Consider the following 54,870-nt stretch of genomic DNA (forward strand, 5'->3'; position numbering starts at 1 on the left):
GCCGCCGTCGACGAGCCCGCCCGCAACCTGGCCGACTACGTGCGCCGTGCGGCGCGGGCCGGCGCCGACCGTCCCGCGCTGCTCTGGCGGGACGGGGTCGTGACCTGGGGGCAGCTCGACGCGCGCGTGGACGCCGCCGCCCGGGGCCTGGGCGGCCTCGCCGCGGATACGGCGGGACATCCGGCCCGCGTGGCGGTCGCGCTGGGCAACACACCCGACTTCGCGGTCGCGTTCTTCGGCGCGTTGCGCGCGGGGCTGGCCGCGGTGCCGGTCAACCCGGAGTACACGGCCCGCGAGCTGCGCCACGTGCTCGCCGACTCGGCGGCCACCGCACTCGTCTGCACCGAGCGGGTGCGAGACACCGTCGACGGGATCCGGGGCGAGCTGCCCGCGCTCTCGGCCGTACACGTGGATCTGCTGGACCTGGATGGCCCGCCGCCGGCCGGCGAGACCGGCGGTGAAGACCTGGCCGTGCTGCTCTACACCTCGGGCACCGAGGGGAGCCCGAAGGGCGCGATGCTCTCCCACCGCGCGCTGATCGCCAACCACGTGCAGGTCGCCCGCGTGCCCTCGGTGCTCGGGCCGGACGACGTGCTGCTGCTGGCGGTGCCGCTCTTCCACGCCTACGGGCTCAACTCGGGGCTGGGCGCGGTGGCCTTCCACGCCGCGTGCGGGGTGCTGGTGGAGCGCTTCGACCCGGCCGCCACGCTGGAGACCATCGCCCGGCACTCGGTCACCGCGGTGGTCGGCGTCCCGTCCATGTACGTGGGCTGGGCCGCGCGCCCGGAGTTGGACGGCGCGTTCGGCTCGGTGCGGCTGGCGGTCTGCGGGGCGGCGCCGCTGGAGCCGGCCACCGCCGCCCGCGTCGGCGCCGCGACGGGACGCCAGGTCTTCGTCGGGTACGGGTTGACCGAGACCGCCCCGGTCCTCACCTCCACGCTGCTGAGCAGTGCGCCGAAAATGGGCTCGATCGGGCAGCCGCTCCCCGGCGTGGAGCTGCGGCTCGTGGCGGCCGACGGCGGTGACATCTGGCGCGACGGCACGGTCGACCCGGACGCCGAAGACGAGCTGCTGGTCGAGCTGGAGTCGCCGGGCACCGACCCCGGCGAGATCGTGGTGCGCGGCGACAACCTCTTCTCCGGGTACTGGCCGGACGGGCACGACGGACCCGACCCGGCCGGCTGGTGGGCCACCGGCGACGTGGCGTACGCGGACGCGGACGGCGACCTCTTCCTGGTCGACCGCCTGGGTGAGCTGATCCTGGTCTCCGGCTTCAACGTCTACCCTCACGAGGTGGAGTTGGTGATCGAGGCCTGCCCCGGCGTGGTCGAGGCCGCCGTGCTCGGCGCGCCGCACCCGCAGACCGGCCAGACCGTCCGGGCGTACGTGGTGCGCGAGCCGGGCAGCGAGCTGACCGTGGCCGAGCTGCAGCGGCACTGCGAGCGCAACCTGGCCCGGTTCAAGTGCCCGACCGCGATCGAGTTCGTACCGTCGCTGCCGCACTCGCCGACCGGCAAGGTGCGCAAGACCCTGCTGCGTTCGGAGGCGGTCCAGTGAGCGACGCCCGGCTGACGCTGATCACCCGGCCCGGCTGCCACCTCTGCGACGTGGCCAAGGAGGCGATCGCACGGGTCGCGGCGGCCACCGGCGAGCGGTGGGTCGAGGTCGACGTGGAGTCCGACCGCGAGCTCGAGGCGGAGTACGGCGACCGGGTGCCGGTGACCCTGCTCGACGGCAAGGAGCACGGCTACTGGCGGGTGGAGGAGCAGCGACTTCTCCGCGATCTGGGAGCCGCCAAGTAGAGTTCCCGCGTGGTGAGCAAGCACCTTGTCTGGGACTGGAACGGCACTCTTCTCGACGACCTGCCCCTGGTCGTCTCCTCGACCAACGCGGCGTTCGCCAGCGTCGCCGCGCCGGCGTTGACCGCCGAGGCGCACCGCCGCGCGTTCCGCCGCCCGGTCGCGGAGTTCTACGCCGAGGTGCTGGGGCGGGCGCTGGAGGAGGGCGAGTTCGGCCGCCTCGACAAGATCTTCCACGACGCGTACCGGCTGGGCCTGGCCACCTGCGGGCTGGCGGCCGACGCGCAGACCGCCATGTCCAGCTGGCTGGGGAGCCAGTCGCTGCTCTCGATGTGGTTTCACCACGAGCTCGTGCCGGAGGTCGAGCGGCGCGGCCTGACCGCCCGGCTGGCCCGGGTCGACGGGCTGCGCGGCACGGTCGGCGGCGACCTCAAGGCCGAGCACCTCGCTCGGCACCTCACCGAGCTCGGCGTCGAGGGCTCCGCCACGGTCCTGATCGGCGACTCGGTCGACGACGCCGACGCGGCCGCCTCGGTCGGCGCCCGCTGCGTGCTGTACACCGGTGGCTTCACCGATCCGGCCCGGCTGCGCGCGGTCGGCGTACCGGTGGCGGACTCCCTGGTCGAGGCCGTGCGCCTCGCCGCGGACGCCTAGCCTCGCCGCGGACGCCTAGCCCCGCCGCCGCGCCGGGCTTCGCGGCGCCGCGCTGATCTCTCGCCGCGCCGGCGTGGCGGGTGCGGTCGCGATCGGGCTGGGCCCCGCCCGCGGCGCTGGTCCGCGATAGTAGGGAAAGCCCTACCGCCAAGAGGCCAGCCGACGGGATGGGAGCCAGCCGGCCCGATGCCTAGCGTCGATGACATGACCACCACCACCGCGCCAGCGAGCCTCGGCGCCGAGCCGAGCGCCCGCCGTCCCATGCTCCGCCAGCTGGCGGTCGACTCCGCCTACGTACTGCTGGGCTTCCCGATCGCGGTGGCGTCGTTCATCGTCCTGATCACCGGTTTGGCGGCCGGTGTCGGTCTCGGCATCACCGTCATCGGCCTGCCGATCCTGGCCGGGGCGCTCTACGCGGCTCGCGCGTTCGCCGACATGGAGCGGCTGCGCATGCCGATGGTGCTGCGGCAGGCCCGGGTCCGGCCGCACTACCGGACCGCTGACGAGGGCGCCGGCGTGTGGCGCCGGGTGATCACACCGATCGCTGACACCCAGTCCTGGCTCGACCTCGCCCACGGCATCATCAAGTTTCCGATCACGATCTTCTCGTTCGTCGTCACGCTCGTCTGGTGGGCCGGCGCGATCGGTGGCTGCCTCTACTGGTCCTACGCGTGGGCGATCCCCAACGGCCCCGACGACCAGGACCTGAGCGAGCTGCTCGGCCTCGGTGACTCGATCGGGGCGCGCATCGCGATGTACAGCGCGTTCGGCATCTTCTTCCTGATCACGCTCCCGGTCGTGGTGCGCGGCTGCGCGCTGCTGGAGGCGAGCTTCGGCAAGGCGCTGCTGACCGGCGTGGCCGAGATGCGCAACCGGATCACCGTGCTGGAGGAGCAGAAGGCGGCGGCCGTCTCCGCCGAGGCCAACGCGCTGCGCCGGCTGGAGCGCGACATCCACGACGGCCCGCAGCAGCGGCTGGTGCGGCTGGCCATGGACCTGGGCCGGGCACAGCAGCAGATGGAGACCGACCCGGAGGCGGCCCGGCGCACGCTGGACGAGGCGCTCACCCAGACCCGAGACACGCTGGCCGAGCTCCGCGCGCTCTCCCGGGGTATCGCGCCGCCGATCCTGGTCGACCGCGGCCTGCCGAGCGCGCTCGCCGCCCTCGCGGCCCGCGGCGTGATCCCGGTCGACCTCACCGTCGATCCCAAGCTGGGGCGGCTGGAGCCGTCGGTGGAGACCACGGCGTACTTCGTGGTGGCCGAGGCGCTCACCAACGTGGCCAAGCACAGCCGGGCCAGCGAGTGCTGGGTGGTCGTCTCCCGCACCGGAGACCGGCTGAAGATCGACATCATCGACGACGGCGAGGGTGGCGCGCACGTCTCCAAGGGCCACGGCCTGGCCGGGATCGCCGACCGGCTGCGGTCCAACGGCGGCACGCTCGAAGTGTTGAGCCCGTCCGGCGGCCCGACCGAGGTGCGCGCCGAGCTGCCATGCTGAGCCAGTTCGGTGGCCCGGCCGAGGTGCGCGCCGAGTTGCCATGCTGAGCGACGCCGCGCTACAAAGCCCCATGCGCGTCGTGATAGCCGATGACGCGGTCCTCCTCCGGGAGGGCCTCGTCCGGTTGCTGACGGAAAACGGCCACGATGTCGTCGCCGCCGTGGGTGACGGCGACAGCCTGGTCGAGGCGATCGAGGAGCACCGCCCAGACATCTCGATCGTGGACGTGCGGATGCCGCCCACCCACACCGACGAGGGGCTCCGGGCGGCGGTCGCCGCCCGCGAGCGGGTGCCGCGTACCCCGATCCTGGTCCTCTCCCAGTACGTCGAGGTGTCGTACGCGGACGACCTGCTCGCCGACCGGGCCGGTGCGGTGGGCTACCTGCTCAAGGACCGGGTGGCAGCCATCGCCGAGTTCCTCGACGCGGTCGCCCGGGTGGCCGCCGGCGGCACCGTGCTCGACCCCGAGGTGGTGAGCCAGCTTCTGGTGCGGCGGCGCCGCGACGACCCGCTGCGCGAGCTGACCCCGCGCGAGCGCGAAGTGCTGTCGCTGATGGCCGAGGGCCGGTCGAATACGGCGATCGCGCGCATTCTCGTCGTGAGCGACGGTGCGGTGGAAAAGCACGTACGCAACATCTTCACCAAGCTTCAACTCCCTCCCGACGAGGAGCAGCACCGGCGGGTATTGGCCGTCCTCGCGTACCTCGGCACCTGAGTCGCTTGACGTCGCTTGATCAAGATCGCGATTTGTGCACGACTTCACAAGCGCCTAGTCTGTAAAGCCGTAGCGCCCCGCTAGCACAGCCCTCCGGGGCAGTCGACGGTGGGTTCCCCACGGAGCACGGAGTCACATGAGTCAGCAGCGCCCCGGTGGTCAATCCGGGCAGCCCGGTGCCGTCCCGGCCCTTCCGGATCTGCCGGAGGCCACGGTGGCCCGCCTTCCGGAGTACCTGCGTGCGCTGCACAACCTCGCCGAGACCGGCCACGACACCGTCTCCAGCGAGGGCCTGGCCAGCGCGGCCGGGGTCAATTCCGCAAAGCTCCGCAAAGACCTGTCCCACCTCGGGTCATACGGGACGCGTGGCGTCGGTTACGACGTGGCCCTGCTGATCGAGCAGATCGAGTACGTGTTGGGTCTCACTCAGCGCCGGGCGGTGGCCCTGGTCGGCGTGGGTAACCTCGGTCATGCGCTGGCTGGTTACGCGGGCTTCGCCACTCGTGGTTTCCGCATCGCCGCCCTTTTCGACGCCGATCCGTCCCGTGTGGGCGAGCGGATAAACGGGCTGGTCGTGCACCATATCGACGACCTCACGCAGATCGCCGCCGCCGAGTCGATCGCCATTGGCGTGATCGCGACTCCGGCCCCGGCCGCGCAGAGCGTCGCTGATCAGTTGGTCGCCGCGGGTGTTACGAGCATTCTCAACTTCGCTCCTTGCGTACTCTCGGTACCCGAGGGGGTTGACGTCCGCAAGGTCGATCTCGCGATCGAGCTGCAGATCCTCTCGTTCCACGAGCACCGCAAGGCATCGCTCACCTCGTTGCCGGCCACCGGCCCCGCGGGTGGCCTCACGGCGTTGCCGGGTGGGCTCTCCGCTACCGGCACGGAGGAGGCGGTCGGCACGTGAACCTGATAGTCGTTGGCGCGTCGTACCGCACCGCGCCGGTGTCGATCCTCGAGCAGATCGCGGTGGCCCCGACCGACCTCGCCACGGTGCACGACCGGCTCCTCGCCCAGTCGTACGTGAGCGAGGCCGTCGTGCTCTCCACCTGCAACCGCGTAGAGGTGTACGCGGCGGTCAACGGCTTCCACGGCGGCCTCGGCGAGATCTGCACCGTGCTCGGCGAGCGGGCCGGGTGCAGCTCCACCGACCTCGCCGAGCACCTGTACGTGCACTACGACTCCGCCGCCGTCCAGCACGCGTTCCGGGTGGCCAGCGGGCTCGACTCGATGGTGGTCGGCGAGGCGCAGATCCTCGGGCAGCTCCGCGAGGCGTACCAGGCGGCGATCGACCACGAGAGCGCCGGCCGGCTGCTGCACGAGCTGATGCAGCAGGCCCTGCGCGTGGGCAAGCGGGCGCACGCGGAGACCGGCATCGACCGCGCCGGCCAGAGCGTGGTGACCGCCGCGCTCGGCGTGGCCGCGTCCGCGTTCGCCGTCGACCACGAGTGCCTGCTCGGCGTCGACTGCGAGCACCCGCCCACCGACCTGGCCGGCCGCCCGGCGCTGGTGATCGGCGCCGGCGCGATGGGTTCGCTCTCGCTGGCCACGCTGGCGCGTTCCGGCGCCGGCCCGCTGACCGTGACCAACCGCGGTGCCGGGCGCGCCGAGCGGCTCGCCGCGGCGTACGGCGCGACGGCCGTGCCCTTCGACGACCTGCCCGCCGCGCTGGCCGGCGTCGACGTGGTGGCCACCGCCACGGCCTCGACCGAGCACGTGCTGACCCGCGAGGCCGTGTCCCGCGCGGTCGAAGGGCGCGACCGGCCCCTGGTCATCCTCGACCTGGCCGTGCCGCGCGACGTCGAGCCGGAGGCCGCCGCGGTGCCCGGCGTCGTGGTGATCGACATCGACCGCCTCGCCGCCAGCCTGCGCACCGGCCCGGCCGCCGTCGACGAGGCCGCGGTCGAGGAGATCGTGGGCGCCGAGGTGGAGGCGTTTCTCGGCTGGCTGCGCGGCGCCGACGTCGCACCGACCGTCGCCGCGCTGCGCACCCGCGCCGACGACGTGGTGAGCGCCGAGCTGCGCCGGCTGGCCCAGCGCCGCCCTGACCTGACCGACGAGCAGCGCGCCGACGTGGCACACACCGTGCACCGGGTCGTGCAGCGGCTGCTCCACTCGCCGACCGTACGGGTGCGGCAGCTCGCCGCGGAGCCCGGCGGCGACCAGTACACCGCGCTGCTGCGCGAGCTGTTCGACCTCGAGGTGCCGCGGAGCGCCCAGGCCGGCGAGGTGCCCGATCTGGAGGAGCACTCGTGAGCTTGCGGCTCGGCACCCGGGGTAGCGCGCTCGCCCTGGCCCAGTCCCAGCACGTCGCCGACAGCCTGCGCGCGGCGACCGGGCGCGACGTGGAGCTGGTCGAGATCGTGACGGCCGGCGACCGGTCGAGCGCGCCGGTGCAGCAGCTCGGCGTGGGCGTCTTCGTGTCGGCGCTGCGCGACGCGCTGCTCGCCAAGGAGATCGACTTCGCCGTCCACTCGTACAAGGACCTGCCCACCGCACCCGCCGACGGGCTGCACATCGCCGCCGTACCGCCGCGGGAGGACCCGCGCGATGCGCTCGTGGCCAGCGGTGGCCGCACCCTCGCGGAGCTGCCACCGGGGTCCCGGGTGGGCACCGGCGCGCTGCGGCGGATGGCCCAGCTGCGCGCGCTCGGGCTGCAGCTCGAGGTGGTGCCGATCCGGGGCAATGTCGACACCCGGCTGCGCAAGGTGAGCGAGGGCGAGCTCGACGCCGTCGTGCTGGCCCGCGCCGGCATCGCACGCCTCGGCCGCACCGCCGAGATCACCGAGACTCTCGATCCGATGCTGATGCTGCCCGCCCCGGCTCAGGGTGCGCTGGCGGTGGAGTGCCGGATCGACGACGAAGACCTGGTCGGGCTGCTGGGGAGGCTCGACCACGCACCGACCCGGGCCGCGGTCACCGCGGAGCGGGCGTTGCTGGCCACGCTGGAGGCCGGGTGCAGTGCTCCGGTGGCCGCCTTCGCCGAGGTCGCCGAGGGCGACGACGGTGAAGAGATCTACCTGCGCGGTGCGGTGATCAGTCCGGATGGCACCCGAGACATCCGGCTGTCCCGCACCGGTACGCCCGCCGCCGCGGCGGAGATCGGACGCGCTCTCGCCGCCGATCTTGTCGAGAGCGGCGCCGAGACCCTACTTGGGAGCACAGAAAATGAGCCGCACCCGTAAGCCCGCAGGCCGGATTGCCTTCGTCGGGGCTGGTCCCGGCGATCCCGGTCTGCTGACCCGCCGGGCGCACGCCGCGCTTACCGAGGCCGACCAGGTCGTCTACGACCGGGGCGTCTCCGAGCCGCTGCTCGACGCGATCCGGGCGGAAGCCAAGAGCGACACCCAGTTCAGCCCGGCCGAGGGGGCCCCGGGCGACGTGGCCAAGGTCCTGCTCTCCGCGGCCCGTTCCGGCCTGCAGGCGGTGCACCTGGTCGCCGGCGACCCGTTCGGCCACGACTCGGTCGTCAAGGAGGTGCAGGCGGTGGCGCGCACCGCCGTGCACTTCGAGGTGGTGCCCGGCGTCGGCCAGGCCGAGGGCGTCGCCACGTACGCCGGCGTGCCGCTGCCCGGCGTCCGCACGGCCGCCGACGTCGACGATGTGTCCACGTTGGACTTCGAGGCGCTCGCCGCGGCCATCTCCCGCGGTTCGCTCGCGCTCGCGGTCGACGCGGGCGACCTCGCCGCCGTACGCGACGGCCTGCTCGCCGTCGGGGTGGACGGCGAGACGGCGGTGGGCGTGACCGGCGACGGCACCGGCGAGACGCAGTACACCACGTCGTCCACTGTGGAGAGCTTCGTCGCCGCCGCGCTCGGTTTCACCGGCCGCGTCGTACTCACCCTGGGCCAGGGCGTCGCCCACCGCGACAAGCTGAGCTGGTGGGAAAACCGCCCGTTGTACGGGTGGAAGGTGCTCGTGCCGCGCACCAAGGAGCAGGCCGGCGTGATGAGCGAGGCCCTGCGCGCGTACGGTGCGATCCCGTGCGAGGTGCCGACCATCGCGGTCGAGCCGCCACGCACCCCGGCCCAGATGGAGCGCGCGGTCAAGGGCCTGGTCGACGGCAGGTACGCCTGGGTCATCTTCACCTCCGTCAACGCGGTGCGGGCCGTCTGGGAGAAGTTCGCCGAGCACGGCCTCGACGCCCGTCACTTCGGCGGCGTGAAGATCGCCTGCATCGGCGACGCGACGGCGGACGCGGTGCGCGCGTTCGGCATCCAGCCCGAGCTCGTACCGTCGGGTGAGCAGTCGAGCGAGGGCCTGCTGGCCGAGTTCTCGCCGCACGACGAGGTGCTCGACCCGGTCGGCCGGGTGCTGCTGCCGCGCGCCGACATCGCCACTGAGACGCTCGCCGCCGGCCTGGGTGAGCGCGGGTGGGAGGTCGACGACGTCACCGCGTATCGCACGGTCCGCGCGGCACCGCCACCCGCGGAAATCAGGGACGCCATCAAGTCGGGTGGCTTCGACGCGGTCCTCTTCACGTCGTCATCCACCGTGCGTAACCTGGTGGGCATCGCCGGTAAGCCACACACCCGCACCGTGGTCGCCGTGATCGGTCCGAAGACGGCCGAGACGGCGACGGAGTTCGGCCTCCGGGTCGACGTCCAGCCCACTCACGCGTCCGTGCCAGACCTGGTCGAGGCCCTCGCCGGATACGCCGTGGAGTTGCGCGAAAAGCTGGCTGCCATGCCGGCCAAGCAGCGCCGCGGTTCAAAGGTGCAGGGGCCCACTGCCCTTAGGTTCCGCTGATGCCCTTTCCCGATGTGCGGCCGCGGCGCCTGCGCCGCACGCCAGCCATGCGCCGGCTGGTCGAGGAGACCAAGCTGGCCCCGTCCGAGCTGATCCTCCCGATGTTCGTCAAGGAGGGTCTGACCGAGCCGCGCCCGATCGCGTCCATGCCCGGCGTCGTGCAGCACACCCGCGACTCGCTGCGCAAGGCCGCGGTCGAGGCGGCCCAGGCCGGCATCGGCGGCATCATGCTCTTCGGCGTGCCAGCGCCGGAAAACAAGGACGAGACCGGCTCGGCGGGCATCGACCCCGACGGCATCCTCAACGTCGCGCTGCGCGACGTGGCCGCCGAGGTCGGTGACGCCACCGTCGTGATGAGCGACCTGTGCCTGGACGAGTTCACCTCGCACGGCCACTGTGGAGTGCTGGCCGCCGACGGCACGGTCGACAACGACGCCACGCTGGCCCTCTACGCCGAGATGGCGGTGGCCCAGGTCGCCGCCGGCGCCGCCGTGGTCGGCCCGTCCGGGATGATGGACGGCCAGGTCGGCGTGGTGCGCAAGGCACTCGACGCCGCCGGCCACCAGGACGTGGCCATCCTCGCCTACGCCGCCAAGTACGCCTCGGCGCTCTACGGCCCCTTCCGCGACGCGGTGGAGTCTTCGCTGGTCGGCGACCGCCGCACGTACCAGCAGGACCCGCCCAACGTGCGCGAAGCCCTGCGCGAGGTCGCCCTGGACGTCGACGAGGGCGCCGACATCGTGATGGTCAAGCCGGCACTGCCGTACCTGGACGTGATCGCCGCCGTCCACGCCAGCTTCGACGTGCCGGTCGCCGCCTACCAGATCTCCGGCGAGTACGCGATGGTCGAGGCCGCCGCCGCCAACGGCTGGCTCGACCGCGACCGCACCATGCTGGAGACGCTGACCTCCATCCGCCGGGCCGGCGCCCAGATCATCCTCACCTACTGGGCCCTCGACGCGGCCGCCGCCCTCCGCGCCCGCTACTGATTCGCTACCCCGGTCCGCATGCGCGCGGCGTCCCCGGGGAAGAGCGGAGCGTTTTCTTGAGTGCTTTCCTGCGGGCACCGCTGCGGTCGGCGGCTCGCTTGGCGCCCGCCGAACCCCCGACCTCCGCTGCCAGGCCCGCGGCTCAAGCCCACCCCTCACCTGGCCCGTTTCGGTCGGGGCCGACGCCCCAGGTCGGTGCCTGGGGCGGATCCCAAGATCGAGGTCGGCGGCGGGAGATCGTGGTACTTCGCTGCCCCTCCAGGGGCACCAAACGTCCACGATCGCAAGCCTGACCCGCTCGACCGCCGTCGATCACAGCGTGCGGTTCGCAGCTGGCGCGGAGCGGTCAGGAATCGAGAAGCACGGGGCTTGGGGCGCACCTAGCGTGGTTGTCGGGACAGAAACCGACCGTAACCACGACCTTCAGGAGTGACCATGACTGGCTCGTCCACGCAGGGAATCAAGACCGTGCTGCACCCCGTCTCCGACCTCGACAAGGCCAAAGCGGTCTACACCGCCCTGCTCGGCGTAGCGCCGCAGACCGACGCGCCCTACTACGCCGGCTTCGACGTCGAGGGCCAGCACATCGGGCTGGTGCCGGACGGGGGACCGCAGGGGATGACCTCGCCGGTGGCGTACTGGCACGTGCCGGACATCGAGGCGAAGCTGGCCGAGGTGACCGCCGCCGGTGCCACGCTGAAGGAGGCCGCGCACGACGTCGGCGGCGGCCGTCTGGTGGCGACGGTCACCGACCCCGACGGCAACGTCCTCGGGCTGCTCCAGGACCGATGACCGAAAGCGGGCCGCGACCGCGAGGCCGGGCCGCGACCGCGAGGCCGGGCCGCGACCGCGAGGCCGGGCCGCGACCGCGAGGCCGGGCCGCGACCGCATAGGCCGAGCGGAGCCGCGACCGTCAAGGAAAGAGCCAGGCCACGACCGGCGAAGCCGAGCGAGCCGGGCCGCGTCTGAAGGCGCAGCCCGGCTCGGGTCTCTCAGGGCGAGCGATGATCAGTCGTCGTCGACGATCGTGCCGTAGGCGATCGGGTCGCCGGACCACTGGCCGGGCAGTGAGCCGACCAGCAGGGCGAGCTTTTCGTCGGGCTCGCGCTTGCGGTCGCCGTTGACCGACACGGTGAACGTGGCCGTGCTGGCGCCGGCCGGCATCACCGTGCAGCGGACCAAGGTGTCGAAGTCCGAGCCGGGCAGCGCGGTGACGCCCAGCGTGGCGGCGCAGAGCACGATCGGCTGGGGCACGGGGCGGGAGGCCGTCACCGTGAAGGTCATCGGCGTCTCGCCGCGGTTGCCTTCCACCACCGACACGTCGGCGATGGAGAGTGTCGGCCGCGAACGGAAGCGAGCGACCTGCGGATCGTGGTCGCTGGAGCCGCGCGAGCCGTCGCCGGCGTAGTCGGCCGCCCAGTCGGCGTTGACGTGGGCCGCCCGCATCTGCACCAGGTCGGCGCGGAGCGTGGGGCTGACGAAGAGGTGGTCCAGCGTCTGCGCCTGGCCCTCGAAGACGTACGAGTACGCCGACTCGGGCACCTGCGCCGCGAGGTCCTCCCAGAGGTTGTGCAGCCCGGCGTCGTAGAGCGGGGCGAGCTGGTCGGAGACGGGCTGCACCGGGTCGTCGGGGCGGGGGAAGACGTTGAGGTCACCGCCGTACACGACGCGGGCACCGGCCCCGATCGCGGTCACGATGGCCGCGCCGTACCTGGCCTGCTCGCGGCGCTGCCCGATCCGACCGTCCGGAGTGGACGAGTAGTGGTTGCTGACCGCCCACACCGTAAACCTGTCGGACGAGCCGGGCGAGGCCGCCACCGTGAACTTGCCGACCTGCGGCGCCCGGGTGAAGACGTCCGAGCCGTCCACGCCGGTGGAGGTGTCCACGTCGGCGGGGAGGTCGGCGTTGAGCGCCTTCGGGTTCTGCACGTCCGCGTTGTACGCCAGCCCGGGCGCCCGGTACGACACGGTGGGCGCCGAGCCCAGCACCGGATCGTTCGCGGCGGCCGGGGCGAGCGACACCCGGTCGGTGCGGTAGAGGAACGCGGCCGTGATGCCCCGGTCGTCCGCGCCGTCCCGGTCGTACGCCGCGGCGTAGGCGGGACCCCGGGCCGCCCGGATGCGCAGCGCGAGCTCCTGGAGCGTGTCCGGTGCACCGTCGGCGTCGTCGGCCGTGCCGCAGACCAGCGACCCGCCGGATACCGAGCAGATGTCCTGGTCCTCGGCCTCCTGCACCAGGATCAGGTCCGGCGCGTGCAGGTCGTTGACGATCTGGTCGGCGAGGTTGCCGAGCTGCGCCTGGTACTCCTCTTCGGAGAGCGGCACGTAGTCGAACGGCGGGCTCACCCCGGGGCAGCCGGAGTTGCCCAGGAAGTCGCAGCCGTCGAACGGGTCGTCGCGGAAGTCGTACAGGTTCTCCACGTTGTACGTCGCCACCGCGAACTCGCGATCCCGCGCGGCCGGCTTCGGCGGTGCGTTGCCCGCCGGCGAGGTGCCGGCGGCGGTCGAGGCCGACGCCGCCTGCACGCCGTACTTCTCGAAGGAGAAGTAGAGGCCGCCCACCGCGTCGGCGGTCAGCGTGTCGAAGGTGTGCGCCGGCGGGAGCAGCGTCGTGCTGTCCTGCGCGGCCCACTTCACGCCCATGCTGCCGAGCATGATGCGCTCGCCGTTGCCGTCGTCGAAGAGCTGGCCGGGCACGTTGTCGCTGGGGTGCGCGTCGCGGAAGACCCGCCGGCCGAACTTGTCGCGCCGGTCGAGCAGCGCCGAGTCCTTGTCGACCAGCCACACCTCGGAGTCGGCGGTCGAGGCGAAGACGTCCCGCCCGCTGACCACGCCGCTGCCGGCGCGTACCCGGATCTGCTCGCCCTCGTGCCGCTCCCAGAAGCGGTCGGCGGCGGCCAGGTCGAGCGGCGGCCGGGCGTCCGTGACCGCCACGTCGGTCACGCCGCTGTCGAGCACGCGGACGAGCGAGGCGCTGGAGAGCTGGGTGAGGTTGAAGAACTCGGACACCCGCGCCCGGAGCACGACCTCGTCGCCGACGACCGGCTCGTACCCGCCGATCAGGCTGGTGAAGGTGCTCATGAAGACGAAGATCCCGTCCGAGGTCGACGGGTCACCGTCGGAGGCGCCGGCGCGGCTCTGCAGGAAGAAGCCGTACTGGCTGGCCCCGGCCGAGGTGCGGGCCAGCGTGCGCTGCGTGATCACGCCGCGCACGTCGTAGAGCGCGCTGCTCGTCCCGTTGCCGGAGGCCGGCGCGAGCGGCGAGCGGTCGAGCTTGCCGTCTTCGGCGTCGGTGGTCTGGCCCTGCACCTCGCCGATCGAGAGCACGGTCGTGACCTGCACGGTGAAGCCGCAGGTGGCGGTCGTGCCGTCGGTGTCGGTGGAGGTGACCGTCACGGGGTAGGTGCCGGCGGGCAGGTCGGCGCCCGCGGTGACCACGGCGGTCGCCGTGCCGCCGGGCGCGCCCGCCGGCGTGAACGAGGTACGGGTGATCGCGGCGTGCGGGGCGCTGACCGCCAGGTCGACGATCGTGTCGTCCGGGTCGGTCGCGGTCACCTCGCGGGTCGCGGCCACACCGGAGGAGGTGGTCAGGGTCCCGCCGCAGGAGAGCGAGGCGCTCGCGCCGTAGGCACCCAGACCGTCGAAGGTGTCCGAAGCGAAGCCCTCCCACTGAGCCGCCGGGTCGAAGGCGTCGCTCGGGTCGGTGTCGGGGGCGGTGAGCCGCCGTAGCGTGTTGTCGGCCGTGCTGGCGAGGCCGGTGCCCCACTCGGCGCCCGGGTCGACGCCCACCTGGCCGACCGCGTCGACGACGTCGGCCGAGGCGCCCTTGACCAGCACGACCGCGTCGTCGCCGTTGAAGAGCCCGGAGCCGGTGGTCTGGTCGGCCTGGCCGAGGATCGCGGCCGAGGCGGAGGAGTGGGCGAAGACGAAGACGTCACCGTCGGCCACCGTGCCGGTCAGCGCGAAGTTTGTCGAGGTGGTGGCCCCGTTGAAGGACATGCGGAGCTGGTATCCGCCGGCCGCCAGGTCGACCGCGGCGCCGGTGCCGTTGTATATCTCGATCGCCTTGTTGTTTGACGATCCTTCGATGTATTCCGATATGAACAGGTCGGTGGGCGCTGCTGACGCCGCGGCGGGCGCCAGCCCAACCGAGGCGAGCGTGACCGCGACCAGAGCGCACAAGCGGCGGCGCATGCATCCTCCAGGCGAGACGGGAGATCAACGCACGTTAAGGCGTTGATCCGTCGCCCGTCTATCGCCTGGGTGTCATATAGATGTCACGTTTTCGGATCGAGCTTGTGCAGCAGCTCCGGAACGTCCGCCCCGTACTCGTACCACTCGCGGTCGGCCATGAACCCCAGCTCCGCGTTGACCTTGAGCATCGGCTCGTTGTCGGGCGCATTCCACGTCTGCACCTCGGTGAGCCGGGGCTCGGCCGAGCGGAGCTCGAACAGCATGCGCGCCTTCAGCGCGCGGTCGATCCCGTTTCCGCGGTGGTCCGGCACGACGATCGTGTCGTACTGGTCGGCGCGGGTCGGGTGCTGCGCGGGCACCACCACCTCGGTCAGCCCGGCGACCGCGCCGGTCTGCTGGTGGATCGCCAGCACGATGTAGGGCTTCATGCCGCGCCCGTGCAGGCAGGCGAGGCTGTCGCGGAGCCGCTGCGGATCGTACGAACTGGGACGCAGGTCGAGGTCGCCGTCGTCGACGTCGCGCGTCGCCGCCTTCGCCACCGCGTATCCCTCGATGAGGTCGTCGGGCGGGCCACCCGGGAAATACTCCAACCGGTAGCCCTCGCTGACGCTGCCCGCCGTCTCGCCGACCGCCAGCCAGTCCACGGTGGACAGCTTGAGCACGCTCCGGGTCTCCACGTACTCCCGGGCGAAGCCGAGCGACTCGTAGAAATGCACTGCCGGCGTGCCACCGACCACCTCGACGCCGATCGAGGAGAAACCCTCGTCATAGACCCTGCGGACCACCTTGGTGAGCAGGGTGCGGGCAAGGCGGGTGCGGCGCACCGACGGATGGACGAAAAGCTCGACCACCCCGATGTCACCGAGTAAAAGCACATTGGCATGGCCGACAATGCGGCCGGACTCCTCCTCAGCCACCCAGGAGATCCGCCGCTCGCCGGGCATGGTCACCGACTGGTACTCACGCAGGAACGAGTCCTGCCACTGGGGATCGTCAGGGAGGTCGGCCGCGAGCACCGCGTTGAGAGTGTCCAGCAGGGACTCGATCTCGGCGGATGACGCGGTCCGCGGATCCCACTCGCGCACCTTCACCCGTACAGCTTGCCGCCAACCGAAGGTGAGGGGAAGGGCCTTGTTCTTCAAAGTGCCTGGGAGGTGACGCTAAGTGCGACTGCGGCTGCCGTAATCGTTTGCCGCGTCAAATACATCCTGGGCGTAACGCCGCACGTCATTGTAGGAAAGGATGGCATTCCACCAGTCGTTGGCGAGATCCATGTTGCGCCCGCCCTGACACAGGTAGTTACCGGCGGCGAGGGCGGCGTCGTCGATGTCATTGACGTCTTTGAGGCCGTCGTTGTCCGCGTCGACCTCGTGTTGCTTCCACGTCGACGGGATGAACTGCATCGCGCCGACCGCCCGGTCGTACAGCAGGTCACCGTCGAGCACGCCGTCGTCGGTGTCGTCGATCCGCTGGGTGTCGCCGGTGCCGTCGAGCACCGGCCCGAGGATGCGCGGGGAGGAGGCGCCGTCGATGCCGAGCGTGGCGTTGTGCCGCCCGTGGTTGGACTCGATCTTGCCGATCGCGGCGAGGGTCGTCCACTTGAGGCTGCACTGCGGCCGGGTCCTAGCGATGACCAGCTCGGCGTACCCGTACGCCTGCATCGCCACCCACGGGATGTCGAGCTTTCCGCCGGTCTGGTTGGCCCACGCCGCGAGCACGTCGGCCGGGCGCCCGACGACCGCCGGCCCGGTGGTCCCGGTCGCGCCCGGCGAGGGTGTGCCGCCCTCGACCGGCGCTCCGGTCGAGGGGAGCGGCGCCAGCCCTTCCGGGAACGTCGGCGCGGCCTCGCCGCTGGCCGTCGGGTCCGGCGCCGCCTTGCGCGAGCCGGCGGTCAGCGGAAACGCGACCGCTCCGGCGACCACGCCACCCACGACCAGCACCAGCAGCAGCACGGCCGGCAGCGTGAGCCGGCCACTCGGCCGCCCGGACCAGGCCCGCCCGTCGCGGGCCACGTCGCGCGCCCGGGGCGCGCCACGAAAAGCATGCGCGAACCGCACCCGCCGTCGAGGTCCAGGTGGAGTCTCGGGTACGGCGGCGGAGGCGGCCGCCACCGTGACCGTGGGCGCGTCGGTGGCGGGTGTCGTGGCGTCCGCCGCGGGGACGGGAGGCGTCTCGGGCGGGCGGGCCCACTCCGACTCCGGCTCGGGTCCCCGCTGCTCGGGCGCGGGCTTTTCGGCCGTCTTCTCCGCGGCGGGCACCGGGCTCTCCGCGGTGACGGCCGGCTTGTCGACGATGGCCGTGGGGCTCTCCGCGGCGGCGGGCTTGTCTACGGTGGCGGCGGGCTGGTCCGCGCCGGCCACGGGGATCTCGGTCGTCGCCGTCTGTGCCGACTCCTCGGGAGCCGCACCCGAGCTGCCCAGCGGTCCGGCCCACTCGGGCGCCGCCGAACGCAGAGGTCGCCCGGATCCCGCCTCTCCGTTTCTCGCCTCCCCGTCCACCACGGGTCGAGTATGGCGCATCGCGCCGGGAGGCGCCTCAGTCGTACCCTGTCTGGCATGCCCCGGTACGAGTTCCGCTGCCGCGCCTGTGGCGACACCTTCGAGGTCAACCGCCCGATGACCGAGTCCAGCCAGCCCGCGACCTGCCCGCACGGCCACGCGGACACGGTCAAGCTCCTCTCCACAGTCGCCATCACCGGGCGTGGCGGTGGCTTCACGCCCAGTCCCGGTCCGGTAGCCTCGGGTGGCGGCGGATGCTGTGGTGGCGGCTGCGGCTGCGGATAAGTACGGAAAGCCGGCCAGATCTGACCCGTTGTGCCACAACCCGGACCGCCCGTTGTCGTTACGCCAGCCGTAACGCCCCCGACACACCCCTCTCGTTGGCTGCTGCTTGGTTGTGATCGCCCCTGGCTACGACCGTGGGGGCAGGTCTGTACCGGCCGTTCCTACGATGTGCCAGGTTGCGGGGGTACGGGAGCATAAACCGCGACTTCCCAGGGGGGCGGAGGTTCCACGCGTGCCGGCACAAAAATTGCCGAGTGGCCTGGTGACTTTCTTGTTCACCGACATCGAGGGTTCGACCAGATTGGCGCGGATGCTCGGTGCTGGCTACCGTCCGGTCTTGAGTGAGCACAGACGGTTACTGCGCCGTACGCTGTCCGAAAGCGACGGTACGGAGCTGTTCACCGAGGGTGATTCCTTCTTCGTGGCGTTCTCCGACGCGGCCGCCGCGATCGAGGCCTGCGCGACCGCCCAGCGGGCGCTGGCCGCACACGAGTGGCCCTCGCCGGAGTCCACGCCCAAGGTGCGGATGGGGCTGCACACCGGGCACGCCGAGGCGGTCAACGGTGAGTACGCGAGTCCCGAGGTGCACCGCGCGGCCCGGATCGCCGCCGCGGCCCACGGTGGGCAGGTGCTCTGCTCGGAGGCGACCGTGCGCTACGCCACGCCGCTGCCGGCCGGGGCGTCCCTGCTCGACCTGGGCCTGCACCGGCTGCGCGGCTTCGACGGCCGGGAGCGGCTGTACCAGCTGGTCGCGCCGGGCCTGGAGCACCAGTTCCCCCGCCCGCGTACGCCCGACGCGCTGGCGCACAACCTGCCGACCCAGGTGACCTCGTTCGTCGGCCGTCACGCCGAGCGGGCCGAGCTGTCCAGCCTGATGGCCGACCACCGGCTGGTGACGGTCGTGGGGGCCGGTGGCGCGGGCAAGACCCGGCTGGCCGTGGAGATGGCCGGTGGGCTCGTCGACACGTACCCGGATGGGGTCTGGTTTGTCGATCTGGCGTCGGTGACCGACCCGGGCCTGGTGGCGTTCGCGATCGCGGCGGTGTTGGGTCTGCGGCCCGAGCCGGGCCGCCCGGTGGTCGACACGCTGGTGGAGTTCGCCGCGTACCGGCGGATGCTCCTGGTCCTGGACACCTGTGACGCGCAGCTGTCGGCGGCGGCCGAGGTGGTCTCGCGGCTGCTGACCGGCGGCGGTGGGATCCGGGTGCTGGCGACCAGCCGCGAGCCGTTCAACCTGCCGGGCGAGACGGTGTGGCGGATCCCGCCGCTGTCGGTGGCGCCGGGTCCGGGTGGCGGGCCGAGCGAGGCGGTGTCGCTGCTGCTCGACCGCACGACCGCAGCGCGTGGCGGCCGGCGTGCGGAGCCGACCGAGGCCGACGACCTGCAGCGGGTGGTGGCCCGGCTCGACGGGCTGCCGTTGGCGATCGAGCTGGCCGCGGCCCGGCTGCGGGTGCTGTCGGCCAGCCAGCTCGCCGAGCGGTTGGACGACGTGCTCGGTGCGCTCGACGCGGGGCGCGAGGATCCCGAGGGGACGTACGCCGGTGACGGCCGGTGGGTGGCCAGCCAGCTGGCGACCGTCGACCTGGCCCAGGCCGGCGCGGCCCGCCGAGCGGAGGCGGCCAGCCGGGCGGCGACCCAGCGGCACGCGACGATCCAGGCCACGGTGACGTGGTCGTACCGCACTCTGGGCCCGCGCGCGTCGCGGCTGCTGCGGTGGCTGTCGGTCTTCTCCGGGCCGGTCGACCTGCCGACGGTGGAGTGGCTGCTCGACGACGACCCGCTCGACCCGCTGTCGGTGCTGGTCGACAAGTCGATGATCCAGGCGGAGCCGCACGCCTCCGGCACCACCTACCGGATGCTTGACCCGATCCGGGCGTACGCGGCGCGCCGGTTGGCCGAGGCGGGCGAAGAGCAGGCCGCCCGTGACCGGCACGTGGCGTGGTCGCTGCACGCGCTGGAGAAGGCGCACCTGGGTCCGGACCATCGGCCGGTGACGCTGTCGCTGTACGCGCTGGACTCGCTCGCCGACGAGATGCGCGCCGCGCTGCGCTGGTCCGCCACGGGTGGCAGCGCGCGGGGTGGCCTGCGCCTGGCCAGCGGGCTGGACCAGTGGTGGCGTGAGCGGGGCCTGGCCCGGGAGGGCCGGCTGTGGCTGTTCCGGCTGTACGGGCGGATCGCCGAGACCGGTGAGCCGATTCCCGAGGCCGAGCTCGCGGCGGCGTACCACATGCACTCGCAGCACGCCGGCGCGGACGGTGAGGTGGCCGAGGAGCTGCGGTTCTCGCAGCGGGCCGAGGCGGCGGCGCGGCAGGCCGGCGACGCCGGGCTGCTGGCCCGGGTGCTCACCGGCCGGGGCGGCTCGCTGGTCGACATGGGACAGTTCGACGACGCCGAGCGGGTCAGCCGCGAGGTGATCTCCTGGGCCGAGGCGAGCGGGGTGGCCAGCGACGCGCTGCTGGCCGTCTACACCCTGGCCGAGCTGCTGTGGCGGCGCGGTGCCCTCGACCTGGCCGCCGACGTGCTCGCGTCGGCCCGGCCGCTGGAGGCAGCCCGCCCGGCCGAGCGGGGCCGGCGCAGCGTCGACTTCCTGCTCGGCATGGTCGCGCTCGGCCGCCGTGACCTGGTCGCCGCCCATGACCACCTGGTGGTGGCGCTGCGCTCCCGGATGACGTACGGCTACCACAGCCGGGCCTGCGACACGATCTGCGCGATCGCGGTCCGCTGCGCTCTCGGCGGCGACCCGGTGACCGGGGCCCGGCTCTTCGGCGCCGCCCAGGCCACCCGCTCGGCGCTGCGCAGCACACCCGGCCGGTTCGGCGCGTACTGGGCCGAGCAGCAGGCCGCCGTCCGGGCCACGCTCGGCGACGCCACCTTCGACGCCGCGTACGCCGAGGGCGGTGCGCTCACGGTCGACGAGGCGGCGGCCCTGGCGCTCGCGGTCGACCACCCGGACATGGCGGTCGGCTCCCGCCGCTTCGCCGCCTGACCTCTTTACGTGATCAAAGCTCCCCTCATGCCGTTCTAGCAGCTTGAGGGGAGCTTCGATCACGGGGGAGCTAGCGGGCCGAGCCTGCGGGCAGCAGTTGGGCCGCCTCGTTGATCTGCGCCGGGCTCACCGAGCCGAAGATCGACACGGCCTGGTAGTACGTCCAGGCGAGCGCCAGGCAGGCCGGGCGCACCGCCGAGTTGTACGTGTTGCACTTGCGCTTGAGGTCCTCGTAGAACGCGCTGTCCAGCCGGGACTTGTTCGCCGGAAACTGGCCGATCGCCTTGTAGTTGCGGTAGCCGAAGTCGTGCCGGTGGCAGGAGAGGGTGAAGTCGAACCCGAGGGGGTTGTCCGGGCTCGACGAGCAGTAGTCGGTCGACCAGTCGAAGCCGTACGCCGCCCAGGCGCCCTGGTTCTGCCGGGCGGAGTTCCAGGTGTTGTAGCTGGTCGCGCTGGTCTGGGTCCAGCTCGACAGGACCTGCGGCTTGTCGGCCGGCGCGGCCGCCGCCGGGCCTGCCAGCCCCAGCAGGGTGAGCAGGGCGGCGGGCACCGCGACGAGCAGGGTTGCGACCCGACGGGACACGTTTCCTCCATGGGGTGGAAGGGGATACGGCCCTGGTTACTGGTGAGTTAACCAAGGTGTCCACAGTGTCGAGCCATCGCCTTGCATAAATCAATAAATGGGAAACCGCGCGTGATCAAAGCTCCCTTCAAGTCGCTAGAACAGCCCGACCACTAGGTATCCATCTAGTCGGCTTCGACTCCACCGGCCCGCAGGATCCGGCGCACCGACTCCCGGTTGTAGCCGGTCACCGCGACGATCTCACCCTGCCGTGTGCCCGCCTTCGCCGCGCGGACGATCGCGGCGTGCAGCCGCTCGCGGGCCTGCGGCACCTTCGCCTTGACGTCGGCGAGCGCCTGCTCTGCGTCGCCGACTGCCGCCTGCGCCTCACGGAAGGCACGGGTTGCGGCCTCAAGGTCATCTAGCACGCGGCCATAGTCGCATGCCCCAGTTTGCGCCACATCATGCCGGTATTCTGCGGCCATACGACGGTGGCTCATATGGCCACGCGGCGTTAACGTGTATGGCACAGACAAGGACGGGCCCGAGCGGCGCGCGAACGCCAACCCGGGCCCTTGATCGCCTAACGAGGAGGCGACCCATGCACATCTTGCCGGAACCTGCCCGCCCCGTTGCCGACGACGCCCGGCGCGCGTTGGCCGACCTCGGTGTCGAGACGTACGGCCAAGCCGTCGTCGCGCTGATGATGTGGAGCAGGCGCCACCTGCTCAGCCCCGCCGACGTCCGCGTGGTGCTGGCGAGGTACCCACGATGACCGACTGGATGTCCGGGCCGTCCAGCGACGAGCCCACCCTGATCAGCGACATCTTCGACCTGGCCGACGCGAACTTCCGGCAGGGTCAGGCGGTGGCGATCGGCAACCACCACGGCGCCCGCGAAGCCCATCGGCGGGCGATGGCCGCGCTCGGCCGGATCCTGCGCCGGGTCGACGCCGGCGAGGTCGATGCGTCCAGCCTGCTGATCGAGCCGCCGGCGCAGCGGGGGGCGGACCGGTGAACATCACCCGCACCAGCGACCTGGTACGCAGGGACCTCGCTCAGGTGCGACCTGATGTCGCACCTGCCGAGCCGGTCGAGCCGGCCGCTGTGGCTGCGCTGGCCCCGCGGCGGACCATCCCGGGCCGGGCGGTCGTCGTCCGGCCGCCGGGGCTCACACCGTCGCAGGTCGACGGATTGGTCAAGCAGTGCTTGGAGTACATCGAGCGGCACCGGCACCGCCTGGTCGGGATCGCCGACGGCGAGGGCGCGTTGAAGCTGATCGCCTCCGGCGGCGCCGACCTGATGGTCGCGGTGTTCGCCAAGCATGTCCCGATACCGTCGTACATTCGGCTGGTCAGCGACGACTGGGCCGAGACGAACCCGCGCACGAGGCGGCCGCGCCCGGAGCGGGTGTCGCGGTTGGCGCCCGGCCCGGTACCGACGACGCAGAGGGCACGCCGCGTGTCCTGAGACCCGCGCGGACCCGGACCCGGCGGCTTGGGCCCGGTACGGCGAAGCGGCCCGGCCTCTCCATTGTGGAGGGACCGGGCCGCTTTCCGTTGCCGTGTCTAGCTTCCCGCCACCGCGACCGTGCCGTTGGGCCGCACGGTCAGCTTGATCTTGCCGGTGCGGATCAGCATCAGGATCAGGTCGACGAGCTTCTGCTCGGCGGCCGAGCCGCCGCCGCCTTCGACCCGGACCGTCGTCTCTCCGCCGCCGCCCATCCGGCGGAAGCCGCGCGGCAGCGGCACCACGGCTTCGTCCTGGCCGCCCTCGCCGAGCAGCGCGAGGGTGCCGCCGGGGCGGGCCCTGGCGATACCGCCGTCGGCGAGCATCGGGATGTCCGGGATCAGGTCGGGGATGGTGAAGCTGGCGCCGCCGATCAGCGGCACCCACGAGGGGATGCCGATGTGCCAGCCGAGGTCGAGCCGGTTCCACAGGGAGATGAGCTTGTTGATGCCGCCCTTGCCGGCCGCGACGATGCCGTCGAACATGCCCTTGGCCTTGTTGGTGATCTTGTTCTTGAGGCCGGCGACGAAGTTGACGAAGCTGTCGATCTTCCCGGTGACCCAGCGCCAGCCGGCCGCGACACCGTCGAAGACCATCTTCCAGAAGCCGGTGAACAGCCCCCACCACGCCTTGAACAGGTCGACGAAGAACTGGCCGATGGCCTTCCAGATGCCGGAGAAGATCGCCCACCACGTCTTGGCCGCAGTGACGATCACGTCGAGCATGCCCTGCCAGGTGCCGACGATGTAGTCGATCACCGCGAAGAACACGGCCTTGATGAAGCCCCAGGTGGCCTCCCACGCCGTGGAGAACCAGTCGGTCTTCTTCGCGATGAGCACGATGATCGCGATCAGGGCGACGATCGCCAGGACGATCAGCGTGACCGGCCCCAACGAGATCGCGGTGACCACACCCCACGCCGCCTGAACCGCCGTCCAGATCTTCATCGCCACCACGATCGTGTACACGGCGGCGGCGAGCACGCCGAGGGCGATCGCGAGGGGCTTCACCCAGGACTCGTTCTTCTTGAGCCAGCCGCCGAACGCCTCCAGCTTGGGGATGGCCTCGGACAGCTTCTGGATCAGCATCGTCTCCAGCCCGCGCTTGAACGCGACCAGCCGGGTCTTGGCGTTGTCGCCCAGCGTCTCGGCGAGCTGGTCGGTGGCGCCTTCGACGTCGCCGAGGCCGGAGCGGGTCGTATCCAGCGACTTGAGGAACTTGGGGATCTCGCTGACCGACAGGTCCTCCAGCGGGGTGCCGAACAGGGCGAGCGCGGCCTGCTGCTGCTTGAGCGGATCCTTGATCATCAGCAGGCCGGTCACGATCTGGTCGAACGCCTTCGCCGCCTCCGGCCCCCCCTTGGTGATCATGCGGGAGAACTTCTCCTGCGACAGGCCCAGCGCGTCATAGCCGGCCTTCGACCGGGTCGACATATCCGACGCCAAGATCGTGAACTCTTTCAATGCGTCGCCGGTCTTGTCGATCCCGTACATGCCCTTCTGCGACGCATTGACCAGCAGCCCGAACGCCTTCTCGCCGGTGATACCGATCGAGGTCAGGAACGGCCCGTACTCGTCGACGGCGTCGATGATGTCCTCGCGGACCGCCTTCGGCACCTTCTGCAGCGACGCGGTGATCAGGTCGAGAGCCTGGGTGGAGTCCTTGGCCAGCCCTGTCTTGACGACCTGCCCGGCGACCTGCGCGGCCCGGGCGACGTCGAGCTCGAACGCCTGCGCCAGGGCCAGCACCTTCCCGGTCATCTGCTCCACCGCGGCGTCACCGACCATGTCGTCGATCGACGTGGTGACTGCCTCGACCGCGCCGGCGACCTCATCCATGGACTGGCCCCAGCCCTGGGCGTAAAGGCTCCCGGCGGTGCGGCCGAGGTCCTCGGCCTCCTTGCCGGTGGCGCCGAGCGACGCGGCAAGCTTGTCGGTGGCCACCTCGGAGTCGAGTGCGGCCACCGTGCCGGCCATCAGCGCGGCGCCCGCGGCCGCCCCGGCGATAGCCGCCGTCTTCTTCGCGCCGTCCCACATCTTGTCCAGCCTCTTCGCGACGTCGCCGGCACCCTTGTCCACACCGGAGCCATCGAGGCCCACCTTGATCAGCAGATCCGCGAGCGTGCTCACCGCGCGCTCACCTCCTTGAATGTCTAAGTATGTGACGGTCTGTGACCGCTGGAAGGTTTGAAATTTGTACAGGCTGGCAGCCGCTAACCCCCGCCGCCATCGGACCCCCGGCCCGGGGGGTACCCCCCACCCCCGGTCACAGTGTGTAGTGATCGATGGGTGTCGGTGCGGGCGGCGCGCTGGCGGATCTTCGCGGGAGAAGGGACCACGCTCCCCGCCATCGCTGCCGTGCTGTCCTGTGGTGGCTGGCGTTGACGCGCCTGCCCGCACCGGGTTGGTTCTCCGGCCCGCGCGTGTGGTGGCCTCCTGTGTCGGGTGCCCCCTGCTGTGCGGTGGTGCCTGTCCTCGTGGCCAGTCGAGGGTGCGCGGTCTGGCCTGCCGCGCGCGGCCCTGTGCGGGCCGGAGAAGCTCTGTGGAGTTGTGGGGTGCCCGGGGGGGCTTAGGTGGGCTCTGAGGCGGGTGTGAGGGTGTTGGGGCCGGAGAGCCGCCACCAGGCGCTGACGGTCAGGTCGGGTGCCTGTGGGTGGTCGGCGATGATGGCGAGGGCTTCGGCGGGCAGGACGATGTCGTGGCCGCCGGCGAGGGTCAGGAACGCGGGGTTCTTCTTGCCGATGGTCTCGGACAGGGTGAGCGCGACCGGGAACCAGCAGGCGATCAGGACGCCGCGGATGGTGGGTGTGGTGGCCATCAGACCGGCACCGCCTGGTGTGCGGCGTCGGCGAGCCGGGTGGGCAGGGCGACGGTCGCGGCGCGGCGGGCGGCATAGTCGCAGCCGTGGACCTCCTTGAGGATCTCGCGGGCGGCGACCGCGAGGGGCTGGTACCGCTGGTCGAGGTCGAGCAGGGTGCGCCAGGCCATGATCTGGGTGGGCGCACCGGTGCGGAGGATGTCCGGTTCGCGGTAGTCGGGTGCGAATCTGTCGAGCTTGGCCAGGGCGTCCGCGGCCTCGTCGAGCAGGGCGGTGACCGCGTCGCGGAGCGGTCCGGCCAGGAAGCCGGCGCCGTCGGTGCGCGCCCAGGCGTACAACTGCGAGCGGGCGACCGAGGTCATGGCGCTGTTGGTGGCCATGGCCTTGCGGTAGGCGTGCCGGTCGGCGCGGTACTGCTCGGCCGCCGGCCCGTCGATGGCGGGATCGCCAGTCATCTTGGGCCGCTGCGGTCCGGCCTTGAAGCGGTTGGTGTTGATGGCCGAGGCGCGGCGGGCGGCGCGCAGCTCGAGCACGCGGTCGAGCTTGGCGGCGACGTGGTCGGGAAGCACACCGCGGATGGCGTCGAGGGCTTCGGGGAGCTTGGGTGTGGTCTGCGCCATGGTCAGCGCCACCTTTCGATGTTCGCGGCGGTCTTGCCGGCCGCGGTGTCGGGTGTGGTGTCGGTCAGCAGTGCTTCGGCGAGGGCGGCCGCGTCGACCGGTTCTTCGTCGGCGGGCGGGTCGGGCAGGATGCGGCGCTGCCCGCCGAGCAGGGCCTGGTCGTCGGTGCTCATGGGTGGTGGTTCCTTCCGTCTGGTCTTGCGGCTTCTGCGGATCATCTGGTCGGCGAGGTCGGCGAGTGCGTCGCCGCCGCGGCGGCTGATGCGGGGGTGGTTGGAGGCGACGAGGAGGGCGTCGGCGAGGTGGCCGGCGTCGTCGGCGGTGAGCGCGTCGAGGTCGAGCAGCACAAGCTCACGGGTCATCGGCCGTCGCCGACGTGGAGGTCGGTGTAGCCGTGGCCGAGTGAGAGCCGCAGTCCGGTGCTGCCGGGCCAGAGCTGGTCGCGGTGCGCGGCGGCGAGCTGGACGACGTTGAGGGTGGCGGTGGCGAAGTCCTCGGCTGTCTGGTTGGTGCCCCTGGCCATGGCGATCTGGGTGGTGCGGCCCTGGCGCCGTAGGGCGGCCAGGGTCGGACAGTCGTCGTCGTGCGCGACGGAGTACGAGGTTTGGTCGGCGGCGAGGGTGACGGTGCTGCTGCAGTCTGGGCAGCGGGCCGCGCGCTTGATGCGGGCGGCGGCGATCGGGTCGAGCCGTGGGCGCTTGCTCATCGATCCTCCTGGTTGGCTGGTAGGTGCTCCCGGAGCGCTCCTCGGTGCTCCTCGGGAGCGCCCGTAGGTGCTCCGCTCCCCACACCCACCGATTAGGTGGGGAGCGGGAGCATCGGGTCGGGTTCGGGCATCGGGTCGGCCTCATCTGTGGCGTGTTTTTGCTGCTCACGCCACCTGCGCAACGCCGACATGGCGCGGCTGCCGCCCCATCCCATGCGCTCCTTGACGTCTCGCTGGGAGCGCGGGGGCGGATCGAGCTGGTCGAGGAGCGCGACATCGGGGTCAGGAGCACTCTCGATGCCGTCGTCTCGGGGTGGGCCGGTAACTGCCCAGGTGAGTGTTCCGTCCGGCCAGGCGCTCAGCACGAACCGGCCGGCGGGGGCGCTCTTGCCAGCGCCGGGGCAGTGTGCCCGGACGCCGCCGCTGCGGTCTTTCTCGACGGTGAGGTTGGCTGCGCCGCCGCGGCCGGGCGCGAACGTCTCGTGCACGCGTACGCGAAGGGTCACGCCGTTGACGGCGCGCCGCTTCGCCAGCGTGCCGGTTTGGCCGTGCACGCGGGCGTCGTCGGACTTCGGCAGGTGGTCGATCGCGACGACCGCAGCGCCAGCGTTCGCGAGCGGGGTGAGCACGCGGCGGTGCGCAACGGTGTAGTCGTCGGGGTTGCTGCTGTTGAGGCCGAACAGCGGGAGCAGTTCGCCGAGCGAGTCGACCAGGGCGACGGCGGGCCGGAACATGCGCAGGGCGGCGACGGTGAGCACGAGGTTGTCCTCGTCCTCGGGCTCGGCGAGGCGGAAGCGGTTGGGGTCCGAGAGGACGTCCGGTCTGGCGCCGAGCATGAGTAGCCGGCTGAGGATCTCCGCGGCGCCGTTGTGGTCGAGGTCGATGATGGCGGCGCGGCGGTCATCGGCCAGGGCCTCGACAATGGCGGCGAGGGCGATCCAGGTCTTGCCGCACTCGGGGTCTCCGAAGAGGACGTTCACCTTGGCGGCGTACAGCAGGCAGTGTCCGTCCGTGCGGCGCAGCAGCACCGGCGGCGGCGCCTCAGGGAGCCCACCGGAGAGTACTGCGGCGACGTCGACAAAGAGCGGCACCTCTTCGCCCGTGGCTGTCGCTCCCGGAGCCTCCGGCAGGTCGCTTTCCGGCGGCGGCTCGTCGATCCACCCGTCCTTGAGATCCTGGTCGGCGCGGATGGCGGCGATCGCGAGGTCGGCGATCTCGTCGTCGCTGACCTCGCGCCGGCCGTTGGCTTGCTCGGCCGCGTGGCCGAGGCCGGCGAGATGCGTCTGGGCGGCGTGGATCCCCTCCCAGGTCGGCGTGCCGGGGTCGTCCACGGCGGTCACGCCGCACCCGGATCGTCATATCCCCAGCGGTCCCGGATGCCGTGCTGGGCGGCGGCGTCTGCGCCGTAGAGCCGGATGCAGAGCAGGTCGAGGGCGAGGGACACCCGCCGGCGGTAGCGGCGCCGGTCGGCTCGCCAGCGGGCGCGTACGCGGTCGGGCGCTGCTACGCTGGCGTGGTCGAGCGCCTCGCCGGTGACGACTTCTGACCCTCCGGGCTGTCGCCGCCCGGGGGGTCGTTCCATGTCGGTCATGCCGCGGCGACCCCGTCGCGTGGTGCGGGGAGCAGGGCGCGGATCTTCTCGATCGTCTCGGCGGACAGCGGCGGCGCCTGCTCGATCGCCTCGCGGATGCGGCGTTCAGTGCGGGCGAGCGCGAGCGCCTCGCGTGCCTTGATGACGTCGGGGTCGTCGTCGGGTCGGCCTCGGCGCTTCAGGCCGCCGAGGCTTGCGCGTAGTTGGGGGACGGTGGCGGCGTCGAGCTCCACGAGTTCCTCCGCATGACGGAGCGTCTCGCAGGTGCTCTCCTGCGCCTACATCGGCCCAGCAACTCGGGGGCAAGGACCTGGTCTCGGTGCAACCAGGCGGCCGGGGTCCCGACAATCAACTGAACCAAGCTTTGGGCGCTAGCTTACACCTGGCTTTGCCCGCAGAGTGGCTACGGTGCCGCTGATCCTCGCGTGCGCCGCGGCTGGCTCGACGACCGCCCATCCGATGTCGAGCCAGCCGTGCTTGGTGCAGCGCACCGAGTTGCGCAGCATCGGATATTCGCGATCTCCGACGCGCACGCGTAGCCACTCGCCGCGGTCGACGATCGTCGCGGTGACGACACCGCACACGTCGCAGCGGATGTGCACGAGCGGCGTGGCGCGGTCGCTGACCGGGCGGCCGGCCTCCCACCACTGCCACCATGACAGCCGCTCGCGGAGGTCGACGGCGCGTCTACGCCACCGCGGGATCAGGGCGTGGCGCAGGCGGCTCCACCAGCTGCCCGTGTTCACGCTTCGTCGGCCCACCGGTGTGTGATCCGCTCCCCGGCCGGCTGGCCGCGGTAGGCCGCGCGCTGCAGCTCCAGCCGCTCGAACACGACCTTGAGCAGCGCCTTGCGCGCCGGCAGCGACGCGTCGGCCCACCGCCGCACCAGCAACTCCTCGTTGCCCAGCGCGTCGGCGAAACCGGCCAGCGCCGGCGGCGTGGACAGCTGCGCCGCCCGCTCGGTCGCCTTCTTGATCCTCGGCTTGAGGCGGCGCAGCTGCTCCAGGATCTCCTCTTCCTCCTCGGCGGCCGCGGTCTCCAGCCGGTCCCGGAACCTGCTCGCCTTGCGGCGCAGGTCGTCCGCCTCGGCGCGGGCGGCGGTGGCATCGGCCGACGTGTCGCGGGCGAACACGGCGGCGGCGTCGGGGCGGGCGAGCCGGCCGAGGGCGAGCGCGAGCACGTACTGGTCGGCCTGGGCGGCGTTGACCTTCGTCCCGCACTCCCGGCAGAAGTAGGTCGCCGCGGTGTTGCCCTTGCCGTGCTGGCCCTTCCACGACCCGGAGGCGCCGCAGACGCAGTCACCGACCTGCGAGAGCAGCCACACCGTGTGTCCGGGCTTGCTGCCGCGGTTGCCGTCCAGCACGGCGACCGCCTGCCGCCAGGTCGTCTCGTCGACGATCGGCACCCAGCGGCCCTGCGTGTGCCCGCCGCCAGGGGCCGGGCGCAGGTTCGCGTACGCCGGGCACGTCACGATGGCGTGGATCGTGGACCGGGGCAGGATGACGCCCCGCGCGGCGAGGTCGCGCTGCACCTCGTTCAGCGGCACCGAGGCGGCGACCCGCTCGATGATCTCCTTGACGACCGGGGCGTCGTCGTTGGGTATCTGCTGCCACACGCCGTCGACTTGCGCGAGCTTGCCGCGCCCGTCGTACACGCGGGCGTAGCCGAACGGCGCGCGGCCGCCGGGCCGGCCCTGGGCCGCGCTGTCTGCGTGTCCTCGCCGAATGTTCACACTGAGCTTCTCCGAGAAGTAGGCGGCGTCGATGCCGTCGTCGGCGAGCGATCGCCAGTCTCGACCGACTCGCACATCGTAGGTGCGGCGATGGGTGATGACGTGGATGAGGACCCCACGGTCCCGGCAGACGTTCAGGAACCGGGACCACGCCTCGAGCTCACGGGCGGCCCGGTCGACCTCCCACACGATCACCAGGCCGTACCGGCCGGCGCGCAGGTCGTCGAGCAGGGCGTCGAACCGCTTGCGCGGCTTCGTGCCGAACCGGCTGGCGGACTGGCGCTCTTCGTAGACGGCGTCGTCGGTGAGCAGCACCGGCCGGCCGTCGACCTCGGTCACCTCGCGGGCGGCGTCGAGCTGCTGCTCGGGCGAGCGCTCGCGGTCCCGGTCGGCCGCCCTGCCCTTACGGGATACCCGGGCAAGCAGGGCGGCGACCAGCGGGAACACCGGCGCCTCGTCGGCGAGCCGGTCGAGCAGAGGAGTAGTCATGCACGAAGGGTACCCAATGCACGGCTGATTAGAACGACTTGAAGGGAGCTTTGATCACAAACTGGTGGCGCGTCAGCGCACCACTGGGCGGGGCGGGCTGGGCGGGCTTTCGTTCCAGAGCCGGTCCAGCGCGGTGACGTAGTAGGTGTAACGGGCGCCGGGCGCCGCGGTCGTGTCCACGTAGGACGTGCCGCGGGTGGTGCCGACCAGGTGCGCCGCGTCCGCGAAGCCACACTGGCCGGGGAGGGTGAGCCCGTCGAAGCGGTACACGGCGTACGACGTGGCCTGCCCCAGGACCTGCTTCCAGCGCAGCGTGACCGCGCCGTCCGCCGCCCGGGACGCGCCGGTGACCAGCGGAAACAGCAGCGGCTTGCGCGGCAGGTGCGGCATCTGCGGCACCAGCGCCGGGCGGGAGTAGTGCTCGGCGGCGTAGATGTCGGTCGCGCCGAGCTTGTTGGCCCGCACCTGGACCGCGCTGAAGTGCACGTTGCCATCCACCTCGGGGTAGTCGCGGTTGAACGTCAGGTGGCGGGACATCTCGGCCGGGTCCTGCCACGGCGCCGGCTGCGCCGGATCAGCGATCTTGTAGTCGGCCTGCCCGATGTAGAGGTGCACGCGGGTGCCGGCGACCACGTCCGACCACCACGGCACCAGCTTGGCGTAGTCGGCCACGGCCAGCCCGATGTGCCAGTACAACTGGGGCAGGATGTAGTCGATCCACTCCTGCTTGACCCACTTGCGGGTGTCCGCGAAGTTCGCGTCGTACGACTGGGTGCCGTTGGTGTCCGAGCCGAGCGGGTCGGTGGCCTTGTTGCGCCAGATGCCGAACGGGCTGATGCCGAACTTCACCCACGGCTTGGCCGCCTTCACCTTCGCGCCGAACTCCTGGACCAGCAGGTCGATGTTGTGCCGCCGCCAGTCCGCCTTGCTGGCGAAGCCGGCGCCGTACCGCGCGAACGTCGCGTCGTCCGGGAAGTCCTGCCCGGCCGCCGGGTACGGGTAGAAGTAGTCGTCGAAGTGCACGCCGTCGATGTCGTACTTGACCACCGCGTCGAGCATGGCCCGCTGCACGAACTGCCGTACCTCGGGGATGCCGGGGTTGTAGTAGAGCCGCGAGCCGGCCGCCGCGACCGGGTAGGCGACCGCCCACTCCGGGTGCCGCTGGACCGGGTGGTTGGGCGCGAGCTTGGCGATGTCCGGCCCGGCACCCTGCGGCATCGAGATCCGGTACGGGTTGAACCACGCGTGGAACTCCAGGTTGCGCGCGTGTGCCTCGGCGACCAGAAACCTCAGCGGGTCCCAGCCGGGCGAGGCGCCGTCGCGGGCGCCGGTCAGCCACTCCGACCACGGCTCGTACGGCGAGGGCCAGAACGCGTCGGCGGTGGGGCGCACCTGCACGATCACCGCGTTGTGGCCCCGTCGCTGGGCCAGGTCGAGCCAGGCGCGGTACTCCGCCTTGAGCTTCTCCTCGCTCTGCCCCGGCGCGCTGGGCCAGTCGATGTTGGTGACGCTCGCGATCCACATCGCCCGGAACTGCCGCTTCGGGGTGGCGGGGTTCGTCGTACACGTGGGGGTGGTGGCCGCGGCGCTCGCGGGTGCCGCCGGCGCCACGAGCCCGCCCGCGATGACCAGCGCCGCCACCAGCGCGCTTCTCAGGGGACGTCTCTTCGACAACATTCGCCGCCTCCTACCTTCTGGTAGAAGGAAATTTTCACAACGGCCACGCCGAGCGCAAGAGCGATGCCGGGGTTTTCCCCGATGCGGCGGTTGCCAGCGAGGAGCACTCTGGGTTCATGGGACGTTTCTTGGCCTGGACCGCGGTGGGTGTCGTCGCCGTGGTGGCAGTCGGCTGGCTCGCGATCGCGCTGCTCAAGGCGCTGCTGGGCGTGGCTGTGTACCTGATCGTGGGCGCGGCCGTGGTCGGCGGCGGTGTCTACCTGTACCAGAAGGGCAAGCGGGCCATCTCCCGCGACCAGCGGATGCGTAACCGCATCGAGGCGGCGACCACCACCTACCGCCAGCGCAACCGCTGACGAAGAACGGCTCCGCTCCGGGGGTCGGAGCGGAGCCGACGATGCTGATCCGCTAGAGGATCGTCCAGGTGTCGCCGCTGGTCAGCAGGCCGGCGAGCTGCTCCTCCGGCGTGCCGCTGGTCTTTGCCCGAGCCGCCTCGAGCTGGCTCTGCACCAGGTTGTCGTAGGACGGCCGGGAGACGTCGCGAAATACCCCGATCGGGGTGTTGCGCAGGTCGAGGCCGGGCAGGCGGGAGAGGGCGAAGGCGTAGGCCGGCTCGGTCACGCCGGCGTCGTGCACGACGATCTCCTCGGGCGAGACCGTGGCCGTCTCCCGCACCTCCAGGCCGAAGCCACCGGGCGGGTGAACCACGCAAAACTGCCCATCCTTGCCGAACGTAATCGGCTGCCCGTGCTCCAGCCGGATCAGGTAGTCGTCGCGCGTGCTGGCGTCCTTGAGCTCTTCGAACGCGCCGTCGTTGAAGATGTTGCAGTTTTGGTAGATCTCGACGAACGCGGAGCCGTTGTGCTCGGCGGCCGCGCGGAGCACCGACTGGAGGTGCTTGCGGTCGGAGTCGATCGTCCGCGCCACGAACGTCGCCTCCGCGCCCAGCGCCAGCGACAGCGGGTTGAACGGCGAGTCCGCCGACCCGACCGGCGTCGACTTTGTGATCTTGCCGAGCTCCGACGTCGGCGAGTACTGCCCCTTGGTCAGGCCGTAGATCCGGTTGTTGAAGAGCAGGATCTTGAGGTTGACGTTGCGCCGGAGGGCGTGGATCAGGTGGTTGCCGCCGATCGAGAGCGCGTCGCCGTCGCCGGTGACCACCCAGACCGACAGGTCGGGGCGGCTGACCGAGAGGCCGGTGGCGATCGCCGGGGCGCGGCCGTGGATCGAGTGCATCCCGTACGTGTTCATGTAGTACGGGAAGCGGGACGAGCAGCCGATACCGGAGACGAAGACGATCCGCTCGCGGGGGATGCCGAGCTCCGGCATGAACGACTGCACGGCCGCGAGGATCGCGTAGTCACCGCAGCCGGGGCACCAGCGCACCTCCTGGTCGGACTTGAAGTCCTTCGTCGTGAGCTTGAGGGCGACGGGCTCAGCCATTCTTAACCACTTCTTCCAGCATGGTCTCCAGCTCGGCGGCGGTGAACGGCAGGCCGCGGACCTGGTTGTACGGGATGGCGTCGACGAGGAAGCGGGCCCGGATGACGTGGGCGAGCTGGCCCAGGTTCATCTCCGGGATGACCACGCGGTCGTACCGGCGCAGCACCTCGCCGACGTTGCCCGGCATCGGGGAGAGGTGGCGCAGGTGCGCCTGGGCCACCGACTGGCCGCGCTGGCGCAGCGCCCGGCAGGCGGCGCCGATCGGGCCGTACGTCGAGCCCCAGCCGAGCACCAGCACCCGCGCGTCGCCGTCCGGGTCCTCCACCTCCAGGTCAGGCACCTCGATCGCCTCGATCCGGGCCGCCCGGGTGCGCACCATGAAGTCATGGTTTGCCGGGTCGTACGAGATGTCGCCGGTCTTGTCCGCCTTTTCCAGGCCGCCGATCCGGTGCTCCAGCCCCGGCGTGCCCGGGATCGCCCACGGCCGGGCGAGCGTCTGCGGGTCGCGCAGGTAGGGCAGGAAGGTGCTGCCGTCTTCGCCGTTGGGCTGGGTGGCGAACTCGACCTGGAGGTCGGGCAGCGAGTCGACCTCGGGCAGCAGCCACGGCTCGGAGCCGTTGGCCACGTAGTTGTCGGAGAGCAGGATCACCGGCGTGCGGTGGGTCAGCGCGATCCGGGCCGCCTCGATGGCCGCGTGGAAGCAGTCGGAGGGGGAGCGCGGCGCGATGACCGCCACCGGCGCCTCGCCGTGCCGGCCGAACAGCGCCATGTTGAGGTCGGCCTGCTCGGTCTTGGTGGGCATGCCGGTTGACGGGCCGGCCCGCTGCACGTCGACCACGACCAGCGGCAGCTCCAAGGCCACGGCCAGCGAGATCGTCTCGCCCTTGAGCGCCACGCCCGGCCCGCTCGTGGTGGTGATGCCGAGCGCTCCGCCGTACGCCGCGCCGAGGGCGGCACCGATCGCCGCGATCTCGTCTTCGGCCTGCATGGTCGTGATGCCGAAGCGCTTGTGCTTGCTCAGCTCGTGGAGGATGTCGGAGGCCGGGGTGATCGGGTAGGCACCCAGGAAGACCGGCAGCTTGGAGCGGACGCCGGCGGCGATGATGCCGAGCGCGAGCGCGGCGTTGCCGGTGATGTTGCGATAGGTGCCCGGCGACATCTGGGCCGGCTTCACCTCGTACCGGACGCCGAAGTCTTCGGTCGTCTCGCCGAAGTTCCACCCCGCCTTGAACGCCGCGATGTTGGCCGAGACCAGCTCGGGGCGGGCGGCAAACTTGCGCTCCAGGAAGCGGATCGTCGACTCGTACGGCCGGGAGTACATCCAGGAGAGCAGCCCCAGGGCGAACATGTTCTTGGCGCGCTCGGCGTCCTTCTTCGAGACGTCGTGCTCGGCCAGGGCGCCCACCGTCATGCTGGTCAGCCCGACCGGGTGCACCGAGTAGCCGTCGAGCGAGCCGTCCTCCAGCGGGCTGGCCGTGTAGCCGACCTTGGCCAGGTTGCGCTTGGTGAACTCGTCGGTGTTGACGATGATGTCCGCGCCCCGGGGCAGGTCGCCGAGGTTGGCCTTGAGGGCCGCCGGGTTCATCGCCACGAGGACGTTGGGCGCGTCGCCGGGGGTGAGGATGTCGTAGTCCGCGAAGTGCACCTGGAAGCTCGACACGCCCGGCAGCGTGCCGGCGGGCGCGCGGATCTCCGCCGGGAAGTTGGGCAAGGTGGAGATGTCGTTGCCCAGCTGGGCGGTCTCCGAGGTAAAACGATCACCGGTGAGCTGCATGCCGTCGCCTGAGTCGCCAGCGAACCGGATGACCACCCGATCCAGCTGGCGGACCTGTTTGGTCACTGACCCCTGACCTCCTTGCGAGCCGGCAGCGGCGGGGCCGGCACCCGGGTGTGCCAAGCCCGCCTACGGTTTTCCACCCTTGAGCGTACGTCGGGCGAGTGAGGTCATCCTTTACCAGTCCGCCGGCTGAGACCCCTAGACAAGGCACGTAAGAAAGATCACGCGGTACGCTGCGGGCCGTGGACGGTTATCTGGGGTCGTACGCGACACTCGGGTTGCTGCTGGTCGCGGCCGTTCTGGTGTTTGTCGGGGCATTCTCGGCCAACCGCCTGCTGAGCCCCGCCGCCCCGGCCGAGCCACCCGGCAAGCGCGAGTCGTATGAGTGCGGCATCGACCCCGTCGGCGGAGACTGGGCACAAGCCCAGATCCGTTATTACGTTTATGCCTATCTATATGTGCTCTTCGCTGTCGAGAGCGTGTTCCTGTTTCCGTGGGCGGTGATCTTCGACCGCCCGGGCTTCGGCATGACCACCGTGGTGGAGATGGCGATCTTCGTTGCCGTGCTGGCACTCGGCATCCTGTACGCCTGGCGCAAGCGCATCCTCCGCTGGACCTAGAGGATCCATTCCAAGGCATGAGCTACCGCGATGCCCGTCGTGGTCCAGACCGTTGCTCCCGCAGCCTCACCCTCCGCGCTTCACAACCGAACCCGCCCCCTCGCCCCCGCAGCGCGTGCGGGCGGCGGCCCGTACCTGACCCGATAGCGGCGCTCTGTCGGCTTTGTCACGCCGATTCCGGCGAACAGTCACCGGCGATCCAACCGCCCTGGCTCAAGATCTCGGTTAGGCGAGGCCGCGGCGGGAGACGGACGGGGGCCGGTCGCCCTTGATCGAGGCAACCATGTCGAGCACCTGGCGGGTCGGGCGCACCTGGTGGGCCCGAAAGACCCGCGCGCCCAGCCAGGCCGACACCGCGGTCGCGGCGAGGGTGCCGGAGAGGCGCTCGGGGACCGGCAGGTCGAGCGTCTCCCCGACGAAGTCCTTGTTGGAGAGGGCGACCAGCACCGGCCAGCCGGTGGCCACGAGCTCGCCCAGCCGGCGGGTCAGCTCCAGCGAGTGCCGGGTGTTCTTGCCGAAGTCGTGCGCCGGGTCGATCAGGATGCCGTCGGGGCGTACGCCCAGGTCACGGGCGCGTTCGGCGAGCCGGGTGACGGTCGTGACGGCGTCCGCGACCACGTCCTCGAACGCCGCCCGGTGCGGCCGGGTGCGCGGCCGCAGCCCGCCGGCGTGCGCGCAGACCAGCCCGGCTCCGGTCGCGGCGGCCACCTCGGCCAGTGCCGGGTCGGCGCCGGCCCAGGTGTCGTTGATCAGGCCCGCGCCGGCCGCCACCGCCTCCCGGGCCACCTCGGCCCGCCAGGTGTCGATCGAGATCACCACGTCGGGGTGCTCGGCCCGCACCGCGCTGATCGTGCCGACGGTACGGCGGATCTCCTCGGCCACGTCCACCTCGGCGCCCGGCCCGGCCTTGACCCCGCCGATGTCCACGATCTGCGCGCCCTCCTCGACCGCCTGGGCGACCGCACGCAGCGCCGCATCCGGCGAAAAGGTCGAGCCTTGGTCGAAGAACGAGTCAGGCGTTCGGTTGACGATGGCCATCACTACCAGCTCACCGGGGCCGAATGCCCGCCCACCCAGGCGTAGATCCTCCACGCTTTGAAAACTTAGACCGGGGTGGCGGGGTCGCCCGGTTCGGCGGGCCGTGCCACGATCGGACGCATGGGTCAGGTACTCCTCCTCGTCGTCGTGGCGTTGACGGTCGCCGCTGTCGTCTTCGGGGTCACCGTCCTGGTGACCGGCGGTGACTCGGGCCTGGGCACAGCCGAGCCGGACGGCCGGGCGGTGCCGTTGCCGGGCACCCGGCCACTGGTGGAGGCCGATGTCTCCGCGGTCCGGTTCGACACGACCGTGCGCGGTTACCGCATGGCCCAGGTCGATCAGGCGCTGCGCCGCGCGGCGTACGACATCGGATACAAGGACGAGCTCATCGGCGTGCTGGAGGCCGAGGTCACGGCGCTGCGCGAGGGGCGGGCGAGCGACGCCGACACGCTGCGCCGGGCCCGTGAGGCGGCCCTGGTGCCGGCCGGCGCGGGCGTTGGCGGCGGCTACGGCGGCACCACCCCTGGCCTCGTCGACCTCGGCGACGTCTCGGCGCCGCGTGAGGGCGGCGACGGCGAGGAGCGCGATGCCGAGGGCGCCGCGACGGCCGTGCCGGGTCCGGTGCTCGCGGCGGGCGCGGCGGTGACGGCCGACGAGGTGCTCGGCGACGACACCGACGACGAGGTCGACACCGACGCGGCCGACTCCGAGGCGTCCGGCAGCGTCGAGGGCGAGGCCGGGGCGGCGGACGAGGCTGGGGACGAGCCGGACGACGCCACCGACTCGGACGCCCGTCGCACCCTTCCCGACCGGGACGAGAGGGCATGACCGAGGAAGATCTACGTTCGGCGGCCCGGCCCGGTTCGGGCGAGGTCACCGCGACCGTGATCGTCAACGCGCCGGCCGAGGCCGTCTTCAAGGCGTTCACGGCCTGGGAGCGGCAGTCCGACTGGATCCCGTTCACGAAGGTCCGGGTCGTGGAGGGAGACGGCGGCGAGGGGAGCCTGGTCGAGGCGGTCACCGCGGTCGGCCCGGCGGTCGTCCGTGACGAGATGCGCGTGGTGCGGATCGACCCGCCGTACGAGGTGCGGGTCGTGCACTGCGGCCGCCTCCTGCGCGGCCCGGGCGTCCTGCGCTGCACCCCGATGGGCGAAAGTCGCACGCAGGTGGTGTGGCACGAGTGGTTCCACCTGCCGGGTGGGGTCGCCGGGCGGGTAGCCTGGCCGGTGCTCTGGCCCGGCTCCAAGGTGGGCCTGACCCAGGCGCTCAAGAAGTTCGGCCGGCTGGTGGAGGCGGGAAAAATCTGATGTCCGACCTCCTGATCGGAGCCGACGGGCTGGCCCGATGCGGGTGGGGCGGCCGCACACCCGAATACATCGCGTACCACGACGACGAGTGGGGCCGGCCGATCCACACCGACGACGGCCTCTACGAGCGGGTCACGCTCGAGGCGTTCCAGTCGGGTCTGTCCTGGTTGATCATCTTGCGTAAGCGGGAGTCGTTCCGGGCCGCGTTCGACGGCTTCCACATCGAGACCGTCGCCAAGTACGGCGAGGCCGACGTCACCCGGCTGCTGGCCGACCCGGGCATCGTGCGCAACCGGGCCAAGGTCGAGGCGGCCATCCAAAACGCCCGAGCCGCTCTCGACCTGCCGGACGGGCTGGCGTCGCTGCTGTGGTCGTACGCGCCGGCGGCCCGGGTCCGCCGCCCGCGGTCGTTCGCCGAGGTCCCCGCGGTCACGCCGGAGTCCACCGCGATGGCCAAGGCGCTGAAGAGGAGCGGCTTCCGCTTCGTCGGCCCCACCACGGCGTACGCGCTGATGCAGGCGACCGGGATGGTCGACGACCACCTCGACGGGTGCCACGTCAAGCTCCCGTGATGGGATTGCGGGATGGGGCACTGGGCGGTCGTCATCTCGGATGAGCGACACGAGGCGGAGCGGCTTTTCCACCACGACACGCTGGAGCTGACCGGCGTCGAGCGGCCGCGCCCCGCCCCCGGCGACGAGGTGCTGGTCGTGGCCGGGCAGGAGCGGCCGGCGGTGGTGGCGCTGGGCCGGGTGCGACCGGTCGAGCCGGAGCGCGACCCGGACGACCCGGCGCCCGGCGACGACGAGCCGCTCGTCGTGACGTACACGCGGAGGGTCTTCGACGAGCCGGTACCGGCCGAGCGGCTCGCGCTCGACCGTCCGGTGGCTCCGGTCGACCCGGAGACCTTCCAGGCGATCATGGGCAGTCTCCGGCCGGCCGTCGACCGCAGTACCTGGATGGTCAGCCTCGCCCTGCCGATCGAGGCGCCCTCCCGGGCAGAGGCGGTCCGGGTCTTCTGGTCGTACGTGATGGAGCTCGGCCCGCGCGAGCTGCCCGCCTTCGTCTCGCCGGCCGGCGACGAGCTGGCGATGCAGGCGTTCGTCCTCGGCGAGGCGGCCAACCTCGACCCCGAGGAAGACGAGGACTAACGGCCCTCGAAGAGCGGCTTTTCCTTGGCCACGAAGGCGGCCGTGGCGTTGTGGTGGTCGGCGGTGGCGCCGCAGATCGCCTGGGCCTGCGCCTCGGCCGCGAGCGCGTCAGCGAGCGTGCCGGCGTCGCCGACCGAGAGCTGCCGCTTGATCGCGCCGTACGCCACCGTCGGGCCCGCGGCCAGCCGGGCGGCCAGCTCCTGCGCGGTGGGGAGCACCAGCTCGTCGTCGTCGAGCAGGCGGGTCAGCAGGCCCAGCCGCTGCGCCTCGGCGGCCGGCACCGGCTCGGCGAGCATGAGCAGCTCGACCGCCTTGGCGTGGCCGACCAGCCGGGGCAGCGACCAGGAGACGCCGGTGTCGCCGGCGAGCCCCACGTTGGCGAAGGCCATCAGGAACGTCGTCTTCGGCCCGCCGATCCGGAAGTCGGCCAGCAGCGCCAGCGAGGCGCCGGCACCGGCGGCGGTGCCGCGCACGGCCGCGACGACCGGCTTGGGCAGGCCGGCCAGGCGGGCGGCGATCGGGTTGTAGTGGGCGCGCACGGTCCCGAGCGGATCGGTGGTGCCGCTCTCCAGCGTGGTCACGTGCTCGCGGAGGTCCTGCCCCACGCAGAACGCCCGGCCGGCGCCGGCCAGCACCACCGCGCGAACCGACCGGTCGCGCTCCAGCTCGCCGAGCGTGTCGCGCAGCGCTTCCTTGAGGGCGGTGTCGAGGGAGTTCAGCGAATCCGGCCGGTTGAGCGTGAGGGTGGCGACGGCACCGTCACGTTCGACCAGAAGCGGCTCGGTCATGGCTGCAACCCCTTCTTCTGATCCAGGCAGAGATCAACATACCGGTCGGCCGCCGGCCGCAGCCGCGCGGCGTGCCGGTCGAAGAACGCCGCCGCGCTGCTGCCGGCCCAGCGCTCGGGGAGCAGGGCCGGCGGTAGCTGCGGGTCCCGGAACAGAAAGGTACGCCAGGCGTGCACCAGCCGGAACCGTGCCGCGTACGCCTCTTCGTCGCTGCTGCGGGAGGTGATCTGGCCGAGTGCCTCGCGCTGCTCGGCCACGAAGCGCTCGTACGCCGCGCCGATCTCGCCGAGGTCCCAGGCGCGGCGGACCATGCCCATCGCGCCCGGCCCGCCCATCGCGTGGCTGGCGCTGAAGCGCTCGTAGCGGATCCCGGACTCGCTGAGCAGCCCGTCGACGTCCTCACCGGGGCGGGGCGCCACCCAGGTGCGCTCGTCCAGCACGCCGTACCCGAGGAACGTGAGGTTTGCCGCCAGCCGCAGCCGGTCGCGGCGGGATGCCGGGGGATCGAGCACGATCAGATCGAACCGGCCATCCCAGCTGATCTTGCCGGTGCGGTAGATCCGGGAGGCCGCCTCGTCCAGGCGGCGGGCGGCTTTGGGGGTGAGCAGGTAGCCCGGGCCGGCCGAAAGTCGTAGCGGATGAAGCCACCCTTGACGCACCATACGGGACACGGCCGTACGCACGGCCGGTGGCGCGATCCCGAGCGGGGAAAGCAGCCTGACCAGGGCGGCGACCGGTGCCCGTCCGCCCCGAGGGCGGAGGTAGTCGCCGTAGAGGTCAAAGAGCGCCGACCGTGCCTGCATGACGGGACATTGTGACAGCCGCCTTCAGGATAAGCTAGATGTTGTCACATCAATCCGGCTTCAGTTTGGGCTCAGCGGGTTTCATCAGGGAAAATCGTTGGTCGGCACCGCGGGCCGTGAGCGCGGTGACGCTGACGGAGTGGCTGTGGGGAGACCCACCGACCCAGGTGTAGAGGTCTGAGGGGAGACAAGATGGCGGCGATGAAGCCGCGGACGGGCGATGGTCCGCTGGAGGTCACCAAGGAGGGCCGGGGCATCGTTATGCGGGTTCCGCTGGAGGGTGGTGGCCGGCTCGTCGTCGAGATGACTCCCGACGAGGCGAACGCGCTCGGTGACGCGTTGAAGGCCGCCGCCGGATAACTATCAGTTCGATGGACCCGCCGGCGCGGCACCGTGGCCGTGCCGGCGGTTCTGTCTGTCATAAACCTGGAGGTCGCCCGTGATGGCCATCCGCGTCGCGGCTGAGCCGGGCGCCGCGCGTGCCGTCGCCCTGCCCGTGCTCGCCGGTGCCGGTGGGCCAGGGCTGCCCCCGACCGCGTACGACCTGCCCGAGGATGCCCGTGCCGAGGCGGCGGAGCTGCTGGGCGACCTCGACGGCGAGGCGGGGGCGACGCGGGTGCTGCGCCGGCCCCTGCGTACGCCGGGCCACCTCCTCCTGGTCCCCGCCGGCAGTGGCGACGAGGCGGGCTGGCGGGCCGCCGGAGCGGCTGTGAGCAGGGCGTTCGAGGATGAGACGTCGATCACGGTAGCCATGCCGGTCGATGCCTCGCCGGTGGCTGTACGCGGGCTGGCCGAAGGGCTGCTGCTGGCGGCGTACCGGTTTTCGATGCGGGACGAGCCGGCCGCGGAGCGCGACGTGACCGTGGTGGTGGGCGACCCGGCGGCGTACGCCGAGGCGCTCGCCACCGCCCGGGCCACCGCCGACGCCACCCGCCTGGCCCGCGACCTGACCAACACGCCCTCGTCGCTGAAGAACCCGGCCTGGTTCGCCGCCCAGGTGGTGGCGGCCGCCGGCGGGCGACCGGGCCTCCGCGTCGCCGTGCGCGAGCCGGAGCAGCTCACCGCCGAGGGCTTCGGCGGCATCCTGACGGTCGGTGCCGGCTCGGCCAGCCCGCCCCGCCTCGTCGAGCTCTCCTGGCAGCCCGAGGGGGCGCGGACGCACGTAGTGCTGGTCGGCAAGGGGATCACGTTCGACACCGGCGGCGTGTCGATCAAGCCGGTCGACGCGATGAAGCTCATGCGCAAAGACATGGGCGGCGCGGCCGCCGTCGTCGGGGCCACGCTCGGCGCCGCGGCGCTGCACCTGCCGGTACGGGTCACCGCGCTCACCCCGCTCGCGGAAAACCTGCTCAGCGGCTCGGCGTTCCGCCCGGGTGACGTTGTCCGCCACTACGGCGGGGTGACCAGCGAGACCACCAACTCGGACGCCGAGGGGCGGCTGGTGCTGGCCGACGCCCTCGCGTACGCGGTGGCGCGCCTCTCGCCCGACCTGGTGGTCGATCTCGCGACGCTGACCGGGGCGAACGCCGTGGCCCTGGGCAAGCGGACCGCGGCTCTCTACAGCGAGAGCGACGACCTCGCCGCCGCCGTGATCGCCGCTGGCGCGGAGGCGGGCGAGCAGGCCTGGCGGATGCCGCTGACGGCCGACTACGTCGAGTACCTCGGCAGCGAGGTCGCCGACCTCTACAGCGCGCCGGACCGGGGGGCCGGCTCGGTGACGGCGGCGCTGTTCCTGCGCGAGTTCGTGGGGGACTGGCGCGACCGCTGGGTCCACCTCGACATGTCCGCCCCGTCGTGGTCCGACAGCGCCGACGGCGTGCTGCCCAAGGGCGCCACCGGCTGGGGCGTACGGACGCTGCTGCGGTGGCTCGCCACGCTCCCCGCCGAGCCTGCTCCCCGCCGGGCCTGAGGAAGGGAACGTCGCGTCAGGCGTGCTTGACGGCCGCCAGCAGGCCGTCGCCGGCCGGGAGCAGTGCGGGGATCCACTCCTCGCTCTCCCGTACCGCCTTCACCACCTCGCGGATCGTCACGGTGTCGAGGTCGCGGGCCGCCGGGTCGGCGATCCGGCCACCGGCCAGCGCGCCGTTGAGCGCGAGCACGCCCGCCGGCCGGAGCAGGCGGAGGGCGGCGTCGACACAGGCGCTGTACTCGGCCGGGTCGGCGTCCACAAAGATCATGTCGTAGGCGCCGTCGGCCAGCCGGGGGAGCACGTCGAGGGCCCGGCCGGTGATGATCCGGGTGCGCGAGGGGGCTAAGCCCGCCTCCTGGAAGATCCGCCGCGCGATGCGCTGGTGCTCGTTGTCCAGGTCGATCGTGGTCAGTACCCCGTCGGGGCGCATGCCGCGCAGCAGCCACACGCCGCTCACGCCCGTACCGGTGCCGATCTCGACCACCGCGCGGGCGCCGCCGGCGGCCGCGAGCAGGCGCAGCGCCGCTCCCGCGCCGGGGGCGACCGGCTCCAGGCCCACCTCGCGCGCGAGCGTGCGCGCGGTCTGCAGGACGATGTCCTCGGCGACGTACCCCTCGGCGAACTGGAGTGCCTGGGCGCTCGTGAGACCGCCGAAGCGTGCGACCGTGGCGATGGTGGACCTCCTGCTGCGGGGTGCCGGTCGGAGTATCAGCCTAAGGGCGCGGGTAACGGAACGGGAGCCGGTGTATCCACTGAATGCTTCAGTCCTTATCCTTCCCGCCGGCCCGCCCCATCTCCGATATCCGTGCCATCCTGGATGAACCGAAGTACCGACTGGGAGGCTGCGAACGTGACGGACGGCTGGCACTGGCACCAGCCCGACGGCACCGCGACGCCGGCGACTTCGTCGCCGTCGGCGAGGCCGCCGGTGACCCCGCAGGATGCCGGTTCACCCTGGTGGTCCGACGCGCTCGGCGACCCGTGGCGGGACCCGCGGGCACCGGCCGCCGTCGTGCTGCCGACGCCGCCGAGCCCGGGCAACGCGCCCGAGCCGGTCACCGACCCGGACGCGCTGCCGCGGCGGGGCATGACGTCGGTGCTGTTCATCGCGATCTTCTCGGCGCTGCTCGCGGGCGCGCTGGGCGGCTCCCTGGGGTACGCGTTCGCGGTGCGCGGCGGCGCGGGCGGCGGCACGGTCCTCGGCGGCGATCCCGGTGAGGCACCCCCGGTCGCGCAGCGCCCGCCGGACTCGCTCGCGGGCGTCGCCGAGCGCGTGGCGCCCAGTGTCGTGACCGTGCGGGCGGCTACCAAGGTCGGATCCAGCATCGGCTCCGGCTTCGTGGCCACCGCCGACGGGTACGTGATCACAAACGACCACGTCGTCGAGGGGGCGACCGGCGGCGCCACGGTGGTCTTCAACGACGGTTCGACCGCCTCCGGCTCAATCGTGGGGCACGACGCGGAGTCGGACATAGCGGTCATCAAGGTGTCGCGGCCCAACCTGGTACCGGTCGAGTTCGGCGACTCGGAGGCCATCGCGGTCGGCGACCCGGTGCTCGCGTTCGGCTCGCCGCTCGCGCTCGCCAACACCGTCACCGCCGGTATCGTCAGCGCGCTCGACCGTACGATCCAGTCCGGCGATCCGGGCGGGCAGGTCCGCTACTACGCGGCCATCCAGACCGACGCCGCGGTCAACCAGGGCAACTCCGGCGGCCCGCTGGTCGACAGCGGCGGGCGCGTGGTCGGGGTCAACTCCGTGATCAAGTCGCTCGCCCCCGACGCGGAGACGGCCGGCAACATCGGCCTCGCGTTCGCCATCCCGATCAACCAGGCAAAGCGGGTGGCGCAGGACATCATCGACACCGGCAAGGCCCGCCGTACCGTCATCGGCGCCCAGGTCGACGGCAGCAGCCGCAACCCGGGCGGTGGCGCCCGGCTCAGCGCCGTCGACGCGGGCGGTCCGGCGGCCGCCGCCGGCCTCCGCGCCGGTGACGTGGTCACCAAGCTCGACGGGCGGCCGGTGGAGGAGGGTGCCGATCTGATCGCCCTCGTCCGCAAGTACGCGCCGGGTGCGGTGGTCACCGTCGAGTACCGCCGGGGGAATTCCAAGCAGAATGCGTCAGTGACGTTGGCGGCGGACGCGAAGTAGGCTCCATCTTGGCCGGCGCGGGGGCTCTCACCGCCGGCGCACGAGAGGGGTCCCTGGCGTGTTCGAAAACCTCAACTGGTGGGAGATCGGCGGCCTGCTGCTGCTCGCGCTGCTCATCTTCGGCGACAAGCTGCCCAACGTGATCTCCGACGGCCTGCGCATGGTGCGCAACCTGCGCCACATGGCCCGAAACGCCACCGGTGACCTGAGCCGCGAGCTGGGCACCGACATCCAGCTCGAAGACCTGCACCCGAAGACGTTCATCCGCAAGCACCTGCTCAGCGAGGAAGACGAGGAGCGGCTGCGCAAGCCGCTGCGGGGGATCTACGACACGGTCAAGAGCGACCTCGACGGCGTCAAGGACGAGATCAAGGACGTGGCCGCGTCGGCCGACATCCGCACCCCGGCCACCACCACGCCCACGACGACGAGCACGCCGGCCAACCGGCCGCACAAGTTCGACCTCGACGCCACCTGACCGGCGGTCGGCGAGACGGCGGCCGCGGGCGAGGTCAGCGAGACGACGGGCGCAGGCCGAGCGGCTTGCCGATCAGCGACTCGCGGCGCACCGCCAGGCGGTCGGCCACCTGCCGCAGCGCGACCGAGGCCGGCGCTTCCGGCGCCTCCAGCACCACCGGACGGCCGGCGTCGCCCGCCTCCCGCACCCGGGTGTCGAGCGGCACCTGACCCAGCAGCGGCACCTCGGCGCCGACCGCGCGGCTGAGCGACTCGGCGACCGTGGCCCCGCCGCCCGCGCCGAAGATCTCCATCCGCTCGCCGGTGGGCAGCTCCAGCCAGGACATGTTTTCCACCACGCCGACCAGGCGCTGGTGGGTCTGCAGTGCGATCGCGCCGGCCCGCTCGGCCACCTCGGCGGCCGCCGTCTGCGGGGTGGTCACCACAAGGATCTCCGCGTTGGGCAGCAGCTGGGCCAGCGAGATCGCCACGTCGCCGGTGCCCGGGGGCAGGTCGAGCAGCAGCACGTCGAGGTCGCCCCAGTACACGTCGGCGAGGAACTGCTGGAGCGCCCGGTGCAGCATCGGCCCGCGCCAGACCACCGCCGCGTTGCCCGCGGTGAACATGCCGATCGAGATGACCTTCACCCCGTGTGCCTGCGGCGGCATGATCATGTCTTCCACGCGGGTGGGCTTGCCGTCCGCGCCGAGCATGCGGGGCACCGAGTGGCCGTAGATGTCGGCGTCGACCACGCCGACCGAGAGGCCGCGGGCGGCCAGTGCGGCCGCCAGGTTGACCGTCACGCTGGACTTGCCGACGCCACCCTTGCCGCTGGCCACCGCGTACACCCGGGTGCGTGAGCCGGGCTGCGCGAACGGGATGACCGGCTCGGGCGTGGCACCGCCGCGCAGCCGGCTCTGCAGCTCCTGCCGCTGCTCCTGGCTCATCACACCGAAGTCGATCTCGACACCGGTCACGCCCGGCACCGCGCTCACCGCGGCGGTGATGTCCGCCCGAAGCTTGTCGCGCAGCGGGCAGCCGGCGACCGTGAGCAGCAGGCCGACCTGCACCACGCCGGACGCGTCGACCGTGGCGGAGCGGACCATGCCCAGATCGGTGATCGGCCGCCGGATCTCCGGGTCGTCGACGGTGGCGAGAGCGGCCTGCACCGCTTCCTCGATGGTGCTTGCCGGTGCGGACATGTACGCCATGCTACGTCGGCCGACACCGCCCGCTGGCGGGGATCCGGCAGGCGAGCGGTGCATTTTAAGTCACTCGTCGGCCCTGTGTGGTCTTTTTGGATATTGTCGGTTTCCGGCTGGACTCCGTACCCCCTCAGGTGCGACGATCGTTGTAGAACGCCGCGCGCCTGGCCCCTTGGGGCGCGCGGCGCCACCCTTTCCAGGCCCTGGCCGCGCACCTGGCCACAGCGCCCAGTGCGGGCGCGCGGCACCCCACCCCTTCTAGAGCGAGAATTTGGGCTACCGCGACGTCCGAGGTGGTCCGGACCGTTGCTCCCGCGGCCTCGCCCTCCGCGCCCCGCGATCTCACCCCCCGGCCCCAACGGCAGGGGTCAGGGGGTGTCGCTGTCGAGCTCGTCGTAGGGCTCGGACGGCATCTTCTTCTTGGCCTTGCGGGCGCGCTTCTGCGACTCCGCGAGCTCCTCGGTGAGCCGCTGCAGCTCGGAGCGGAGGAAGTCGCGGGTGGCCACCTCGCCGAGCGCGATCCGCAGCGCGGCGATCTCGCGCGCCAGGTACTCGGTGTCCGCCTTCTGCGCCTCCGCCCGCCGCCGGTCCTGTTCCAGCGCCAGGCGCTCGCGGTCGGCCTGCCGGTTTTGCGCGAGCAGGATCAGCGGGGCCGCGTACGACGCCTGGAGCGAGAGCATCAGCGTCAGGAACGTGAACGTGTACGGGTCGAAGCGCAGGCTCGCCGGCGCCAGCGCGTTCCAGCCGATCCAGAGCAGGATCACCACGGTCATGTAGACCAGGAACTTCGCGGTGCCCATGTAGCGGGCGATGCCCTCGGACCACTGCCCGAAGGCCTCCGGGTTGAAGCGCGGCAGGCGGACCCGGCGCGGCTCGCGGGGCTGGTCCAGCCGGCCGGGGCGGGATGCGTCAGCCACCGGCGCCTCCCGGAGCGGTGTCCCGGTCGCGCCAGTCCGGCGGCAGGGAGTGGTCGAGGACGTCGTCGACGGTGACCGCGCCGACCAGCCGGTTGGCCCCGTCGACCACCGGGAGCGCCACCAGGTCGTACGTGGCCATCCGCCGGGTCACCTCCACCAGCGGCGTCTCCGGCCGGAGCGGGTCGATCCCGCTGTCGAGCACCCCGCCGAGGATCTCGGCCGGCGGCTCGCGGAGCAGTCGCTGGAAGTGCACGATGCCCAGGTACCGCCCGGTGGGCGTGGCCATCGGCGCGCGGGCGACGAAGACCTGCGCGGCGACCGCGGGCGGCAGCTGGGGCTCGCGGATGCGGGCCAGCGCCTCGGCCACCGTGCTGTCCGGAGTGAGGATCACCGGCTCGGAGGTCATCACGCTGCCCGCGGTGCCCTTCTGGTACTTCATCAGCTGGCGGACCGGATCGGCCTCCTCCGGCTCCATCAGCTCGAAGAGCACCTCCTGCTCCGCCCGGGGCAGCTCGGCGAGCAGGTCGGCCGCGTCGTCCGGGTCCATCTCCTCGAGTACGTCGGCCGCCCGCTCCCGGTCGAGCGCGGCGAGGATCTCCACCTGGTCGTGCTCGGGCAGCTCACCGAGCACGTCGGCGAGCCGCTCGTCGTCGAGCGCGGCGGCCACCTCGTTGCGCCGGCCGTCGGTCATGTCCTGCAGCGCGTTGGCCAGGTCGGCCGGGCGCATCCCCTCCAGGAGCGCGAGCAGGTTGGCGGTGCCCTGTGTGTCCGGTACCCCGATCAGCCCTCGCGCCCGCGCCCAGTCGACCTCGCGCAGGTGGCCGCGGCGGGCGAGGCGGCCGGTGTGCTCGCGTACCGCGACGCGGACCAGTGACCACTCGCCGACCCGGTTGGCCTCCATCGCCACGTCGACCACGATCCCGGGAACGTCGTCCGGCTCGATCCTGACCCGGCGGTCCAGCAGGTCTTCGAGGACCAGCAGCTCGTTGGGGCGCTTTTCGAAGCGGCGCAGGTTGAGCGTGCCCGTACCCAGCTCGACGGCGTCCGCGTCGAGGGAGGTCACGCGCCCCATCGGGAGGAAGATCCGGCGGCGCAGCGGCATCTCCGCGACGAGGCCGACGACCTGGGGCGGGCGGTTTGTCGTGCGCAGCCGCACGACCGCGTCCCGGACCCGGCCGACCTGGTCGCCGTTCGGGTCGAACACGGGGAGCCCGGCGAGCCGGGCGACGTACACCCTGGTCGCCGTGGTCACCAGATCAGCGTAGTGCCATAGGCTGCGGAGGCATGTCGACCTTGGACTACCAGATCGTTGACGTCTTCACCGACCGCGCGTTCACGGGCAACCCCCTCGCGGTGGTCTTCGGCGCCCAGGATCTGAGCACCGAACAGCTGCAGGCGATCGCGCGCGAGTTCAACCTCTCGGAGACCGTGTTCATCCTGCCGCCCAGCGACCCGGCCGCGGCCACCTACCGGGCGCGGATCTTCACGCCCGGAGTGGAGCTGCCGTTCGCCGGCCACCCGAGCGTCGGCGCGGCGGTCGTACAGGCGGGTGGCCCCGGTCGGGTGATCCAGGAGTGTGGCGCCGGGCTGCTGCCGATCGAAGTGACCAAGGACGGCCGGGCCACGCTCACCGGCGGTACCCCGTCTCTCGGCCCTGAGATCGACCCCGCGCCGCTGCTGGCGGCCGCCGGCCTGGCCGAGGCCGACTTCGTGGGTCCACCGCCGCGGATGGCGGGGTGCGGCATCGACTTCCCGTACCTGGCGGTGCGCCCGGAGGCGGTGTCCCGGGCGGTGCTCGACCACGGCGCCGCGGCCCGCGACGGCGTCGACACGGTGCTGATCGTGGCCTGGGACGCGGCTGCCCGCGCCGCCCACGTGCGCATGTTCGGCCCGGGCGTCGGCGTCGCCGAAGACCCGGCGACCGGCTCGGCGGCGCTCGGCCTCGGTGTCTGGCTGGTGGCGAGCGGGCTGCTTCCCGGCGAGGGCGAGTCGGCGTACACGGTGCGGCAGGGCGCCGAGATCCACCGCCCGTCCACACTGGACTGCGTGGTGACCGCGGCCGGTGGCGCGGCGGTCAAGGCCACGGTGACCGGCCAGGTCGTACCCGTGGCGGAGGGCCGGATCACCATCCCGTGATCAAGGCTCCCCTCAAGTCGTTCTAGCGGCTTGACGGGAGCTTTGATCATGCACTCTCTAGGGGCGTGCGCCGCGGACGCGGTGCAGGCGGAACGGGCGCCGGGCCGGCCGGGCGGCGGGCGACTCGCGGGGCGGCGCCGCCTCGGAGGCGTCTCCCGGCGGCTCGGGGTCGCCGGCCGGCGCGAGCCGGTTGACCGAGCACTCGGCGGCCCACCGCTCGGCGAGGGCGGTGGCCGAGCCGGGTGCGTTCAGCCGCTTGCCGGCGAGCTGGGGCACGACGGCGGTCCACTCCTCGCTGCGCGGGTCGATCCGGGTCACCTCGGCCGACCAGGTCACGATCCGGCCGCCGTGGTCACCGCGCAGGCTCACCCGCGCCTCGTCCGCGTACGCCAGGCCGGGCGCCGCCTGCTCGCCGGGACCACTCACGACGTAGAGCGCGTCGTCGATCGGCAGGCACCACAGCGCGAGGGCCGGGCCGCCGTCGACCGACACCCACGCGACGGCCGCCTTCTTCAACGCCTCCGACACGAGTGGATCCGCCATGGAGGCATCATGCCTCAACCGACGGGTATCGGGCTGCGGTCGACCGCGCGGATCAGCTCCGACAGCGCGGCCACGGACGGACCGGCCCAGTCGGGCTCGGCGTTGAAGACCAGGTGCTGGGTGAGGTCGGGCGCGGTGAGCCGCACCGCGGTCATCCCGAGCTCGGCCGCGCCGGTGAGCTCGCGGCTGCCGCCGTCGCCGACGTACAGGCACTCGCTCGGCGGCACGCCCAGCCGCGCGCACGCCTCCAGGTAGATCGCGCGGTGCGGCTTGCACTCTCCGATCTGGACGGAGTACGCGCACGCGTCCAGCAGGCTGGCCACGGGCATCGTGGGCAGCAGTTGCGGCAGTTCGTGGGTGCAGTCGCTCACCACCGCCGTACGCAGGCCGCGGTGGCGCAAAGCGCGGAGCGTGGCCACCGCGTCCGAGCGCAGCGTGGTGTCGGCGCGCAGCGCCGCGACCCGGGCCGCGCACGCGCTGCGGAGGGCGCTGGGCGAGGGCCGGGCGCCAACCTGCCCGGCCAGCCACCGCAGCGTCTCCTCGGCCGTCCCGTACTCGCCGCGGGCCCGGTTGTAGTACGAGCGGTCGAGCGCCTCGACCAGTGCGTTCGGGTCGCAGCCGAGGGCGCGGGCGACGGCGGTGTGCGCGGGTCCGCGCCGCACCGAAAGCGTCAGAGTGCCGAAGAAGTCGAATAGAACCGCACGGGGTATAGACACGACGAATCAGCCTCCGGGGGTCCAGAGAGGCACGGATCGGGCGAGCGTATCTGGATCACGGCAGGCGGTCAGCGCAGCACTCTTAGTAAGGAGTTAACTGCAACAAGTTACGTGTGAGGATAAACCACCGTGCATCACCGCCTTGATCCCCTCACGCTGGCGGCGATCGGGCTCGCGGTGGTCTCCGTGTCGTCATCGGCGCCACTGATCGCGTACGCGGCCGCGCCGGCCCTGGCCATCGCGTTCTGGCGCAACTTTCTGGCGGTCGGCGTGCTCGGCCCGGCCGCACTGGTACGGCGCCGCGCCGAGCTGCGGGACATGGTCACCGGCGGCCGGCGCCGCGAGGCCCGGTACAGCGTGCTGGCCGGCCTCGCCCTCGCGGTCCACTTCGCCACCTGGATGCCGAGCGCCCAGCTCACCTCGGTGGCCACGGCGACCGCGCTGGTCGCCACCCAGCCGGTCTGGCAGGGCCTGCTCGCGCTCGCCCGGGGGCGCCGGCTGCGTCCGGTCATGTGGGTCGGCATCGGCATCGCGGTGGCCGGTGCCGCCATCGCGACCGGCGCCGACCTCGGCACCTCCGGCCGGGCCATCGCCGGCGACCTGCTGGCACTGGCCGGCGCCGTGGCCGTCGCGGTCTACACCGACCTCGGTGAACGGGCCCGGGCGGCGCTCAGCACCACCGCGTACACGCTGGTCTGCTATTCGGTCTGTGCCGCCGCGCTGCTGGTCGCCTGCCTCGTGGGTGGGGCGCGACTGGGCGGGTACGGCCACACCACCTGGCTGGCGATCCTCGGCCTCGTGGCGGGCGCCCAGCTGCTCGGGCACTCGATGTTCAACTACGCGCTGCACAAGGTCTCGGCGACCACGATCAGCATGCTGATCCTGCTGGAGGTGCCGGGTTCGGTGTTGATCGCCTGGCTCTGGCTGGGGCAGGTACCGCGGGCGGCGGCGTACCCGGGGCTGGCCTTGCTGGTCGTGGGCGTCGCGGTGGTCGTCGCGGGCGGTGCCAGGACGCTCCGGCAGCCGCCCGAGCCCGCGGCGTGAGATCTTCCACAGGTTGGTTCTCGCTGGTCGGCGGGCGAGGCTACGGTGGGGTACCACGCGCCTTACCGATCGCTAAGGAGCTTCGATGGTCGCTGTCGGACGCCCGCGCCGCTCCTGCCTGGCTGTCCCCGGGTCGAGTCTCAAGATGCTCGACAAGGCCCGTGGCCTCCCCGCCGACCAGGTCTTCCTGGACCTGGAGGACGCGGTGGCGCCGCTGGCCAAGCCGGAGGCCCGCAAGAACGTCGTGGCCGCGCTCAACGAGGGCGACTGGGGTGGCAAGACGCGGGTGGTACGGGTCAACGACCTGACCACGCCGTGGACGTACCGCGACGTGGTCGAGGTGGTGGAGGGTGCCGGGGCCAACCTCGACTGTGTGATGCTGCCGAAGGTGCAGTCGGCGTCCCATGTGGAGTGGCTGGACCTGACGCTCACCCAGATCGAAAAGACGCTGGGGCTCGAGGTCGGGCGGATCGGCATCGAGGCGCAGATCGAAAACGCCGCCGGTCTGGTCAATGTGGACGCGATCGCGGCCGCCTCGCCCCGGGTCGAGACGGTCATCTTCGGCCCGGCGGACTTCATGGCGAGCATCAACATGCGGTCGCTGGTGGTCGGTGCGCTGATCCCGGAGTACCCGGGGGATCCGTACCACTACATCCTGATGCGGATCCTGATGGCCGCGCGGATGCACGACAAGCAGGCGATCGACGGGCCGTTCCTGCAGATCCGCGACGTGGACGCCTTCCGCGAGGTGGCCAGGCGGTCGGCGGCGCTCGGCTTCGACGGCAAGTGGGTGCTGCACCCGGGGCAGATCGACGCGGCGAACGAGGTGTACTCGCCGGCCCAGGAAGACTACGACCACGCCGAGCTGATCCTCGACGCGTACGACTTCTACACCTCGGAGGCGGGCGGCCGGCTGGGCGCGGTGATGCTCGGCGACGAGATGATCGACGAGGCGTCACGCAAGATGGCGCTGGTCGTCGCGGCCAAGGGGCGCGCCGCCGGCATGCGCCGCACGAGCACCTTCACGCCGCCCGAGGGCTGAGCCGCACCCGTGGGGCTGGGCCGCGCTTGAGGGCTGAGCCGCACCCGTGGGGCTGGGCCGCGTGTCCGAAGCCGAGCCCGCCGTCAGTACGTCGTGCCGCTCTCGCTGTTGATGGCGATGATGATGATCACGACATAGAAGGCGATGAGGAGCACCAGCAGGCCGGTCAGGATCCAGCCGACGATGATGCCGGCCAGCGCCAGGCCGTCGCCGCCCTCGCCCCGCTCGCGGATCTGCTTGCGGGCGATGTGGCCGAGGATCGCGCCGACCGGCGCGCTGATGCAGGTCGCCAGGCCGGCGAGCGAGCAGACCAGCGAGGCGATCGCCATGCCGTTGGTGGGCGGCGAGGGCGGATAAGGCGCGTACCCCGGGTACATCGGCGCGGCGTAGCCCTGCGGGATCGGCTGCCCGCTCACCGGAGAGCCCGGGTCCTGCTGGCCTTGCTGCGGCGGCCAGGAGGGGTCGCTCCAGTTGCCGGGCTGCTGGTACGTCATAACGATCTCCGTCGTAGGGGTCGGTCGTCAGGGTAGCGGTACCTCACCACTCCTTGGGGTACCCCGTCGTTGCCCGCGCGGGACGGACCGGGCAGGATCGCGGGCATGGACGACGACGCGACCACGCCCGCGCCCGACTACGGCTCGCTCCGCCTCGACGGCCGGGTGGCGCTGGTCACCGGTGCCGGCAGCCCGGACGGTATCGGGTACGCGACCGCCCGCCGGCTGGTCGACCTCGGCGCGCGGGTGGCCATCGTGTCCACGACCCGGCGCATCCACGAGCGCGCGTCGGAGCTGGGCGCCACCGGTTTCGTCGCCGACCTGACCGACGAGTCCGAAGTGGGCGCGCTGGCCGACGCGGTCGCCGAGCAGCTGGGCGACGTGGAGGTGCTGGTCAACAACGCCGGCCTCGCCAGCCGCACCAGCCCGGAGGTGCTGCGGCCGGTCGCGCAGCTCACGTTCGACGAGTGGCGGGCCGAGATCGACCGCAACCTCACCACGGCGTTCCTGTGCAGCCGGGCGTTCATCGGCGGGATGGCCGAGCGCGGCTGGGGCCGCATCGTCAACCTCGCCGCCACCGCCGGCCCGATCAACGCGCTGCCCACCGAGGCGGCCTACGCGGCGGCCAAGGCCGGCGTGGTCGGCCTCACCCGGGCGCTGGCCATGGAGATGGTCGCCGACGGCGTGACCGTCAACGCGGTCGCGCCGGGCACGATCTACACCGCGGCGTCCACGGTGGCCGAGCTCAAGCAGGGCCTGGGCACCCCGATCGGGCGCCCGGGCACACCGGACGAGGTGGCGGCCGCGATCACGTTCCTCTGCTCGCCGGCCGCGTCGTACATCACCGGGCAGATGCTCGTCGTCGACGGAGGCAACAGCGTGCGCGAGGCGCAGTTCCGGTAGGCACCGCGCCCCGAGGCAGCCGGATCAGTACGTGGTGCTGGAGCCGTCGGTCGCGATCGCGGCGATCACACCGATGCAGCAGAAGGCCAGCGCCAGGCCGGTGAAGATGTAGCTGAGCACGAGACCGGCGGTGGCCAGGCCGCCGCCCTGCTCGCCGCGCTCCTTGATCTGCTTCTTCGCGATGTGGCCGAGCACGATGCCGACCGGTGAGAAGACGAACGCGAACACCAGCGACAGGATCGCCATGATGTTCGTCGTGCTCGACTGGGGTGGGTATCCGCCGGCCGGGTACTGCGACGTGCCGTAGCCCTGCGCGCCGTACTGCGGCGTGCTGTACTGCCCGCCGTAGGGCTGG

Annotated in this window: 59 protein-coding genes (2 of these 59 running past the window's edge); 30 read left to right on the top strand and 29 right to left on the bottom strand. The window is 72.1% G+C overall.

What is annotated here, in order from left to right; genetic code table 11:
• The 11 genes from RB614_RS19605 to RB614_RS19655 form a co-directional block, all read left to right on the top strand.
• On the top strand, positions 1–1,557 hold the 3' portion of the coding sequence (locus RB614_RS19605; RefSeq protein ID WP_308713999.1) for an AMP-binding protein. 12 nt of this gene lie to the left of the window's left edge; only the last 1,557 of its 1,569 coding nucleotides appear in the window; its start codon lies beyond the left edge, outside the window; its stop codon occupies positions 1,555–1,557.
• On the top strand, positions 1,554–1,802 hold the full coding sequence (locus tag RB614_RS19610; protein WP_308714000.1) for a glutaredoxin family protein: 249 nt from the start codon (positions 1,554–1,556) through the stop codon (positions 1,800–1,802). The genes RB614_RS19605 and RB614_RS19610 overlap by 4 nt, the downstream gene beginning before the upstream one ends.
• 12 nt (positions 1,803–1,814) lie before the next feature.
• Positions 1,815–2,453, top strand: a complete 639-nt coding sequence (locus RB614_RS19615; RefSeq protein WP_308714001.1) for an HAD family hydrolase — start codon at positions 1,815–1,817, stop codon at positions 2,451–2,453.
• 204 nt (positions 2,454–2,657) lie between these two features.
• Complete coding sequence (locus tag RB614_RS19620; protein WP_308714002.1) at positions 2,658–3,953, top strand: sensor histidine kinase; 1,296 nt, start codon at positions 2,658–2,660, stop codon at positions 3,951–3,953.
• Between the two features lie 70 nt (positions 3,954–4,023).
• Positions 4,024–4,668, top strand: coding sequence for a response regulator (locus tag RB614_RS19625; RefSeq protein ID WP_308714003.1), 645 nt, complete (start codon positions 4,024–4,026; stop codon positions 4,666–4,668).
• A 136-nt stretch (positions 4,669–4,804) separates the two neighbouring features.
• On the top strand, positions 4,805–5,578 hold the full coding sequence (locus tag RB614_RS19630) for a redox-sensing transcriptional repressor Rex (protein ID WP_308714004.1): 774 nt from the start codon (positions 4,805–4,807) through the stop codon (positions 5,576–5,578).
• Positions 5,575–6,927, top strand: a complete 1,353-nt coding sequence (locus tag RB614_RS19635) for a glutamyl-tRNA reductase (RefSeq protein WP_308714005.1) — start codon at positions 5,575–5,577, stop codon at positions 6,925–6,927. The genes RB614_RS19630 and RB614_RS19635 overlap by 4 nt, the downstream gene beginning before the upstream one ends.
• Complete coding sequence (hemC, locus tag RB614_RS19640; protein WP_308714006.1) at positions 6,924–7,856, top strand: hydroxymethylbilane synthase; 933 nt, start codon at positions 6,924–6,926, stop codon at positions 7,854–7,856. Before RB614_RS19635 ends, hemC begins: the two co-directional genes overlap by 4 nt.
• On the top strand, positions 7,840–9,420 hold the full coding sequence (locus RB614_RS19645) for a bifunctional uroporphyrinogen-III C-methyltransferase/uroporphyrinogen-III synthase (RefSeq protein WP_308714007.1): 1,581 nt from the start codon (positions 7,840–7,842) through the stop codon (positions 9,418–9,420). Before hemC ends, RB614_RS19645 begins: the two co-directional genes overlap by 17 nt.
• The gene (hemB, locus tag RB614_RS19650) at positions 9,420–10,409 is read left to right on the top strand and encodes a porphobilinogen synthase (RefSeq protein ID WP_308714008.1); all 990 of its coding nucleotides are present in this window, start codon (positions 9,420–9,422) and stop codon (positions 10,407–10,409) included. The genes RB614_RS19645 and hemB overlap by 1 nt, the downstream gene beginning before the upstream one ends.
• 435 nt (positions 10,410–10,844) lie before the next feature.
• Entirely contained in the window at positions 10,845–11,201 is a 357-nt protein-coding gene (locus RB614_RS19655; RefSeq protein WP_308714009.1) for a VOC family protein, read from the top strand.
• Positions 11,202–11,417: 216 nt separating this feature from the next.
• On the opposite strand, the gene RB614_RS19660 is transcribed toward RB614_RS19655, so the two are convergent.
• From RB614_RS19660 to RB614_RS19670, 3 genes are all read right to left on the bottom strand, one after another.
• Complete coding sequence (locus tag RB614_RS19660; protein ID WP_308714010.1) at positions 11,418–14,603, bottom strand: lamin tail domain-containing protein; 3,186 nt, start codon at positions 14,601–14,603, stop codon at positions 11,418–11,420.
• 83 nt (positions 14,604–14,686) lie between these two features.
• A complete protein-coding gene (locus RB614_RS19665) occupies positions 14,687–15,694 on the bottom strand; it encodes a GNAT family N-acetyltransferase (RefSeq protein ID WP_308714011.1) in 1,008 nt (335 codons plus the stop codon).
• Positions 15,695–15,763: 69 nt separating this feature from the next.
• Positions 15,764–16,963, bottom strand: coding sequence for a lytic transglycosylase domain-containing protein (locus tag RB614_RS19670; RefSeq protein ID WP_308714013.1), 1,200 nt, complete (start codon positions 16,961–16,963; stop codon positions 15,764–15,766).
• A gap of 195 nt (positions 16,964–17,158) precedes the next feature.
• On the opposite strand from RB614_RS19670, the gene RB614_RS19675 reads away from it, so the two are divergent.
• Positions 17,159–17,386, top strand: coding sequence for an FmdB family zinc ribbon protein (locus RB614_RS19675; RefSeq protein WP_308714014.1), 228 nt, complete (start codon positions 17,159–17,161; stop codon positions 17,384–17,386).
• A 166-nt stretch (positions 17,387–17,552) separates the two neighbouring features.
• A complete protein-coding gene (locus RB614_RS19680; protein WP_308714015.1) occupies positions 17,553–20,372 on the top strand; it encodes a winged helix-turn-helix domain-containing protein in 2,820 nt (939 codons plus the stop codon).
• Between the two features lie 70 nt (positions 20,373–20,442).
• On the opposite strand, the gene RB614_RS19685 is transcribed toward RB614_RS19680, so the two are convergent.
• Positions 20,443–20,955 (bottom strand): phospholipase, encoded by a 513-nt coding sequence (locus RB614_RS19685; protein WP_308714016.1) that lies wholly within the window; start codon positions 20,953–20,955, stop codon positions 20,443–20,445.
• A gap of 164 nt (positions 20,956–21,119) precedes the next feature.
• Positions 21,120–21,362, bottom strand: a complete 243-nt coding sequence (locus tag RB614_RS19690; protein ID WP_308714017.1) for a hypothetical protein — start codon at positions 21,360–21,362, stop codon at positions 21,120–21,122.
• A gap of 173 nt (positions 21,363–21,535) precedes the next feature.
• On the opposite strand from RB614_RS19690, the gene RB614_RS19695 reads away from it, so the two are divergent.
• From RB614_RS19695 to RB614_RS19705, 3 genes are read left to right on the top strand one after another with little or no spacing between them, the layout of a single operon-like run.
• The gene (locus RB614_RS19695) at positions 21,536–21,709 is read left to right on the top strand and encodes a hypothetical protein (protein WP_308714018.1); all 174 of its coding nucleotides are present in this window, start codon (positions 21,536–21,538) and stop codon (positions 21,707–21,709) included.
• A complete protein-coding gene (locus RB614_RS19700; RefSeq protein WP_308714019.1) occupies positions 21,706–21,951 on the top strand; it encodes a hypothetical protein in 246 nt (81 codons plus the stop codon). Before RB614_RS19695 ends, RB614_RS19700 begins: the two co-directional genes overlap by 4 nt.
• Positions 21,948–22,403 (top strand): hypothetical protein, encoded by a 456-nt coding sequence (locus RB614_RS19705; RefSeq protein WP_308714020.1) that lies wholly within the window; start codon positions 21,948–21,950, stop codon positions 22,401–22,403. The genes RB614_RS19700 and RB614_RS19705 overlap by 4 nt, the downstream gene beginning before the upstream one ends.
• Positions 22,404–22,501: 98 nt before the next feature.
• Here the strand turns inward: RB614_RS19705 and RB614_RS19710 are convergent, their stop codons facing one another.
• The 11 genes from RB614_RS19710 to RB614_RS19760 form a co-directional block, all read right to left on the bottom strand.
• Positions 22,502–24,571, bottom strand: a complete 2,070-nt coding sequence (locus tag RB614_RS19710; protein WP_308714022.1) for a phage tail tape measure protein — start codon at positions 24,569–24,571, stop codon at positions 22,502–22,504.
• A 439-nt stretch (positions 24,572–25,010) separates the two neighbouring features.
• Positions 25,011–25,259 (bottom strand): hypothetical protein, encoded by a 249-nt coding sequence (locus RB614_RS19715; protein ID WP_308714023.1) that lies wholly within the window; start codon positions 25,257–25,259, stop codon positions 25,011–25,013.
• Entirely contained in the window at positions 25,259–25,879 is a 621-nt protein-coding gene (locus tag RB614_RS19720; protein WP_308714024.1) for a hypothetical protein, read from the bottom strand. Before RB614_RS19720 ends, RB614_RS19715 begins: the two co-directional genes overlap by 1 nt.
• Before the next feature lie 2 nt (positions 25,880–25,881).
• The gene (locus RB614_RS19725) at positions 25,882–26,241 is read right to left on the bottom strand and encodes a hypothetical protein (protein ID WP_308714025.1); all 360 of its coding nucleotides are present in this window, start codon (positions 26,239–26,241) and stop codon (positions 25,882–25,884) included.
• Positions 26,238–26,585, bottom strand: coding sequence for a hypothetical protein (locus RB614_RS19730; protein WP_308714026.1), 348 nt, complete (start codon positions 26,583–26,585; stop codon positions 26,238–26,240). Before RB614_RS19730 ends, RB614_RS19725 begins: the two co-directional genes overlap by 4 nt.
• A gap of 92 nt (positions 26,586–26,677) precedes the next feature.
• On the bottom strand, positions 26,678–27,925 hold the full coding sequence (locus RB614_RS19735; protein WP_308714027.1) for an AAA family ATPase: 1,248 nt from the start codon (positions 27,923–27,925) through the stop codon (positions 26,678–26,680).
• Positions 27,922–28,167 carry a hypothetical protein gene (locus RB614_RS19740; RefSeq protein WP_308714028.1) on the bottom strand — a complete coding sequence of 82 codons (246 nt, stop codon included), beginning with the start codon at positions 28,165–28,167 and terminating at the stop codon, positions 27,922–27,924. Before RB614_RS19740 ends, RB614_RS19735 begins: the two co-directional genes overlap by 4 nt.
• Before the next feature lie 5 nt (positions 28,168–28,172).
• Positions 28,173–28,409, bottom strand: a complete 237-nt coding sequence (locus tag RB614_RS19745) for a hypothetical protein (RefSeq protein ID WP_308714029.1) — start codon at positions 28,407–28,409, stop codon at positions 28,173–28,175.
• Positions 28,410–28,547: 138 nt separating this feature from the next.
• Positions 28,548–28,922 (bottom strand): hypothetical protein, encoded by a 375-nt coding sequence (locus tag RB614_RS19750; protein ID WP_308714030.1) that lies wholly within the window; start codon positions 28,920–28,922, stop codon positions 28,548–28,550.
• Positions 28,919–30,397, bottom strand: a complete 1,479-nt coding sequence (locus RB614_RS19755) for a recombinase family protein (RefSeq protein ID WP_308714031.1) — start codon at positions 30,395–30,397, stop codon at positions 28,919–28,921. The genes RB614_RS19750 and RB614_RS19755 overlap by 4 nt, the downstream gene beginning before the upstream one ends.
• Before the next feature lie 72 nt (positions 30,398–30,469).
• Positions 30,470–32,074, bottom strand: a complete 1,605-nt coding sequence (locus RB614_RS19760) for a glycoside hydrolase family 10-like protein (protein ID WP_308714032.1) — start codon at positions 32,072–32,074, stop codon at positions 30,470–30,472.
• Between the two features lie 116 nt (positions 32,075–32,190).
• Between RB614_RS19760 and RB614_RS19765 the strand changes: the two genes are divergently transcribed.
• Positions 32,191–32,430 (top strand): hypothetical protein, encoded by a 240-nt coding sequence (locus RB614_RS19765; protein ID WP_308714033.1) that lies wholly within the window; start codon positions 32,191–32,193, stop codon positions 32,428–32,430.
• A gap of 52 nt (positions 32,431–32,482) precedes the next feature.
• Here RB614_RS19765 and RB614_RS19770 read toward each other — a convergent pair whose 3' ends face one another.
• Both RB614_RS19770 and RB614_RS19775 read right to left on the bottom strand, forming a co-directional pair.
• Positions 32,483–33,517 (bottom strand): 2-oxoacid:ferredoxin oxidoreductase subunit beta, encoded by a 1,035-nt coding sequence (locus RB614_RS19770; protein ID WP_308714034.1) that lies wholly within the window; start codon positions 33,515–33,517, stop codon positions 32,483–32,485.
• Positions 33,510–35,357, bottom strand: coding sequence for a 2-oxoacid:acceptor oxidoreductase subunit alpha (locus tag RB614_RS19775; RefSeq protein WP_308714035.1), 1,848 nt, complete (start codon positions 35,355–35,357; stop codon positions 33,510–33,512). The genes RB614_RS19770 and RB614_RS19775 overlap by 8 nt, the downstream gene beginning before the upstream one ends.
• Positions 35,358–35,536: 179 nt before the next feature.
• On the opposite strand from RB614_RS19775, the gene ndhC reads away from it, so the two are divergent.
• Complete coding sequence (gene ndhC / locus RB614_RS19780) at positions 35,537–35,914, top strand: NADH-quinone oxidoreductase subunit A (RefSeq protein ID WP_308714036.1); 378 nt, start codon at positions 35,537–35,539, stop codon at positions 35,912–35,914.
• 225 nt (positions 35,915–36,139) lie between these two features.
• Here ndhC and folP read toward each other — a convergent pair whose 3' ends face one another.
• Positions 36,140–36,952, bottom strand: coding sequence for a dihydropteroate synthase (gene folP / locus RB614_RS19785; protein WP_308714089.1), 813 nt, complete (start codon positions 36,950–36,952; stop codon positions 36,140–36,142).
• Between the two features lie 120 nt (positions 36,953–37,072).
• On the opposite strand from folP, the gene RB614_RS19790 reads away from it, so the two are divergent.
• From RB614_RS19790 to RB614_RS19805, 4 genes are read left to right on the top strand one after another with little or no spacing between them, the layout of a single operon-like run.
• Positions 37,073–37,780, top strand: coding sequence for a DivIVA domain-containing protein (locus RB614_RS19790; protein ID WP_308714037.1), 708 nt, complete (start codon positions 37,073–37,075; stop codon positions 37,778–37,780).
• The gene (locus tag RB614_RS19795) at positions 37,777–38,259 is read left to right on the top strand and encodes an SRPBCC family protein (RefSeq protein WP_308714038.1); all 483 of its coding nucleotides are present in this window, start codon (positions 37,777–37,779) and stop codon (positions 38,257–38,259) included. Before RB614_RS19790 ends, RB614_RS19795 begins: the two co-directional genes overlap by 4 nt.
• Positions 38,259–38,831, top strand: a complete 573-nt coding sequence (locus RB614_RS19800; protein ID WP_308714039.1) for a DNA-3-methyladenine glycosylase I — start codon at positions 38,259–38,261, stop codon at positions 38,829–38,831. The genes RB614_RS19795 and RB614_RS19800 overlap by 1 nt, the downstream gene beginning before the upstream one ends.
• Before the next feature lie 12 nt (positions 38,832–38,843).
• Positions 38,844–39,410 carry a hypothetical protein gene (locus tag RB614_RS19805; RefSeq protein ID WP_308714040.1) on the top strand — a complete coding sequence of 189 codons (567 nt, stop codon included), beginning with the start codon at positions 38,844–38,846 and terminating at the stop codon, positions 39,408–39,410.
• Here the strand turns inward: RB614_RS19805 and RB614_RS19810 are convergent.
• Positions 39,407–40,198, bottom strand: coding sequence for an enoyl-CoA hydratase-related protein (locus RB614_RS19810; RefSeq protein WP_308714041.1), 792 nt, complete (start codon positions 40,196–40,198; stop codon positions 39,407–39,409). The genes RB614_RS19805 and RB614_RS19810 overlap by 4 nt on opposite strands.
• Entirely contained in the window at positions 40,195–41,001 is an 807-nt protein-coding gene (locus RB614_RS19815) for a PaaX family transcriptional regulator (RefSeq protein WP_308714042.1), read from the bottom strand. The genes RB614_RS19810 and RB614_RS19815 overlap by 4 nt, the downstream gene beginning before the upstream one ends.
• Before the next feature lie 192 nt (positions 41,002–41,193).
• On the opposite strand from RB614_RS19815, the gene RB614_RS19820 reads away from it, so the two are divergent.
• Positions 41,194–41,361 (top strand): DUF3117 domain-containing protein, encoded by a 168-nt coding sequence (locus RB614_RS19820; RefSeq protein ID WP_007455245.1) that lies wholly within the window; start codon positions 41,194–41,196, stop codon positions 41,359–41,361.
• 79 nt (positions 41,362–41,440) lie between these two features.
• Positions 41,441–42,910, top strand: a complete 1,470-nt coding sequence (locus RB614_RS19825; RefSeq protein WP_308714044.1) for a leucyl aminopeptidase family protein — start codon at positions 41,441–41,443, stop codon at positions 42,908–42,910.
• A gap of 16 nt (positions 42,911–42,926) precedes the next feature.
• On the opposite strand, the gene RB614_RS19830 is transcribed toward RB614_RS19825, so the two are convergent.
• Positions 42,927–43,505 carry an O-methyltransferase gene (locus RB614_RS19830; protein ID WP_308714090.1) on the bottom strand — a complete coding sequence of 193 codons (579 nt, stop codon included), beginning with the start codon at positions 43,503–43,505 and terminating at the stop codon, positions 42,927–42,929.
• A gap of 222 nt (positions 43,506–43,727) precedes the next feature.
• On the opposite strand from RB614_RS19830, the gene RB614_RS19835 reads away from it, so the two are divergent.
• On the top strand, positions 43,728–45,059 hold the full coding sequence (locus tag RB614_RS19835) for a S1C family serine protease (RefSeq protein WP_308714045.1): 1,332 nt from the start codon (positions 43,728–43,730) through the stop codon (positions 45,057–45,059).
• 58 nt (positions 45,060–45,117) lie between these two features.
• Positions 45,118–45,537, top strand: a complete 420-nt coding sequence (locus RB614_RS19840) for a twin-arginine translocase TatA/TatE family subunit (protein WP_308714046.1) — start codon at positions 45,118–45,120, stop codon at positions 45,535–45,537.
• 34 nt (positions 45,538–45,571) lie between these two features.
• Here RB614_RS19840 and RB614_RS19845 read toward each other — a convergent pair whose 3' ends face one another.
• From RB614_RS19845 to RB614_RS19855, 3 genes are all read right to left on the bottom strand, one after another.
• Entirely contained in the window at positions 45,572–46,717 is a 1,146-nt protein-coding gene (locus RB614_RS19845; protein WP_308714047.1) for an Mrp/NBP35 family ATP-binding protein, read from the bottom strand.
• Between the two features lie 371 nt (positions 46,718–47,088).
• The gene (locus tag RB614_RS19850) at positions 47,089–47,637 is read right to left on the bottom strand and encodes a DUF1003 domain-containing protein (RefSeq protein ID WP_308714048.1); all 549 of its coding nucleotides are present in this window, start codon (positions 47,635–47,637) and stop codon (positions 47,089–47,091) included.
• Entirely contained in the window at positions 47,630–48,889 is a 1,260-nt protein-coding gene (locus tag RB614_RS19855; RefSeq protein ID WP_308714049.1) for a magnesium transporter MgtE N-terminal domain-containing protein, read from the bottom strand. The genes RB614_RS19850 and RB614_RS19855 overlap by 8 nt, the downstream gene beginning before the upstream one ends.
• Before the next feature lie 32 nt (positions 48,890–48,921).
• Here RB614_RS19855 and RB614_RS19860 point away from each other — a divergent pair, with 32 nt between their 5' ends.
• The gene (locus tag RB614_RS19860; RefSeq protein ID WP_308714050.1) at positions 48,922–49,773 is read left to right on the top strand and encodes a PhzF family phenazine biosynthesis protein; all 852 of its coding nucleotides are present in this window, start codon (positions 48,922–48,924) and stop codon (positions 49,771–49,773) included.
• 57 nt (positions 49,774–49,830) lie between these two features.
• On the opposite strand, the gene RB614_RS19865 is transcribed toward RB614_RS19860, so the two are convergent.
• Together RB614_RS19865 and RB614_RS19870 are read right to left on the bottom strand one after the other, a co-directional pair.
• Positions 49,831–50,316 carry a hypothetical protein gene (locus tag RB614_RS19865; protein WP_308714051.1) on the bottom strand — a complete coding sequence of 162 codons (486 nt, stop codon included), beginning with the start codon at positions 50,314–50,316 and terminating at the stop codon, positions 49,831–49,833.
• Between the two features lie 14 nt (positions 50,317–50,330).
• Positions 50,331–51,032: an HAD family hydrolase gene (locus tag RB614_RS19870; RefSeq protein WP_308714052.1), complete on the bottom strand. Its 702-nt coding sequence runs from the start codon at positions 51,030–51,032 to the stop codon at positions 50,331–50,333.
• 129 nt (positions 51,033–51,161) lie between these two features.
• On the opposite strand from RB614_RS19870, the gene RB614_RS19875 reads away from it, so the two are divergent.
• On the top strand, positions 51,162–52,076 hold the full coding sequence (locus tag RB614_RS19875; protein WP_308714053.1) for a DMT family transporter: 915 nt from the start codon (positions 51,162–51,164) through the stop codon (positions 52,074–52,076).
• Positions 52,077–52,161: 85 nt separating this feature from the next.
• Positions 52,162–53,118 carry an HpcH/HpaI aldolase/citrate lyase family protein gene (locus RB614_RS19880; RefSeq protein WP_308714054.1) on the top strand — a complete coding sequence of 319 codons (957 nt, stop codon included), beginning with the start codon at positions 52,162–52,164 and terminating at the stop codon, positions 53,116–53,118.
• 83 nt (positions 53,119–53,201) lie between these two features.
• Here the strand turns inward: RB614_RS19880 and RB614_RS19885 are convergent, their stop codons facing one another.
• Entirely contained in the window at positions 53,202–53,612 is a 411-nt protein-coding gene (locus RB614_RS19885; RefSeq protein ID WP_308714055.1) for a DUF4190 domain-containing protein, read from the bottom strand.
• A gap of 105 nt (positions 53,613–53,717) precedes the next feature.
• Between RB614_RS19885 and RB614_RS19890 the strand changes: the two genes are divergently transcribed.
• Positions 53,718–54,515 carry an SDR family NAD(P)-dependent oxidoreductase gene (locus RB614_RS19890; RefSeq protein WP_428983059.1) on the top strand — a complete coding sequence of 266 codons (798 nt, stop codon included), beginning with the start codon at positions 53,718–53,720 and terminating at the stop codon, positions 54,513–54,515.
• A gap of 24 nt (positions 54,516–54,539) precedes the next feature.
• On the opposite strand, the gene RB614_RS19895 is transcribed toward RB614_RS19890, so the two are convergent.
• Positions 54,540–54,870, bottom strand: partial view of a DUF4190 domain-containing protein gene (locus RB614_RS19895; RefSeq protein WP_308714056.1) — the 3' portion only. It continues 227 nt past the right edge of the window; the window shows 331 of its 558 coding nt (coding positions 228–558); its start codon lies off the right edge, out of view; it ends in the stop codon at positions 54,540–54,542.

Source organism: Phytohabitans maris (genome assembly GCF_031085175.1).
In the GTDB taxonomy this organism is placed as follows: Bacteria; Actinomycetota; Actinomycetes; order Mycobacteriales; family Micromonosporaceae; genus Phytohabitans; species Phytohabitans maris.

Excerpts from the sequence above, each read along its gene's own strand:
- RB614_RS19660 (WP_308714010.1), bottom strand. The coding sequence starts at position 14,603 with ATGCGCCGCCGCTTGTGCGCTCTGGTCGCGGTCACGCTCGCCTCGGTT.
- RB614_RS19695 (WP_308714018.1), top strand. The coding sequence starts at position 21,536 with ATGCACATCTTGCCGGAACCTGCCCGCCCCGTTGCCGACGACGCCCGG.
- RB614_RS19790 (WP_308714037.1), top strand. The coding sequence starts at position 37,073 with ATGGGTCAGGTACTCCTCCTCGTCGTCGTGGCGTTGACGGTCGCCGCT.
- RB614_RS19885 (WP_308714055.1), bottom strand. The coding sequence starts at position 53,612 with ATGACGTACCAGCAGCCCGGCAACTGGAGCGACCCCTCCTGGCCGCCG.
- RB614_RS19625 (WP_308714003.1), top strand. The coding sequence starts at position 4,024 with ATGCGCGTCGTGATAGCCGATGACGCGGTCCTCCTCCGGGAGGGCCTC.
- RB614_RS19620 (WP_308714002.1), top strand. The coding sequence starts at position 2,658 with ATGACCACCACCACCGCGCCAGCGAGCCTCGGCGCCGAGCCGAGCGCC.
- RB614_RS19880 (WP_308714054.1), top strand. The coding sequence starts at position 52,162 with ATGGTCGCTGTCGGACGCCCGCGCCGCTCCTGCCTGGCTGTCCCCGGG.
- RB614_RS19860 (WP_308714050.1), top strand. The coding sequence starts at position 48,922 with ATGTCGACCTTGGACTACCAGATCGTTGACGTCTTCACCGACCGCGCG.
- RB614_RS19675 (WP_308714014.1), top strand. The coding sequence starts at position 17,159 with ATGCCCCGGTACGAGTTCCGCTGCCGCGCCTGTGGCGACACCTTCGAG.
- RB614_RS19795 (WP_308714038.1), top strand. The coding sequence starts at position 37,777 with ATGACCGAGGAAGATCTACGTTCGGCGGCCCGGCCCGGTTCGGGCGAG.
- RB614_RS19800 (WP_308714039.1), top strand. The coding sequence starts at position 38,259 with ATGTCCGACCTCCTGATCGGAGCCGACGGGCTGGCCCGATGCGGGTGG.
- RB614_RS19655 (WP_308714009.1), top strand. The coding sequence starts at position 10,845 with ATGACTGGCTCGTCCACGCAGGGAATCAAGACCGTGCTGCACCCCGTC.
- RB614_RS19890 (WP_428983059.1), top strand. The coding sequence starts at position 53,718 with ATGGACGACGACGCGACCACGCCCGCGCCCGACTACGGCTCGCTCCGC.
- RB614_RS19645 (WP_308714007.1), top strand. The coding sequence starts at position 7,840 with ATGAGCCGCACCCGTAAGCCCGCAGGCCGGATTGCCTTCGTCGGGGCT.
- RB614_RS19680 (WP_308714015.1), top strand. The coding sequence starts at position 17,553 with ATGTGCCAGGTTGCGGGGGTACGGGAGCATAAACCGCGACTTCCCAGG.
- RB614_RS19815 (WP_308714042.1), bottom strand. The coding sequence starts at position 41,001 with ATGCAGGCACGGTCGGCGCTCTTTGACCTCTACGGCGACTACCTCCGC.
- RB614_RS19810 (WP_308714041.1), bottom strand. The coding sequence starts at position 40,198 with ATGACCGAGCCGCTTCTGGTCGAACGTGACGGTGCCGTCGCCACCCTC.
- folP (WP_308714089.1), bottom strand. The coding sequence starts at position 36,952 with ATGGCCATCGTCAACCGAACGCCTGACTCGTTCTTCGACCAAGGCTCG.
- RB614_RS19720 (WP_308714024.1), bottom strand. The coding sequence starts at position 25,879 with ATGGCGCAGACCACACCCAAGCTCCCCGAAGCCCTCGACGCCATCCGC.
- RB614_RS19765 (WP_308714033.1), top strand. The coding sequence starts at position 32,191 with ATGGGACGTTTCTTGGCCTGGACCGCGGTGGGTGTCGTCGCCGTGGTG.
- RB614_RS19725 (WP_308714025.1), bottom strand. The coding sequence starts at position 26,241 with ATGACCCGTGAGCTTGTGCTGCTCGACCTCGACGCGCTCACCGCCGAC.
- RB614_RS19730 (WP_308714026.1), bottom strand. The coding sequence starts at position 26,585 with ATGAGCAAGCGCCCACGGCTCGACCCGATCGCCGCCGCCCGCATCAAG.
- RB614_RS19820 (WP_007455245.1), top strand. The coding sequence starts at position 41,194 with ATGGCGGCGATGAAGCCGCGGACGGGCGATGGTCCGCTGGAGGTCACC.
- RB614_RS19740 (WP_308714028.1), bottom strand. The coding sequence starts at position 28,167 with ATGGAACGACCCCCCGGGCGGCGACAGCCCGGAGGGTCAGAAGTCGTC.
- RB614_RS19845 (WP_308714047.1), bottom strand. The coding sequence starts at position 46,717 with ATGTCCGCACCGGCAAGCACCATCGAGGAAGCGGTGCAGGCCGCTCTC.
- RB614_RS19805 (WP_308714040.1), top strand. The coding sequence starts at position 38,844 with ATGGGGCACTGGGCGGTCGTCATCTCGGATGAGCGACACGAGGCGGAG.
- RB614_RS19700 (WP_308714019.1), top strand. The coding sequence starts at position 21,706 with ATGACCGACTGGATGTCCGGGCCGTCCAGCGACGAGCCCACCCTGATC.
- RB614_RS19755 (WP_308714031.1), bottom strand. The coding sequence starts at position 30,397 with ATGACTACTCCTCTGCTCGACCGGCTCGCCGACGAGGCGCCGGTGTTC.
- hemB (WP_308714008.1), top strand. The coding sequence starts at position 9,420 with ATGCCCTTTCCCGATGTGCGGCCGCGGCGCCTGCGCCGCACGCCAGCC.
- RB614_RS19770 (WP_308714034.1), bottom strand. The coding sequence starts at position 33,517 with ATGGCTGAGCCCGTCGCCCTCAAGCTCACGACGAAGGACTTCAAGTCC.
- RB614_RS19760 (WP_308714032.1), bottom strand. The coding sequence starts at position 32,074 with ATGTTGTCGAAGAGACGTCCCCTGAGAAGCGCGCTGGTGGCGGCGCTG.
- RB614_RS19835 (WP_308714045.1), top strand. The coding sequence starts at position 43,728 with ATGAACCGAAGTACCGACTGGGAGGCTGCGAACGTGACGGACGGCTGG.
- RB614_RS19865 (WP_308714051.1), bottom strand. The coding sequence starts at position 50,316 with ATGGCGGATCCACTCGTGTCGGAGGCGTTGAAGAAGGCGGCCGTCGCG.
- RB614_RS19630 (WP_308714004.1), top strand. The coding sequence starts at position 4,805 with ATGAGTCAGCAGCGCCCCGGTGGTCAATCCGGGCAGCCCGGTGCCGTC.
- RB614_RS19715 (WP_308714023.1), bottom strand. The coding sequence starts at position 25,259 with ATGGCCACCACACCCACCATCCGCGGCGTCCTGATCGCCTGCTGGTTC.